Below are 56,313 nucleotides of genomic sequence, written 5' to 3'. Positions count from 1 at the left end.
CCCCGCGATTTTTTGCATTAAGTTTCAATTCAGCGATCGTCGGTAATCTGGTGCCATCAAAACGCAAACAGGACCCGATCACCATGAAAGCCCGCTACCTGCCCCTGATCCTCGCCCCGCTGTTCAGCACCGCCGCCCTGGCCACCAGCTACACCGGCCCAGGTGCTCAGGCTGTGACCACCGTCGCCGCCGCCAAAGAAGCCGCCGACGACACCCCGGTAGTGCTGCAAGGCTTCGTGACCAAGAAGATCAACAACGACGACCGCTACGAGTTCAAGGACAACACCGGCACCATCACCGTCGAAATCGACGACGAAGACCTGCCGCCGACGCCGTTCAACGACAAGACCAAGGTCAAGCTGACCGGCGAGGTGGAGAAGCACCTGATGAGTCGTGAAGTGGATGTGGATATCGTCGAGATCATCAACTGATCCGAAGTTTCATACATGAAAGCGTGGGAGCGGGCTTGCCCCGCGATAGCGTCAGCAGGTGCTTTCTTCGCTTCCTGATATGACGCCATCGCGGGGCAAGCCCGCTCCCACGCGTTCATGCTGTCTTCGGCGCCAACCTGCTCAAATGCACCGCCACCAGCAGCGCCACCGCCAACAGGCTGCCGATGAACAGCCCGATCCCATTCCAGCCCCACTGGTGCCAGAACACCCCGCCCGCCGTCCCCGCCACGCTCGACCCCGCGTAATAGCAGAACAGGTACAACGAAGACGCCTGCCCCTTGGCCTTCAGCGCCCGCCGGCCGATCCAGCTGCTGGCCACCGAATGCGCGCCGAAGAAACCGAAGGTGAACACCAGCATGCCGACGATGATCAGCGCCAGCGGGCTGGCCAGGGTCAGCAGCAGGCCGCCGGCCATCACCAGGATGCTGGCCCAGAACACTTTGCGCCGGCCCAGTTTGTCGGCCAGCGCGCCGACCTGCGCCGAGCTGTAGATCCCCGACAGGTAGACCACCGAGAGCAAGCCGACCAGCGCCTGGTTCATGTGATAAGGGCCGGCCAGCAGGCGGTAGCCGATGTAGTTGAACAGGGTGACGAAGGCGCCCATCAGCAGGAAGGCTTCGAGGAACAGCCAGGGCAGCCCGGCGTCCTTGAAATGCATGACGAAGCCGTCCAGCAGGCTGCGCGGGTTCATGGCCTGAGGGCGGAAGTTGCGCGACTCGGGCAGCACCTTCCAGAACACCACGGCCGCCGCCAATGCCAGGCCACCGATCACCAGCATCGCCGTGTGCCAGCTGACGAAGTCGATCAGCACCCCGGTGATCAGCCGCCCGCTCATGCCGCCGATGGCGTTGCCGCCGATGTACAGGCCCATGGCCAGGCCGATGTGCTGGGGGTGGATCTCTTCGCTCAGGTAAGTCATTGCCACCGCCGCTAGACCACTCAGCGCCAGGCCCACCAGCGCGCGGCTGGCCAGCACCAGCTCCCAGCTCGGCATCACCGCGCTGGCCAAGGTCGCCAGGGCCGCGCACAGCAGCGCGCAGACCATCACCGGCTTGCGCCCGATACGGTCGGAAATCGGCCCGGTCACCAGCAGCCCGATGGCCAGCATGGCGGTGGACACCGACAGCACCAGACTGCTCTGCGCCGCGTTGATGGCGAACTCCTGGGACAGCAGCGGCATCATCGGCTGTACGCAATACAGCAGGGCAAAGGTGGCGAAGCCGCCGCTGAACAGCGCCAGCACGGTTTTCATGAAGGCGGGCGTGCCTTTCTCGATCCAGATGTCGTTGCAGGCAGGTTCGGGTTCGACGGGCATGGGGGCGACGGCAGATCTCACGGAGGGTACCTCGGGGCGTTGCGATGGAAAAATCATATAGCTGGCTAATGATTACATCCAATATATTGTTCGACCTGTTTAAGACGTTTAACGACCTGTTCGGAGCCGATCATGGAGCTGCGTCACCTGCGTTATTTCATCGCCGTGGCCGAAGAGCTGCACTTCGGCCGCGCCGCCCAGCAACTGGGCATCTCGCAACCGCCGCTGAGCCAGCAGATCCAGGCCCTGGAGCAGGAGCTGGGCGCACGTCTGTTCGAACGCACCAACCGTCGGGTCGAGCTCAGCGAGGCCGGGCGGTTGTTCCTCGACGAAGCCCGCCAGGTGCTGGCCCAGGTGGAGAAGGCCGCCGACGTGGCCCGGCGTGCGCAACTCGGGGAACTGGGGGAGCTGAAGATCGGCTTCACCTCCTCGGCGCCCTTCACCTCGAAGTTGCCCAAAGCGTTGCACTCGTTCCGCCAGCAGTTTCCGGCGGTGCACCTGAACCTCAAGGAAATGAGCAGCCGCGATGTCGCCGAAGCGGTGCTCGACGAGTCCATCGAAGTCGGCCTGATGCGGCCGATGCCCTTGCCCCAGGGGCTGGAGGTCAACGAATTGCTGCGCGAGCCGTTGGTGGCGGTGATCAACGCCTCGCACCCGCTAGCCACAGGCAGCGAACAGGGCCTGCACATGCAGGCGCTGGCCGACCAGCCGTTCGTGTTCTTCCCGCGCAGCTACGGCAGCGGCCTGCACGCGCAGCTGCTGAGCCTGGCGCGCCGGGCCGGCTTCAGCCCGCACTTCGCCCAGGAAGCGGGCGAGGCGATGACCATCATCGGCCTGGTATCGGCGGGGTTGGGGGTGTCGGTGCTGCCAGCGTCGTTCCAGCGCATGCGCATCGACGGGGTGGTCTACAGGACCTTGCTGGATGAGGGCGCCGACACCGCCGTGTGGCTGGTACGGCGTGTCGGCGAGGGCTCGGCGATGGCGCGCGCCTTTGCCGAACTGCTGGGCGGGCAGCGGATCACGCCACCCGCCTGAGCCGGTCAGTCGACGTGGGCCAGCTCGCCGCGCAGGGCTACCGCGCTGACCAGCATGCCGGCGCGGCACTGGAACTTCTCCGGGTCCTTGTACAGGTCGCGCTGGTCGACGCTGGCGATGTTCACCACGGCGTTGGCGTCAGCTTCCTGGGCGGCACGCTGCAGGGTGGCCAGCGCCGATTGCAGGGCCCAGAAGCAGGCCTCGCTGTCGCTCTTGTTGCTGCCGTTGGTCTTGCGGCTGCTGCTTACCGTGCGCAGGGTGCGCACCGAAGTCGGCAGTGCTTCGCCGGCCAGGTAGAACTTCACGCTGCCGTCGAGCAGGCCGGCTTCGGTGGCGCGTTTCACACCCTCGCGAAAGCTCAGGTAGGTCGGCCCGTCGACGCCCTGGTTGACGATGCCCAGCGCATTGACCGCCTCGATGTCCGGGTTGAACGACAGCTCCTTGAGCACGTTGTCGCGCAGGCGGTTGATCCAGCGGTTGTAGTTGCCGTGGATCTTGCCGTCCTTGTAGTCCAGGCCCCAGCTGCTGCGGTAGACGATCTGGAACTCGGTGGGGCTGTAGGGGATGTCGACCTCGGCATGGTGACGACCGCGCACGGTGATGGCCGCCTTGACCATGCCCGGGCGCACCGACTGGACGATCCACTGGCGGTCGTTGAGTGCGGTGACGATCGCCCGTTTCATCTGGTCGTCGCTGAAATTCAGGCTGCTGGCGAAGTCTTCCTTGGCGTTGTACACCGGCTTGCTGGTGCACCCGCTGAAGACCAGGGCCATGGCCAGCAAGGCGAGGGTGCGGTGGATCCGAGTCATTCCTTTCACTCCATGGTTTTGCGTGTCAGGGCCAGCGGCGGAAGATCAACGAGGTGTTGACGCCGCCGAAGGCGAAGTTGTTGTTCATCACGAATTCGTGGCTCATGGCGCGGAAGGCGCCTTGCAGGTAGTCGAGTTCGCCGCACAGCGGGTCGACCTTGTCGAGGTTGAGCGTGGGGGCGTACTGCTCGCGGTTCATCATCTCGATGCTGAACCACGATTCCAGGGCGCCGCAGGCACCCAGGGTGTGGCCTAGGTAGCTCTTCTGCGAGCTGATCGGCATGCGCGGGCCGAACAGGCCGCTGGTGGCCAGGGTCTCGGCGATATCGCCCTGCTCGGTGGCAGTGCCATGGCCGTTCACATAACCGATCGCCTCGGGCGCCAGGCCCGCGTCTTCCAGCGCCAGTTCCATGGCTCGGCGCATGGTCACTTGCTCTGGCCGGGTGATGTGCTGGCCGTCGGCATTGCTGCCAAAGCCCACCACTTCGGCGTGGATCCGCGCGCCGCGGGCCAAGGCATGCTCCAGCTCTTCGAGCACCAGCATGCCGCCGCCCTCGCCGATCACCAGGCCGTCGCGGTCCAGGTCGTAGGGGCGTGGGCTCAGGTGCGGGGTGTCGTTCTTCAGGCTGGTGGCATAGAGCGCGTCGAACACCATGGCCTCGGTGGGGCACAGCTCTTCGGCACCGCCGGCGAGCATCAGCGGCAGGCGCCCGAACTTGATCGCCTCATAGGCGTAGCCGACGCCCTGGCTGCCGCTGGTGCAGGCGCTGGACGTCGGGATCAGGCGCCCGGTCAGGCCGAAGTAGATGCTGATGTTGGCCGCTGTGGTGTGCGGCATCATGCGCACGTAGGAGTTGGCGTTCAGGCCCTCCGAGGTGGAGTTGAGCAGCATGTTGCCGAAGGTCTTGATCTCGTCGGTGCTGCCGGTGGACGAACCGCAGGCCACGCCCATGCGCCCATCACGGATGCTCGGCTCGTCGAGCAGCCCGGCGTCGGCCAGTGCCCGCTCGGCGGCGGCCACCGCCAGGCGTGACACCCGGCCCATGCTGCGCAATTGCTTGCGGGTCCAGTGCGCGGGCACCTGGAAGTCATCGATGGGCCCGGCCAGGCGGGTGTTGAGTTCGCTGTAGCGGTCCCATTCGTCCATGCGCCGAATGCCGCTGCGCCCGGCGGCGAAATGCGCGGCGATGCTTGCCCAGTCGTTGCCCAGGGCGGTAATGCCGGCCATGCCGGTGACCACGACGCGGCGCATCAGCACAGCCCTCCGTTGACCGCCAGCACCTGGCGGGTGATGTAGGCCGCCTCGGGCGACATCAGGAAGTTCACCGCGCCGGCCACTTCTTCCGGGGTGCCCATGCGCCCGGCCGGGATCATCTTCAGCAGTTCATCGACCGGCACGTTTTCGTCGAGCATGGCCGTGTCGATCAGGCCGGGGGCCACGCAGTTGACCGTGATGCGGCGCTTGCCCAGCTCGATCGCCAGGGCCTTCGCGGCACCGATCAGGCCGGCCTTGGAGGCGCTGTAGTTGACCTGGCCACGGTTGCCGATCAGCCCCGACACCGAGGTGATGCAGACGATGCGCCCCGGCGCGCGGCGGCGGATCATCGGCATCGTCAGCGGGTGCAGGACGTTGTAGAAACCGTCGAGGTTGGTGCGCATCACCTGGTCCCAGTCGTCGTCGCTCAGCGCCGGGAAGGCGCCGTCGCGGGTCAGCCCGGCATTGCACACCACGCCGTAGTAGGCGCCGTGGGCTTCGACATCGGCTTCCAACACTGCCTTGCAACTGGCGCGGTCGGCCACGTCGAACTGCAGCACCCGGGCCTGCTGGCCGAGTGCGCGCACTTCGGCGGCCACGGCATCGGCCTCGGCACGGCCGCTGCGACAGTGCAGCACCAGGTCGAAGCCGGCCTGTGCCAGGCGCAGGGCAACGGCCCGACCGATGCCACGGCTGGAGCCGGTAACGAGAATGCTGTCAGTCATGCTGGGGTTCCTCTGGGCCGGCTTCGGCCAGGTAGCGGTCGGGCTGTGGCGGGCGGTACACATTCAGGCGGGCCGTGGCATGGATGCCGGGGCCGCGCAGGTGGCATTCGAACACGCCCATGCCGTTGTCGTCTTCCAGCGAGCGCTGCGCGTGGATCGACAGTTCGACGCCGGCGGGGAAGTGCTCGACGGCGCATTCGAACTTGCGCGTGCCCAGCAGAAAGCCCAGCTCCACCGGCAGGCCCTGGCGACGGGCGCGGCAGCCGGCGAAGGCGGCCACGCTCTGGGCCATCAGCTCCAGGCCTAGCCAGGCCGGCAGGCTGCCGTCGGCGCGGTTGAACAGGCCGCCTGGGCGCACCGTGGTGCGGGTGTGGATCTGCTCGTCGTCGCAGCTGTCGATCTGCTCGATGAGGATCATGTCACCGGCATGGGGCAGCAGCTCGGCCAGGGGCCAGGGGATCATGGGGCGTCTCCGAGAATCAGGCTGACATTGTTGCCGCCAAAGGCGAACGAGTTGCTCATCAGGTACCGCGGGCGTTGCGCGGTCAGCCGCTGGTTGCCGTCGACCAACGCCAGGGCCGGCAATGCCGGGTCCTGCTGGCCATCCCAGGCATGTGGCGGCAGCAGGCCCTGGGGGTTGTGCCCGCTCAGGGCCAGCCAGCAGAACGCCGCTTCCAGCGCGCCGGCGGCGCCAAGGGTGTGGCCGGTCATCGGCTTGCTCGACGAACAGGCCAGGCCGGCGCCGAACAGGCTGTGCACGGCCAGGGCTTCCATGGCGTCGTTGTGTACGGTGGCGGTGCCGTGCAGGTTCAGGTAGCTGATCTGCGCGGGCGTAAGGCCGGCATTGTCCAAGGCTTTGCCCATGGCCTGCAAGGCACCTTTGCCAGTGGGCTCCGGCGCCGAGATATGGTGGGCGTCGGAGCTGGCGCCGGCGCCCAGCAGGGCGATGCGCGGGCCTTGCGGGTTGGCCTCGCGGGTCATCAGCAGCAACGCCGCGCCTTCGCCGATGTTGATCCCGGCGCGGTTGCGCGAGAACGGGTTGCAGCGGGCGTCGCTGACCGCCTCCAGGGCACTGAAACCGTTGAGGGTCAGGCCGCACAGGCTGTCGACGCCACCGCACAGCACGGCATCGCACAGCCCCAGGTCGAGCAGGCGGCGCGCGCTCATCAGCGCCCGGGCGCTGGAAGTGCAGGCGGTGGAAATCACATAGGCCGGGCCGCTCAGTTGCAGCCAGTCGGCGAGGAAGTTGGCCGGGGCACTGAGCTCTTGCTGGGCGTACTGGTAGCCCTCGGGAAAGCGCTGCTCGCGCAGGTAGTGGGCGATGCCGTCGCTGGCCTCGGCGATCCCCGAGGTGCTGGTGCCCAGCACCACGCCGAGCCGATGGGCGCCGTGGCGATCGATCGCTTCACGGATCGCCGGCTCGATCTGCAGCGCGGCGCTGTACAGCAGCTGGTTGTTGCGGCTGTGGTGCTCGGGCAGCGGCAGCTCGGGCAGCGGGGTGCTGACGGCGCCCACCGGCAGGCTGCGCTCGGGCACCCAGCCCGCTTGCGTCAGCATGCCCGAACAGTCGCCGGCAAACAGCCGGCGGGCGATGTCGGCCTGGCCGTGGCCGAGGGCACAGACCAGGCCCAGGGCATTGAGATAGGCGCTCATGGGGTGTTCTCGTCGGGCAAGGGGCTTACGTGATAGCGCAGCCCTTGGCCCAGGTTCAAGGTAAAGGTATCGGCGCCCTGGTAGCGCACCTGCCAGCGCTCGCCGAGCCAGCGTCGGTCACCCTGCTGGCGGGCCTGGGGGTAGGCCTGTGGCAATTGCTGCGCCGGGGTCAGGGCGAACAGCACGGCGGCGAACAGCTCGCGCGCCGCCGGGTTCGGCGGCAGCAGCCCGTCGGCCTGCCACTGCTGGCCATCGAGCAACTGGCGGGCCTGGGGGATGCCCAGCAGATCGAGCAGCGACCAGCGCAGGCGGGTGTCTTCGCGCTGGATCACCAGCAGCCAGTCCTGGCGTTGCCCGGCCTGCTCCCGTTCGACGTGCAACTGGCGTGGCAGTTCCAGCGCAGGCGGTTGCTCAGGCAGGGGCGGCCGCGCGGCGCAGGCACCGAGCAGCAGGCAGCAGAGCATGGCCAGCAAGGCTTTCATGGGGTCTCCTGCGCTTTACGCGCGACCACGTTGAGCAAGGTCTCTTCGCGTTGCCCGACCGGCGGCGGGTTACGCAGCCCGAAGCGTTCGAGCAGGCCGAAGTCCTTGGCGCGGCTCCACCACAGGTACGGGTACGAGACATGCCGTGGCGCAAACTCGAAGCCTTGGGCGCTGAGCATCTGCAAGTAGCCCTCGGCGCTCTTTTGCACGTGCATCGGGTGGCGGAACAGCCAGCGGATCACCCAGGTATCGATATACGCCTCGGTGGACTCGGCGAACAGCAGGTAGCCGCCCGGCTTGAGCACCCGGTGGAATTCGGCCAGGGCTTTTTCCTGCTCCACCAGGTGGTGGAAGGTCTGGTGGCAGAACAGGATATCGACGCTGGCATCGGCGTGGGGCAGCGCGGCGCAGTCGCTGCCATGCAGTTCCACCGCGATGCCCAGGCGTTCGGCCTCGGCGGCGCTGAGCGCCAGGCTGTGCGGGTCGGCGTCGGTGCCCAGCAGGCGCGAAGGGGCGAACACCTGGTGCAGGTGGCGGAACGACTTGCCCTGGCCGCAGCCGACATCCAGCAGCACCGGCGCGGCCGGCGGGTTGCCGTCGAACAGCCGGCGCAGGTCGTTGATCGCCACCCGCAGCACATGGTGCTGCCAGGTGTGGCTGCGCAGGAACCAGAACCCGAAACGGGTTTCCTCGACATAGGTGTCGCTGAAAAAGGCCTTGGACGTGCTGCTGTTCATGGCGGTGGATGCGCTCCTTCGCGGGTGGCGGCCCAGGGGGCCAGCAGGAAACTGAAAGCCAGGCCCAGGCTTACTGCCAGGCCGAAGTTGCTGACCGCCGGAGTGCTCGACAACGCCAGCAGGCCGAATTACAGCCAGGTGGTCGCTGCCGCCAGCAGGGTGCCCAGCAGGCTCACGGCGGCGCCGCCGATGCGCTCGTGCATGAGGATGGCGTAGTCGACGCTGATGGCCGTCACCAGCAGCAGGCCGAACAGGCTGAACAGGGTCAGCGGCTGGCCCAGCCAGCCGAGGCTGGCCAGGCTGCACAGCGCCGCCAGCAGCGGCAGGGCGACGATGCGCAGGGCGCCGCGCAGGCCGAACGGCAGCACCAGCAGCACCACGATCAGCAGGCACGACAGCAGCTTGAGTTCGGCGGCGCTGAGCTGGGTGGCGGCGAACAGCTGGTTCAGCTCGCCGAGGCGGTCGACCAGTTGCACGCCGGGCAGGTCATCGGTCTGCAGGCGCAGCAAGGCGGTGTCGCCCAGGCCTTGCAGGCTGACGATGGCCGCCACGCCGTCGCCGTCCGGGCCCAGCCACAAGGGCCGCCAGGCTTCGCCCAGCGGGCCGGCCAGCATGTCGTCGATGCCTTGCGGCGCCAGCTGTTGCAGGTGCTGGAGCTCGCCTGCCAGGGCGGCCTGAGGTACGCCCAGTGCCAGCAAGGGTTGCCAATGTGCCGGCAGCTGGCCGAGGGCCTGTTGCAGCTGGGCCTGTTGCGCAGGGCTGGCGAGCAGCTGGCTGAGGCTCATGTAGCCCTTGAGCTTGCCCAGCTCGACCAGTTCGCCCAGCTTGCCGCTCAGCGCCTGCAGGCGTTCGAGCAGTTGCTGCGGGTCGTCGCCGCGCACCAGGTAGAACTGGCTGGTGGGCTGGTAGCCGGTGATGCGCGCCACGGCCTGTGCCTCTTGCAGCAACTGCGGCGGGCTGGCGACCCACTGGCGGATGTCGTTGCGGCTGTCCAGGCGCCACAGGCCGGCGGCGCAGAACAGCAGCACCAGGCTCAGCAGCACCCCGCTCGGCACCTTGACCAGCAGGCGTTCACGCAGCGTGGTCAGGGTTTGCGCGATGCGCAGCGGCCACTGCGCCGGGCGCAACTCGACGCCCGCAAGCAGCGCGGGCAGCAGGCACACCGCGCTGAGGTAGGCGCCCAGCAGCCCGGCGGCGGAAAACGCGGCGATCTGGGTCAGCGCCGGGAACGGCGTGAACGCCAGGGCCAGGTAGCCGATGGCGCTGGTCGCCAGGCTCAGGCTCAGCCCCGGCAGGGTCAGGCGCAGGGCCGGCCAGCTGTGCCAGGGCTTGAGGCTCCAGCTCTTGGACAGGTAGTGCAGCGGGTAGTCCACCGCCACGCCGATCAGGCTCGAACCCAGCACCAGGGTCATCACGTGCATCTGCCCGAACAGCGCCACGCACACCACCGCGCCGAACAGCATGCCCACCAGCACCGGCACGAAGGCCAGCAACACGCGCCAGCGGCGGAAGGCCAACAGCAACAGCAGCAGGATGCCCAGCGTGGCGCCACCGCCGACCCAGGTGATCTCGCGGCTGGCCTGCTGCTGGCCGGCGGCGGCGTACAGCAGGCCGCTGGCCGCCAGCAGCCGGGTGCCATGTTGGTCGGCGTCGAGGCGGCTGGCGGCGAGCAGTTCGGCCACCTGCAACGGCAGGTGCATGTCGAAGGCGTTGCCTTGGGTGCGGGCCCGCAGCAGCACCCACTGCTGGCCGTCGGCCTCGGCGACCAGCGCACCGCTGGCGGTGTCCAGCTGCACGTTGACCGGCAGCGGCTGGCTGTTCTGGATGCGCCCGGTGAGGCCCAGCCAGTCGTCCTGGCTGGGCACCAGGCTGAAACCGGCGAAGGGGTCGAACAGGCTGTTCACGCGCTGTTCGATGAAGGCCTGCGGCTGGTTGATCAACTGCTCGCGGTCGTTCGCCGAGAGCAGGGCCAGGCGGCCTTGCAGCAGTTGCGCGCGCAACGCCGAGAGGTCGGTCTGCAGGCGCCACTGGACCTTTTCGAACAGGCCACTGCCTTGCCACTGCGTGGCCAGGCGCTCGGCCAGCGCCAGTGCCTGTTCACGCTCGGGGTGGCCGACCAGCACCAGCATTTCGCGGTTGAGCGGCTCCTGCATGCGCTGTTCGGCCCGCTTTACCAGCGGGTCCTGGGTGGCGCCGGGCACCAGGGTCATCAAGTCGGCCGACAGCGGCGCGCCGCGGTGCCACTGCCAGCCGGCGATGGCCAGCATCACCAGCAGCAAGCCGAGGAACAGGCGCGGCAGCAGGCGTTCAATCGGCAAAATCGCTGCGCTCCGTGTCGCTCAGGGCCGTTGCCGCCGTGCTCGCCGGCATGCGCAGCAGGGTGCTGTCGCCCTGGGTTTCGCTCAGCTCGATGCGCTCCACGTACTGGCCGCCAGCGATGTCGATGCGCGTGAACACCTGCTTGAGCAGCAGCGAGCGCGGCGTCAGGCGCAGTTGCCAGTGCCCGGCGTCGCCGGACAGGGCCAGTTCGAAATCACGTTGCAGGCCACTGCTGTCGCCCTGCAGCACGGCGAAGAACAGGCGGTTTTGCTCGGCCCCGGCGCTGCGGCTGGGCAGGGTTTGCCAGCCGTTCGGGTCGCGCCGGGCGATGCCCTGGGCGTCGATGCGGTAATCCTGGCGCAGCGGGGTGTCCAGCAGCCACAGCAGGCCGTGGTCACGGGCGAGAACGAAGCGGCCCTTGCTCAGCAGCGGCTGGGGCAGGGCGCGCAGGTGTTTTTCCTGGATGAACGGGCCCTTGACCACAGCGGGCTGGCTGAGCTGCTTCTGCAGGTCGTCGAGGGTGAAGGCCAGGGTCAGGGGGCTGGCGAGCAGCAATGCAAATGCAGCCATCACACGGGCTGCGCTGTTGTAGGAGCGGCCTTGTGCCGCGAAAGGGCCGCAGAGCGGCCCCAGCAATCTGTGCATCACTGCCGAAAACCTGGGGCCGCTGCGCGACCCTTTCGCGGCACAAGGCCGCTCCCACAACAGCCTGCGCAGGCTCAAGAAAGCGTGACTCATGGCAACACCTTGGCAACCGCATCGAGCATCACCTGCGGCGAGGCCAGTTGCATCTCGCCGCTGTCGATATGCACGGCCACCTGCACGGTGCTGGCACGGGTCATGCGCTCGCCGGTTTCGGCATCGCTGATCAGGTAATGGATCTTCAAGCGGTTCTCCCACTCCACCAGGCTGGCGCGTACGCTCAGCCGCTGCCCGAAGGTGGCACCGCGGATGTAGCGCAGTTGCAGGTCGATCACCGGCCAGTGGTAACCGGAGGCCTGCATGCCTCGGTAATCGTGCTGCAGGCGCTCGAGCAAGGCGCAGCGGGCGACCTCCAGGTACTTGACGTAATGCCCGTGCCAGACGATGTGCATGCTGTCCACGTCGAAGAACGGCACGACGATTTCGCTGTCGACGTGAAACACCCCGGGGTTACGCATGCAGCCTCCAGTGGCGCTGGCCGATACGGGTCAGGCACAGGCGCAGGTCGTGTTCCAGGGCGCGGTCCTCGATGACCGGGGCGAAGTCGGCCAGCAGCAGCTGGTGCATCTGTTCCAGCGCTGGCGGCAACGGCCGGGCGTCGGCCTGACGGGCCCGCAGCCAGACGCCCTGGTTGGCCGCCAGCAAGGTGGCGGCGGCGACCTGCTCGGTCAGCTCCAGCACCCGCAGGGCATCGCGCGCGGCAATGGTGCCCATGCTCACCTTGTCCTGGTTGTGGCATTCGGTGGAGCGTGAGAACACGCTGGCCGGCATGGTCTGCTTGAGGGCTTCGGCGGTCCAGGCGCTGGCGCCGATCTGCACCGCCTTGAAACCGTGGTTGAGCATGGCCCGCTCGGCTTCGGCGCCGGACAGGTTGCTCGGCAGGCCGTGGTTGTAGCGCACGTCCACCAGCAGCGCGAGCTGTCGGTCGAGCAGGTCGGCGACGTTGGCCACCAGGGTTTTCAGGCTGTCCATGGCGAAGGCGATATGCCCGCCGTAGAAGTGCCCGCCGTGCAGCACGCGCTCGGCGTCGCCGTCGATGATCGGGTTGTCGTTGGCGCTGTTCAGCTCGGTTTCGATGAAGCCGCGCAGCCAGCCCAGGCTGTCGGCCAGCACGCCGAGCACATGGGGCGCGCAGCGCAGCGAGTAGCGATCCTGCAGGCGGTGCAGCGACGGCAGCGGCGCGTCGATGGCCAGGTCCTGGCGCAGCCAGGCGGCCACCTGGGTCTGGCCCGGGTGCGGCTTGGCGGCGAACAGGCGCTCGTCGAAGTGCTCGGGGTTGCCCTGCAGGGCGATCACGTTGAGCGCAGTGATGCGCGTGGCCAGTTGCAGCAGGTAGTCGGCGCGGGCGAAGGCCAGGCAGGCCAGGCCGGTCATCACCGCGGTGCCGTTCATCAGCGCCAGCGCTTCCTTGGGCCGCAGCACCAGCGGTTGCCAGCCCAGCTCGCGGTGCACCTCGGCACTGCTGCGGCGCTCGCCTTGGTACAGCACCTCGCGCTCGCCGGACAGGGTGGCGGCCACGTAGGACAGCGGCGTCAAGTCGCCGCTGGCACCCACCGAGCCCTCTTCGGGGATCAGCGGCAGGATGTCGTGTGCGAGGAACAGTTGCAGGCGCTCCAGCAGCTCCATGCGCACCCCCGACACGCCATGGCTCAGCGAGCGCAGGCGCGCCGCCAGCACCGCGCGGGTGGCCGGCGCATCGAGCAGGCGGCCCAGGCCGCAGCCGTGGAAGGTATACAGGTGACGCGGCAGGCTTTCGACATGCTCCAGCGGCACGGCCACCACGCAGGAGTCGCCGTAGCCGGTGGTGACCCCGTAGATCACCCCTTCCTGGTCGAGCAGGGTGTCGAGAAAGCGCGCGCCACGGGCGATGCGCTCGCGGTACGCGGCGTCGTCCTGCAGGCGGGTAGCGGCGCGGCGCTCGGCCACTGCCAGCACGTCCTCGATGGCCAGCGGCGCTTCGCCGAAGGTGACAGGCTCATGGGGTTGCATCGTCATCGCTCTTCCAGAAAGGGTAGAAATTGAACCATTGCAGGGGCGCCTGGAGGCAGTAATGGGCCAGGCGCTCGGCGTAGCGGGCCGTCCATTGCTGGATCACCTGGTCACGTTCGGCACGCCGCCATTGCAGCTGTTCGGCGAAAGGTTCCAGGGTGATCTGGTAGCGGCCGTCGAGCTTGAGGCAGAACAGCAGGTTGACCGGGCAGCGAAGCAGCCCGGCCAGCAGCCACGGGCCTTGCGGGAACGCAGCCGGCTGGCCGAGAAAGTCCACGGTGGCGGTGCGCGCGCCATGCAGCGGCACGCGGTCGCCGGCGATCGCCAGCCACTCGCCGCGCTCCAGGCGTTGCGAGAGCTGCAGCATGATCGCCGGGTCCAGCTCGCTGACCTGGATCAGCCGCAGGTGGGTGGCCCCGGCCTCGCCCAGCAGGCGGTTGAACTGCTCGGCATGGCGGGTGTGCACCAGCACGTTCATGGTCACCTGCTCGCCCAGTTCGGCCAACGCCCGGCACACCTCGAGGTTGCCCAGGTGGGCGCCCACCAGCAGTTGCCCGCGTTCGCCGCGCAACTGCCCGCGCAATCCGGCCGGGTCGACGATATCGATGTCTTCAAGGCGCAGGCGGCCGTTCCACACGTCGAGCTTGTCCAGCAAGGCGTCGGCGAAGGCCATGAACTGGCGAAACACCTGCCACTGGCTGGGCGCTGGCGTCTGCCCGGCGCTGTACCGGTGCAGGCGCTGCTGATACTGCCAGGCGCTGCGCCGGGCGCGCCGGCCGAACAGGAAGAAGTAGGCGACGATCACGTGGATCAGCGGGCTGAGCAGCCGGCGCCCGAGCAGGCGTGCCAGCAGCGCGGTCAGTTGCATCAGCCGAAAGCTCCCGCGCTCGCGTTGCGCGGCCCAGTGCTGCTCGCTCATCGCTGCCACCGCCGCCAGAGAATCACTGGGCTGCGCAGGAGCATGCCGAAGAACAGCTTGGCGTGCATCTTCGAGATCAGCGCGTTGTCGTGCACCAGGCGAAAGTGCGACAGGCCGTCCTGCGGGTAGTGCACCCGGGTCGGCAGCCAGCGCATCGGCTGGTTGCGCCAGGCCAGGCGCACCAGGATCTCGGGGTCGAAATCCATGCGTTTGCCCAGTTTGACGCTGTCGATCAGCGCCAGGGTGGGCGGTAGCGGGTAGACACGAAAACCGCACATGGAGTCGGGGATGGCCAGTGACAGGCTGTTGATCCACACCCACACGTGGGTGAGGTAGCGGGCGTACAGGCGGCCCTTGGGCACACTGGCGTCGTACTGTGGATAACCGCACACCAGCGCCTGTGGATAAATCTGCGACTGGGCCAGGAAATGGCCGACATCGGCCAGGTCGTGCTGGCCGTCGGCGTCCACCTGCAGGGCGTGGCTGAAGCCCAGCCGCGCGGCCTCGCGCAGCCCGGCCATCACCGCGCCGCCCTTGCCCTGGTTGACCGTCAGTTGCACCAGGTGCACATCCGCGCGCTCGGCCAGCTGGCGCAGCACCTCGGCGCACGGGGCATGGCTGGCGTCGTCCACCAGCACACAGGGCAGGCCGGCGCGCAGCAGGTCGTCGACCACCTTGGGCACGGCCTGTTCATGGTTGTACACCGGGATTACCGCGCAGGGTTTATGCACCGACGGCCTCCAGCAGGATGCGGCCGCTGGCGCAGGGTTGGCCGGCGCGGGTGTAGCTGAAGTACAGCTTGCCGCGCTCCGGCTCGAAGCGCAGGTCCAGCTGCAGCGCGTCGCCGGGGCGCACCAGTTGCTGAAACTTGAGCACTTCCATGCCGGCGAAGCGCAGGTTGGCGGCCAGCAGGGGGGCAGCGAGGGCGATGGCCCAGTCGAGCTGGACCACGCCGGGCAATACCGGGGTCTGCGGGAAATGGCCGGTGAAACAGGGCAAGTCCAGTGGCACGGTCAGGCGCAGTTGCAGCTGGTTGTCCTCACGGGCCTGTGCCTCGACCTCGGGGGCCTGGCTGCGAGCGGCCAGCAGCAACGCCGAGACCTCGGCCTGGGGCAGCTTGCCCTGGGCGTTGCACGGCAGCTGGCGCAGCAGGCGCCAGCGCCGGGGCAGGGCGATGGCCTCGCAGTGTTCGGCCAGGTGCGCACGCAGGCCCTCCAGCAGTGCGCGGCGCCCCTGGTTACGCAGCACATGCAGGCCTTCGGCGCTTGGCACCAGCAGGGCACCGAGGAAGGCGCGGCCTTCTTCGATCACCCCCAGGCGCGCCTCGGCGACCCAGGCGTGGGCGCACAGGGCCTGTTCGAGCATGGGCAGGGAGATGCGTTTTTCTTCCAGCTTGACGGTGCGGTCGAGGCGGCCGAGCAGGCGGAAGCGCCCGTCGCTGGCGAACTCGACGGCATCGGCGCTTTGCTCGACGTGGCCGGCAGGCAGGTAGGGCGAGGCGATACGCAGGGCGCCTTCGGCATCCTGGCTGAGTTCCACGTCGGCGAACGGCTGCCACAGGGCTTCACCCTGGCGCCAGGCGATGCCGCCGGTTTCGGAGCTGCCGAGGATTTCCGTCGGCCACTGGCCGAGGCGCTGGTGCAGGCGTTCGGCGGCTTCGGCGGGCAGTTCGCCGCCGGAGGAGAATACCCGCCGCACCGCGCTCAGCCCGGGCCAGTCGAGGTTGTCGCCCATGCGCTTGAGCAGCGCCGGGCTGGCCACCCAGGCGAACGCCGGGTGTTCGCGGCTGGCGCGTTGCAGGTCTTCGGGGAACGGCAGGGCCCGGCGGGCGAAGCCGCGCCCGGCGCACAGCGGCCACAGCACACGCAGCAGCAGGCCGTAGATGTGCTGGGTGGCGACGCTGCCGAGAATGTGCGCATCGCCCAAGGATGCGCCCCACAACTGCTCCAGGGCGATGACTTCGTTGCCGAGCTGGCGCAGGCATTTGTCGATGCGCTTGGGCTCGCCGCTGGAGCCCGAGGTGCACAGGCTGATGCGGCACTGGTCGGGGTCGAGGTCGGCGCTGGCCAGTGGCGCGCCCAGCAGGTCGTCGAGCTGTGGGTCGCCCGGCTGGTCGCTGAGCCACAGGTCGACCTGGGCCTGCCAGCGGGCGCGGGTCTGCGCTTGCAGGTCGGCGGTCAACAGCACCTGCGCCCCGGCGCGCCAGGCGCCGAGCAGGGCGATGGCCAGCGTCGCGGCGTCGTCCACATGCACCGCCAGGCGGCGCACGCCCCGGGCTTGCAGGCCGCCGGCCAGGCACAGGGCTTGCCGGCGCAGCGCGGCGTGGTCCAGGGCCGGCGCCTCGGTCACCGGGCGTGGGGTGGCCAGCGGGCGCAACAGGTGTTCGAGGTTGATCCAGTTCATGAGCGTCCTCGCACACGTTGACGTATCAGCCATTCCACGGCGAACAGCAGGCCCATCGCGGCGTAGGCGATCAGGCCGTTGTACAGGGTCCACCAGGCCAGCGGCGCCCACAGTGTCAGGCCGGCGGCGATCAGGCCGTTGACCAGGAAGAACAAGCACCAGGCCTGGGTCACCCGCCGTGTATAGCGCACCGCTGCCGGTGGCAGTTCGGGTTCGCGCAGCCGCGCCAGGCGCTCGGCCATTGGCATGCCATGCAGCAGGCTGGTGCCGAACAGGCCGAGCATGCAGCTGCTGATCAGCACCGGGTACCAGCGCAGCAGTTGCGCGCTGTCGGACAGCGCCAGCAGCGCGCAGAAGCCCAGCGCCGCCAGTGCCATCCACAGGCCTGCGGGGCGTTGTCGCGCGCTCAGGGCGCGGGCCAGCCACAGGCCGCCGAGCAGCAGGGCGAACTGCCACGGGGCGAAGTGGCCCAGGCCGTAGTGCACGGCGAACGGATAAAGCACGCCGGCCAGCAGCAGGCCGAGGCCGACCAGGCGTTTCATGCCGCGCTGTTTACCAGGCGATGAACCGCTTCGACCACATCGTTGACGGTGCGTACCGACTTGAAGTCCTCGGCGCTGATCTTCTTGCCGGTCTTGCGCTTGATGTGGTCGAGCAGGTCGATGGCGTCGATGCTGTCGATTTCCAGGTCCTGGTACAGGTGCGATTGCAGGCTGATGCGTTCGGGCTCGAGCTCGAACAGCTCGACCAGGGCGTCACGGAGGGTGTTGAAGATGTCTTCGCGGGTTTGCATGGTGCGGTCTCAGGCGGCCTGGCGGGCGGTGATGAACGCCGCGAGGGTGGCGACGTTGGTGAAATGGCTGCGGGTGTCCTTGGCATCGGCGTCGATCTTGATGCCGTAGCGCTTCTGGATCGCCAGGCCCAGTTCGAGGGCGTCCACCGAGTCCAGGCCCAGGCCTTCGCCGAACAGTGTCTGCGCGTCGTCGATGTCCTGCACGCTGATGTCTTCCAGGCCCAGGGCGTCGATGATCAGTTGCTTGATGTCACGGTTCAGGTCGTGTTGTGCATCGCTCATCGGTGGCGAGCTCCTTGTTGTAGTACTGGTGCAGGTAATCGTTGAGTTTGCGCGACGCCAGGGGCGCCGGGCCAAGGCTGGCGAAGGCCTGGGGATCGATGTCGGCGCCGACGCGCAGGGTGAAGTGCACGCGCCGCCGGGGGATGCGGTACCAGGGCTCGTGCTTGGTCAGGGTGGTGGGGCTGACCTGGATGATCACCGGTGTGATGATTTTCGCACCGCGCAGGGCGATCGCGGCGGCGCCACGATGGAAGGCCGGGGCCTGGCCGGGCGGGGTGCGGGTGCCTTCGGGGAAGATCACCAGCGGCTGGCCCTGCTGCAGCGAGGCGGCGGCGCTGTCGAGCATGTCCAGGCTGCCGTCGTTGCCGATGTACTGCGCCTCGCGCACCGGCCCACGGGTGAAGGGGTTGCCGAACAGGCTGTGCTTGACCACGCAGTTGGCGTCGCGCACCCGCCCGAGCAGGAACACCACGTCGATCAGTGAAGGGTGGTTGGCGATGATCAACTGCCCGCGTCGGCCCAGGCGTTCGGCGCCGCTGATCTCGAAGGTGAGCACACCGAGGCCGCGCATGATCAGGATGAACCGCCAGAACAGCCAGCCGATGGTGCGCCGGGCGCGCTGGCGATGCTGTTCGCCACTGCCCGGCAGGCAGGCCAGCAGCGGGAACACCAGCAGGCGCAGGCACAGCCCGCCCAGGCCGAACAGCAGGAAGCTCAGGGCGGTGGCCGCCAGGCGCCACAGGTAGGCGTCGCGGGGGCGGTTCATGGCTGACGTTGCCAGTTCCATGTGCGACGGCTCCAGGTGTGGGAAAAGGCGTTCTGGCCGTTGAGCGAGGCGTGCAGCCAGGCCAGGGCATGGGGCAACTCGGGGGCTGGCGCCGTGTGTGCCGGCCCCAGGGACAACTGCCATTGCTGGCCGGGGGTGAGCAGCAGTGCCACGGCGTAGGCGAACGGCACGTCGCTGATGCAGGGCGCGTAGGCGGCCGGGGGTTGTTCCTCGGTGACGATCAGCAGCACCGCCGGCGCACCTTCGGCGAGCAGCGCGGCGGCTTCCACGGCGCCTTGCTCGAAGCCGTCGCCGGCAGCGGCCAGGGCGGTCATCTCGCAGGTTTGCCCGCGCATGATCGACCACAGGCCGATCATCGCGTTGTGCACCGACAGGCTGAACTGGGTCGGCGACAAGGGCTGCTGGCTGGCCAGTTCGCTGAGGATCGAGAAGGTGCGCGGGGTTTCACCATGCCGCGAGACGAACACCAGCGGCAGGTTGGCGTGGCCTTCGGCCAGGGGCCAGCCGACGGCAAAGGCCATGCGCGCCATATGGCTCAGGCGGCGGCGCTGCAACGCCGGCAGGAACGCCACGTCCGGTGCCTGCTCGGCACCGGGCTCGGGTTCGGCGCCGTCCGCCCAGGCCTGCCAGTCGGCAGGGCTCTGCAGGCCTGGGGCCCAGGCACGCCATTGGCTGATGTCGAAGGTGATCATGATGAGTGTGACGTTTCCGCCCTGAGGGAGTTCCTGTCCGTGGGAATGACTCGGAGCACGCGCCGTGCGGGCTGGGCGCACGGGAAGGTGGCGCGCATTATCCCGGTGCACGGGACGTGTATCAATCCACATGATGGCTATCGGACAACATCCACACGCATATGCGTCATGTCCTCTTCCGTGGCGGCTCGGTTTCCGACAGTCGGTTACTCGCAGGTTGTCGGGCTGCCTACCGTCAACTTGAGCTAACAACGCTGGCCAATGGCGCAGTGTCGCCACATACTCGGGCATTCGTTGATACACGGAGGTCTGACATGCGGCGCGTGGTGTTCAATCAGAAAGGTGGCGTGGGCAAATCGAGCATTGCCTGCAATCTCGCGGCGGTGAGTGCCAGCGAAGGCTACCGGACCCTGCTGATCGACCTGGATGCCCAGGCCAACTCGACCCAGTACCTGACTGGCCTGACCGGCGACGACATTCCCATGGGCATTGCCGACTTCTTCAAGCAGTCGCTGTCCAGCGGCCCGTTCGCCAAGAAGAACAAGGTCGATATCTACGAAACACCGTTCGACAACCTGCATGTGGTCACCGCCACGGCAGAGCTGGCCGACCTGCAGCCCAAGCTCGAGGCCAAGCACAAGATCAACAAGCTGCGCAAACTGCTCGAAGAGCTGGACGAGGACTACGAGCGGATCTACATCGATACCCCGCCGGCCCTCAATTTTTACGCCGTTTCCGCGCTGATTGCCGCTGATCGCGTGTTGATTCCCTTCGACTGCGACAGCTTCTCGCGCCAGGCGCTGTATGGCCTGCTGGCGGAGATCGACGACTTGAAGGAAGACCACAACGATGAGCTGGTGGTGGAAGGCATCGTGGTCAACCAGTTCCAGTCACGCGCCAGCCTGCCGCAGCAGATGCTCGACGAACTGCTGGCCGAGGGGCTGCCGGTGCTGCCGGTGTACCTGAGCAGCTCTGTGAAGATGCGCGAGTCCCACCATGCCAGCTTGCCGCTGATCCATTTGGAGCCTCGGCACAAGCTGACTCAGCAGTTTGTTGAGTTGCATGATTTGCTGGAGCGGAGTGCGTGAGGGCTTTCAGGGGTTCGCCGGAAGTTCTTCAGCGCCTATGAGATCGAGCGCCGCCCGCGCGGCGCATCGCGGCACAAGGCCGCTCCTACATCTGTTTCGGGCCAGTCCCTCCTGTGCCATCACCTGGTCCGCCTTGTTGGTTCGACGCGGTTTCAGTGTGTGCGTTGCAGCCGCCTCACATGACTCAAGGCATGCACTAAGGCAGGCGCCGATACTTTCACAGGAATAATTGGCCCGAAACAAATGTAGGAGCGGCCTTGTGCCGCGATGCGCCGCGCGGGCGGCGCTCGATTTGATAGGCGCTGCAAAACTTTCGCCGAACACCTGTCAGCCCTGATGCAATCCCCCTCAAACCCCCTGGCTACGCACCCATTCCAGCAACGACTGCAACGGAAACGCCCCCGCCTGGCGCGCCACTTCGCGCCCATTCCTGAACAGAATCAAACTGGGGATCGAGCGAATGCCCAGTTGCCCGGCGAGGTTGCGGTTGGCTTCGCTGTCCAGCTTCGCCAGGCGGCAGCGGCCAGTCAGCTGGCGGGCGGCCTGTTCGAAGGTCGGCGCGAAGCTCTTGCACGGCCCACACCAGTCGGCCCAGACATCCAGCAACAGCGGCAGGTCGCCCTTGATCTGGGCGGCGTAGGTGGCTTCGGTCAACTCGAACGGGGTGCTCAACAACACGTCCTGTTTGCAGCGGCCACATTTCGGGGTGTCGCCCAGGCGTTCGGCGGGGATGCGGTTGAGGCCGTTGCAGTGGGGGCAGGGGATAACCAGGGGTGCAGTCATGAATAGCTCCAAAGGGGCATTGTGGGAGCGGGCTTGCCCCGCGATGGCGGCAGATCAGGCAGTGTTGTTGCAGCGGCTGACGCTATCGCGGGGCAAGCCCGCTCCCACGGGTCATCTTTCAAAATGGGGGGAGGTTCAGGACGAGCAACTGATCTCCAGATGCTTGCCCCACTCCGGCGGCCGCTCGGCATAAGCCTGCATGCCAGCCTGTTCCTCGAACGGCGTGCTCAACACCTGATGCAGCCGCCGCACCTCACTGTAGTCACCCGCCTCAGCCGCTTCGATGGCCTTCTGCGCCAGGTAGTTGCGCAGCACATACAGCGGGTTGACCGCATGCATCCGCTCACGCCGCCCTTCGGCATTGCCCGGCTCGCGCTGGCAGCGCGCCAGGTACTCAGTGCTCCAGGCATCGAAACCGGCCAGGTCGACGAAGTCATCGCGTACCACTTGCAGGGCTTCGGCCACAGGCCGCTCACCGAGCCTGCGGAAGAACAAGGTGTAGTCCACGCCCCCGCTCTGCATGCGCTGCAGCAGGCGTTCGACCAGCGCCATGTCGTCATCTTCGGCCGTTGTCAGGCCCAGGCGGCGACGCATCAGGTCCAGGTAGTGGGCCTGGTAAAGCGGCAGGAACAGCGCCAGCACTTCCTTGAGCGGCTCGACTTCGATCACCGTGGTCAGGGCCTGGGCCAGGGCGCTGAGGTTCCAGTGGGCAATCGGTACCTGGTTGGCGTAGCTGTAGCGGCCACGGTCGTCGGAATGGTTGCAGATGAAGTTGGCGTCGAAGTCGTCGAGGAAGGCGTAAGGGCCGAAGTCGAAGGTGATGCCGAGGATCGACATGTTGTCGGTGTTCATCACCCCATGGCAGAAGCCATAGGCCTGCCAGCGGGCGATCAGCTCGGCGTTGCGCTCGACGATGGTGCGGAACATGGCCAGGTAGGGCTGCTCGGCGTTGCGGCATTCGGGGTAGTGCTGCTCCAGTACATGGTCGATCAGCACCCGCTGCTGCTCGGGCTGCTTGGTGTAGTAGAAGTATTCGAAGTGGCCGAAGCGCACGTGGCTCTGGGCCAGGCGCAGGAGCATGGCGGCACTTTCGCGGGTTTCGCGCCACACCGGGGTGCTCGAGCCGATCACGCACAGTGCGCGGCTGCTGGGGATGCCCAGGGCGTGCAGGGCTTCGGAGGCGAGGAATTCACGGATCGACGAGCGCAGCACCGCGCGGCCGTCGCCCATGCGCGAGTAGGGGGTTTGGCCGGCACCCTTGAGGTGCAGGTCCCAGTGCTCACCGGCGTCGTTGAGTACTTCGCCCAGCAGCAGGCCGCGGCCATCGCCCAGGCGCGGGTTGTACGAGCCGAACTGGTGGCCGGAATAGACCATCGCCCGTGGGTCGGCCTCCTCCCATAGCTTGTGGCCGCCGAACAGCTCGGCGAACACCGGCAGCTCAGCCTGGGCCGGGTCGAGGTCGAGCAGGGCCATGGCCGATGTGCTGGCGACGACCAGGCGTGGCTCGGCGATCGGCTCGGGCAGGACCTGGGTGGAGAAGGCGTCGCCGAGCTGGGCGAAGCGGTTGTCGAAGACGAGTTGATCGAGGGCTTTCACGGGCCTGCTCCGCTGTTGGACCGATCGCGGGGCAAGCCCGCTCCCACGCCAGTCACGTGGGAGCGGGCTTGCCCCGCGATGCGATCATGAATCCTGCGCATCATTCTCAAGGGCGCGGCGCTTGGCGTCCACTCAACTGGGCGCGGTGCCATCGGTCTTTGGATTTTCCATCGGGATCAGCTGTTGCTTGCCCCCCTTTTGGTCCATCAGGAACACCTCCACCTGGCGTACCGAGATCTTGATGCCATGCGCCTTGAACTCGCGATTGATGTAGCGGTTGAGCTCATCCAGCGTCGGGTTGCGGTCGCCCAGGTCGCGCACGTGCATGCGCAGTTCATGGTCCAGCGAACTCTCGCCGAAATTGAGGAAGTACACGATCGGCTCCGGGTCCTTGAGCACCCGCGGGTTCTCGTGGGCGCCCTTGAGCAGGATATCGCGCACCAGGTCCAGGTCCGAGCCGTAGTCGATGCCCAGTTTCAGCGTCACCCGGGTGACCGTGTCGGTCAGCGACCAGTTGATCAGCTGGCCGGTGATGAAGGTCTTGTTGGGGACGATGATGTCCTTGCGGTCGAAGTCGGTGATGGTGGTGGCACGGATGCGGATCTTGCTCACCGTGCCGGACAGGTTGCCGATGGTGATGGTGTCGCCGATCCGCACCGGGCGCTCGAACAGGATCATGATGCCGGAGATGAAGTTGGCGAAGATCTCCTGCATGCCGAAGCCCAGGCCCACCGACAGCGCCGCGACCAGCCATTGCAGCTTGTCCCAGCTGACGCCGAGGGTCGACAGGGTGCTGACGATGCCGACCCCGACGATGATGTACGACAGCAGCGTGGTGGTGGCGTAGGCGCTGCCCTGGGCCAGGTTCAGCCGCGACAGCACCAGCACTTCGAGCAGGCCCGGCAAGTTGCCGGCCAGGGCGAAGGTGATGCCGACGATCACCAGTGCCCCCAGCAGGTCGCCGAGGCTGATCGGCACCATGCTGGCGGCGGCGCCAGTGCCGCTGGTGTATTCGTAGAGGGTGAAGTTGTTGAGGTAGGAGAACACCGAAATCAGGTCCGCCCACACCCAGTACAGGCCGGCGATGAACCCCCCCAGCAGGGCCAGGCGGATCAGGCGCAGGGACTGCTGGTTGACCTGCTCGATGTCCAGGGTCGGCTCTTCGACCGGTACCTCGCCGTCCAGGCCTTCCTTGACCGCCTGGCGTTTGCTCAGGGCGCGCTGGTAGGCGAGGCGCCGTGCCGCCACCGACAGGCCACGCACGAAGGCGGCCTCGATCACCAGCCAGAACAGCAGCAGATAGAGGGTGTAGATCAGGCGGTCGGTGAGTTTGAGCGCGGTGTAGTAGTAGCCGAAGCACACCGCCACGAACAGGGCGATGGGCAGGGCGGTGAAGGCCACCCCGACCGCGCGGCGGAACAGCGAGGTGTCGCGGTGCGCCGGGCTGCTCAGCAGCAGGCGGCTGAGCAGCCAGGCCATCAGGGCATAGCAGGCCAGCACCACGCCGATGCCCAGCACGTCGTCGGCCAGTGCCGAGGGCTGGTGCTCGGCCACCGCCACCACGCCCACCAGGGCCAGCACCACGGTGCCCAGCCGGCGCACCCAGCCACGCAGGAACTCGACCTGCGGCTTGTGCCAGCGGAAGTGGATTTCGGCCACGCCGCCCGGGGCGAGGATGCGGTAGGCGGTGTAGAACACCAGCCAGGCCTGGGCCAGTTGCCAGAGTGCGGCGCCGAGGTTGGCGTTCTGCCCGCGGGCATCGATCTGCAGGGCGTAGCTGCCGAGCGCCAGGCCCAGGGCCACCGGCATGGCCAGGAGGATGTTGATCAGGATCGCCTGGGGCGTGTGCCACTGGCTGTCACGTTTGAAGTGGCCGATGTCCTGGTGAACCTTGCCCAGGCGCTGATACAGATACTTGCGTCGCCACAGCAGGGCGCCGATCACCAGCAGCAGCGGCAGGAACAGCAGCGGGCGCTGGCTGAGGCCGTCGGCCAGCTCCTTGATCCCCGAGCCCCAGGGCAGGCTGGCGACCTGCTCGGCCAGGCGCTCCGGCACGAAGCGCAGCCATTCCCAGTCCAGCGGCTTGTTGCTGGGGATCCAGAACATCTGCTCATCCAGGGTGGTGCGCAGGTTCTGGGCGGTGCTGAGCAGTTGCTTCTGGTTCAGTTGCAGGGTGATCGATTCGTTGAGCAGCGCGGAGAGTTCGCGGTTCAGGCGTTCGAGCAGGTCGCCGCGGGTGATCGCCACTTCCAGCAGGGCCTTGCGCAACTGCGGTGTGGCGTCTTCCTGCGGCTGGTTGGCCAGCAGCTTGTCCACATAGCTGGATGGGCTGCTCATCTGCTCGCGTTGCTGGTTGATCTCGAACTGGTACAGGCGGATATCGGCAATCTGGTCGGCCAGGTCGCGGTCGACTTTCAGGTGCGGCAGGGCCTGCTTCTGCTTGTAGAGGATCTTTGACAGCAGCAGGCTGCCCTTGAGCACGTTGATCTGCTCGTCCAGCGCCTGGTCGGCCTGGGTCAGGCTGTCCAGCTGCTGCTTGGTCCTGAGGTTCTGCTGGGTCAGCTCGTTCAGGCGGTCGGTGCTTTTGAGCAGGTAATCCGACAGTTTGAGGTTGGCGGTGCTCTCGTTGGCCAGCACGGTGCTGCCGCCGGCCTTCTGCGCTTCGATCGACTGCTGGGTGACGGCCTGCTGGGATTGGGCCAGGCGCTTGTCGTTGATCAGCGTCTGCAGGTCCTGGATCTCTTGCTCCAGCCGCGCGGCGCGGGCGATCAGCAGGTCGTGACGGGCGTTGCCCAGGTCTTGCAGCAGGCTGTTGGCGGCCAGTTCCTGGCGACGCAGCAGGGTCAGGGCGTTGAGCGAGGCCAGCTCGGCGTTGAGCTGGTTGCGCAGGTCGCTGGTCAGCGCCTTGCCGCCGTCCTTGCCGCTCTTAAGGCTGTTGTTGATCTGCTGGGCGCGGGTCTGGTTGCTGCTGATCTCGGCCTGGGCCCGTTCGGGCCGGGTCTGCGAGTTGATGATCAGGCTGTTGGCTTCGGACAGGGCTTTTTGCAGCTCGCCCTGCTGGGTGCTGCGCTCGCTGAGCATCTGTTCGAGCTGCGGCACCGTAAGGTTGGCGTAGCGTTGGGCCACGGGTAGGGCGCTGGCGCCCTTGAGCTTGATCAGCTCGCGCTGGCTGTCGCGGGTTTCCTGGGGGGCAGTGGCCAGTTGCTGCTTGAGGGCTTCGAGCTTCTGCTCGCTGTCCTCCTTGCTGGCCAGCAGCGCCAGGGTCTGCTCCAGCACTTGCTGCACGGCTTTCTGTTCGGCTTCGGGCAGCTTGCGCTCGGCGATCTTGTCGAGGCTGTTCTGGACGCCCGAGGTGGTCGGGACTTCCGCCGCGGTGGCCGCGAACGAGAGGGTCAGGCACAGCCCCAGCAGGGCTGCGCGGCAGTAATGGCGCAGGGACATAGGCAGGATTCTTGTGCTTCGGGGCAAATCGGAGTTTAGAGGAACAAGCCGGGGCCAGGCCGGGTACCTTCCGGGAATCTGACGCCGACTTTCTGGATCTTGTTCCCGTCCATGACCGCGACGGTCCAGATCGTGCCGTGCCATTCGATCTGGTCGCCTACTACTGGAGCGCCTCCGACCTTCTGTCGGATGAACTGCGCCAGCGGCATTTTCGCGTCCAGGCCGTCGAGTTTCAGGCCATAAAGTGCGGCCACCGCGCCCAGTTCGGCATCGCCTTCGAGCACGAAGTCTCCGAAGAAACGCAGGTCCAGGCCGCGTTGCGGTGCCTGGCTGAACAGCTTGCCCAGCGCCGGCAGGTTGTGTTCGTGGCCGATCACGCAGAGCATGTCGCCAACCTCCAGGACGGTACTGCCTGAGGGGTGCAGCAGTTGTTCGCTGCGAAACAGCGCGGCGATGCGCGTGCCCTCGGGCATCTTCAGTTCGCGCAGGGCGGCGCCGATGCACCATTTCTCGGCGCCCAGGCGGTAGACGAACAGCTCCCACTCGCTGGTGATGTGCACTTCCAGCGCCGAGCGCGAAATCGGTGCCGGGTCTGGCGGTACCGTGACCTTGAGCAGCTTGGCCATCCACGGCAGGCTGGTGCCTTGCACCAGCAGCGACACCAGCACGATGAAGAACGCCAGGTTGAAGAACAGCTGCGCGTCCGGCAGCCCGGCCATCAGCGGGAACACCGCGAGGATGATCGGTACCGCGCCGCGCAGGCCGACCCAGCTGATGAAGCCCTTTTCACGGCCATGGAAGGCCTTGAACGGCAGCAGCGCGGCGACCACCGACAGCGGCCTTGCAACCACGATCATCCACAGCGCCAGGCCCAGTGCCGGCAGGGCGATGGGCAGCAGGTCGTGGGGCGTGACCAACAGGCCCAGCACCAGGAACATGCCGATCTGCGCCAGCCAGGCCATGCCGTCGAGCATGTGCAGGATGCCGTGGCGGCTGCGCACCGGCTTGTTGCCCAGCACCAGGCCGCACAGGTAGACGGCGAGGAAGCCGCTGCCGTGCAGGGCGTTGGTCAGCGAGAACACCGCAAGGCCGCCGGCTATCACCAGGATCGGGTACAGGCCGCCGGCCAGGTTGATGCGGTTGACCAGCTGCAGCATCAGCCAGCCGCCGCCCAGGCCCAGCAGCGTACCGATGCCGAATTCGCGCAAAAGGTGGGTGAGCAGGCTCCAGTGCAGGCCGGTCTGGCCGCTGGCGATCATGTCGATCAGGGTGACGGTGAGGAACACCGCCATCGGGTCGTTGCTGCCCGACTCGATTTCCAGGGTGGCCGTGACCCGTTCGTTGAGGCCCTTGCCGCCGAGCAGCGAGAACACCGCTGCGGCGTCGGTGGAGCCGACGATGGCGCCGATCAGCAGGCCCTGGATCATGCTCAGGTTGAACAGCCAGGCGGCGACCATGCCGGTCAGCGCGGTGGTGATCATCACGCCCACCGTGGCCAGCGACAGCGCCGGCCACAAGGCTACGCGAAAGCTGGCTACCCGGGTGCGCAGGCCGCCGTCGAGCAGGATCACCGCCAGCGCCAGGTTGCCCACCAGGTAGGCGGTCGGGTAGTTGTTGAAGATGATGCCGCCGCCATCCACGCCAGCGACCATGCCGACGGCGAGGATGATGACCAGGATCGGGATGCCTAGGCGCGATGACAGCGAGCTGACCAGGATACTTGCACCCACCAGCAATGCGCCGATCAAGAACAGGCTGTTGATGGTGCTTGCATCCAAAGGCAGGTACTCCGGGACAGCGGGGAATGAGGGACGTGCAGCCGTGAACTAGCAGGTCGCGTGCCAATCGATTCTAACCTGATGAATTGGCAGCCTGTAAAGCGTTTCTGCAGATGTAAAAAAGGCACCTCGAGAGGTGCCTTTTCTTGTGTTGCCTATGCGGGCCCTTCGCGGGTGAACCCGCTCCCACAGGGAGATCACTGGCCTCAAGGGCAGTGCGGAACCTGTGGGAGCGGGTTTACCCGCGAAGGGGCCGGAGCAGGCTTACGCCTGCTTCACTTCACGCATCGGCTTGCCCTTCACCGGTGCATCGCCCGCCACGTAGTACTTGGCGGTGCTGCGCGCCAGCGGCTTGCGGCCACGGATCTTGTCGGAGATTTTCTCGGCGATCATGATCGTGGTGGCGTTGAGGTTGCCGGTGATGATCAGCGGCATGATCGATGCGTCGACCACACGCAGGCCCTGCATGCCATGCACGCGGCCTTCGCCATCCACTACCGCCATGTCGTCGGTGCCCATCTTGCACGAGCAGGACGGGTGGAAGGCGGTTTCGGCGTGCTCACGGATGAACTTGTCCAGCTCTTCATCGGTTTGCACGTGGGCGCCCGGGCTGATCTCACGACCGCGGTACGGGTCCAGCGCCGGCTGGGCCATGATTTCGCGGGTCAGGCGGATGCCGTCGCGGAACTCCTGCCAGTCCTGCTCGGTGGACATGTAGTTGAACAGGATGCTCGGGTGCTGGCGCGGGTTCTTCGACTTGGCCTGGATGCGACCACGGGCCGGCGAGCGCATGGAGCCCATGTGCGCCTGGAAACCGTGCTCTTTCACGCCGTTGGAGCCGTTGTAGTTAATCGCTACCGGCAGGAAGTGGTACTGGATGTTCGGCCACTTGAACTCAGGGCGAGTACGGATGAAACCACCGGCCTCGAACTGGTTGCTGGCGCCGATGCCGGTGCCGTTGAACATCCACTCGGCGCCAATGGCCGGCTGGTTCCACCACAGCAGCGATGGGTACAGCGATACCGGCTGGGTGCAGGCGTACTGCAGGTACAGCTCCAGGTGGTCCTGCAGGTTCTCGCCGACGCCCGGCAGGTCGTGCACGACCGGGATGTCGAGGCTTTCCAGCAGGGCGCGCGGGCCGACGCCGGAACGCTGCAGCAGCTGCGGCGAGGCAATGGCGCCGGAGCTGACGATGACTTCCTTGCGCGCACGGGCTTCGACGCGCTCTTCGCTGTCGCCAACCAGGTAGGTCACGCCAACGGCACGCTTGCCGTCGAACAGCACGCGGTCGCTCAGGGCGTGGGTGACGATGGTCAGGTTCGGGCGCTTCTTGGCCTGGTCCAGGTAACCACGGGCGGTGCTGGAGCGGCGGCCGTTCTTGGTCACCGAACGGTCCATCGGGCCGAAGCCTTCCTGCTGGTAGCCGTTCAAGTCTTCGGTGCGCGGGTAGCCGGCTTGCACGCCGGCTTCGACCATGGCGTGGAACAGCGGGTTGTTGCCGGCCTTAGGCGTGGCAACGCTGACCGGGCCTTCGCCGCCGTGGTAGTCGTTGGGGCCGATGTCGCGGGTTTCCGCTTTGCGGAAGTACGGCAGGCAGTCCAGGTAGGTCCAGTCCTCGAGGCCTGGCAGTTCAGCCCAGCCGTCGAAGTCCATGGCGTTGCCGCGGATGTAGCACATGCCGTTGATCAGCGAAGAGCCACCCAGGCCCTTGCCGCGGCCACATTCCATGCGGCGGCCGTCCATGTGCGGCTCCGGGTCGGTCTCGTAGGCCCAGTTATAGCGGCGGCCCTGCAGCGGGAAGGCCAGGGCGGCCGGCATCTGGGTGCGGAAGTCGAAGCGGTAGTCGGGGCCGCCGGCTTCCAGCAGCAGGACGGTGACGCTGGCGTCTTCGGTCAGGCGGGTGGCCAGGGTGTTACCGGCGGAGCCGGCACCGACGATGATGTAATCGAATTCATGGGACATGAAAGTACCCTCGTTTGGCGGTGATCAGGGAGCGGGAACGCCCGTGCGCAAGGGCACGGGCGTGGCGGGACAGGGCCTTAGAAGACCGAGTTGTAGCCGCCCAGCTCGACCTGGACCGACTTGATGCGAGTGTATTGAGCCAGCGAGCTGACGCCGTTCTCACGGCCGACGCCCGACTGCTTGTAGCCGCCAACCGGCATTTCTGCCGGCGACTCGCCCCAGGCGTTGATCCAGCAGATGCCGGCTTCCAGCTGGTGGATGATGCGGTGGGCGCGGCTGATGTCGTTGGTGCAGACACCGGCGGCCAGGCCGTATTCGGTGTCGTTGGCACGGCGGATGACTTCTTCCTCGGTCTCGTAGCTGAGGATGCTCATCACTGGGCCGAAGATCTCTTCCTTGACGATGGTCATGTCGTCGGTGCAGTCGGTGAACACGGTCGGGGCGACGAACGCGCCCTTGGCGAATTCACCCTCGGTCAGACGCTCGCCGCCGCACAGCACGCGGGCACCTTCTTGTTTGCCCTTGGCGATGTAGCCCAGCACGCTTTCCATGTGGGCGAAGCTGACCAGTGGGCCGAAGTTGGTGTTCTCGTCTTCCGGGTTGCCGACGCGGATGCGGGCAACGCGCTCGGCGATCTTGGCTTCGAAGGCCGCTTTCATCGAGGCGGGGATGAACACGCGGGTGCCGTTGGTGCAGACCTGACCGGAGCTGTAGAAGTTGGCCATCATGGCGATGTCGGCGGCCTTGTCCAGGTCGGCGTCGGCGCAGATGATCAGCGGCGACTTGCCGCCCAGCTCCATGGTGACTTCCTTGAGCGTCGAGCTCGAGGCGCTGGCCATGACTTTCTTGCCGGTGGTGGTGCCGCCGGTGAACGAGACTTTCTCGATGCGCGGGTGCTCGGTCAGCCAGGTGCCGACTTCGCGGCCGCTGCCGGTCAGGACGTTGAACACGCCGTTCGGCAGGCCGGCTTCGGTGTAGATCTCGGCCAGTTTCAGGGTGGTCAGCGAGGTGACTTCCGATGGCTTGAAGATCATCGCGTTGCCGGCGGCCAGGGCCGGGGCGGATTTCCACAGGGCGATCTGGATCGGGTAGTTCCACGCGCCGATACCGGCGGTCACGCCCAGCGGCTCGCGGCGGGTGTAGACGAAGGACGATTCGCGCAGCGGGATCTGCTCGCCTTCGATGGCCGGTACCAGGCCTGCGTAGTACTCCAGCACGTCGGCGCCGGTGACGATGTCGACGTAGCGGGTTTCGGAGTACGACTTGCCGGTGTCCAGGGTTTCCAGCTGGGCCAGCTCGTCGTTGCGCTCGCGCAGGATGTCGACGGCGCGGCGCAGGATGCGCGAACGCTGCATGGCAGTCATGGCGGCCCAGACTTTCTGGCCGCGTTCGGCGCTTTCGACGGCCTTCTCGACGTCCGCCTGGGTGGCGCGCTGCACGTGGGCGAGGACTTCGCCGGTGGCCGGGTTGATGGCTTCGAAGGTGGCATCGCTGCCAGCGTCGACGTAAGCGCCATCAATGTAGAGTTTTTGCGTTCCGAAACGGGCCATAGTGTCCTCGCAAGTGCAGTGTGTGGTTGGCTGCCGCGTCACGCTCCTGCCGGTTGGCCAGTGGCTGTGCGCGGTGGTTCAGCGGCCTGGTCCGTTGGTGTCCAGGGTGTGCTGTTTAGCCAGTTGTAGATCCATGTATTCGTAAGCAATCCGTATCGCCTGGTCGGTGTCGAATGCGTCACCCGACAAGGCGCCACGCAACCAGAGGCCGTCGATCAGGGCCGCCAGCCCGCGGGCAGCCTTGCGCGCATGGTAGAGCGGCAGGGCGCGGCGGAACTGGCAGCACAGGTTGGAATACAGGCGGTGATCGTTGATCCGCTGCAACCTGTGCAAAGACGGCTGGTGCATGCTGGAGGCCCAGAAGGCCAGCCAGGTTTTCATTGCCGGGCCGTTCACCTGGCTCGCATCGAAGTTGCCTTCGATGATCACCTTCAGGTGAGCGCGCGGGCTGTCGTCCGTCAGGGCCTGGCGACGTGCGGCCACGCCTTCGTTGAGCATGCTCATGATGTAGCCCATCGTCGCTGCGATCAGGCCGTTCTTGTCCTGAAAGTAGTGACTGATGATGCCGTTCGACACGCCGGCCAAACGGGCAATCAGCGCAATGCTGGCGTCCCCCAGTCCGACCTGATCGACCGCCTGCAAGGTGGCTTCGATCAACTGCTGGCGGCGGATGGGTTGCATACCGACCTTGGGCATCTTGCTATCTCCTCAGGCCTGCGAGCAGACGACGGGCGGCTGACTCGGCGAAGGCCAGTCTATTTTGTTTTGATTGAACGTTCAATCAATAAAGAATAAGCTCTGCGACAATTTGTGCCATTGACAGTTTTCAAGCGGTCAACGGGACACGGATTGACACCCCAGGAAATCGCGTAACCCCCGGAATACAAGGCGTTGACGGGCATGAGCGATGCAAAGACAGATTCTGCCGAGCGGTCACAGGCTGCGCGGTCGGCCCTTGGAGCGGGCCTGGTGGCTGTGGCGAATGCGCACACTCCTCAACGGAGATGCGCGTCGGCGACAGGTCACCCGTCTGTTTTCTTGCAACGTTTCTAATCGGGATCACGGTTTCCAGGGTGCCTTTTATAACACCTGACGCTGTAGGGCTATTGCACCAATTGCGTCAGACATAACTGTTTAGCCTCCACTGCCGCACTGCCCGGAGCATTCGTGCAATGAGTTCTGCCTCCCTAACCAACCCCCCTGCCGAGCGGGTACGGGTCAACCGCGTGGTGTTCTTCACCTCGGCGCTGCTGATCCTCGTTCTGACGGCCTTGCTGATCGCTGTACCCGAAACCGCCGGCCAGGTGCTCGGTGTCGCCCAGAAATGGCTGACCCGCACCTTCGGCTGGTACTACATGCTGGTAATCTGCGGTTACCTGCTGTTCGTCGTTTACCTGGCCTTCTCCGATTACGGCAAGCTCAAGCTGGGCGGCAAGGACGACACCCCCGATTTCAGCTACGGCGCCTGGGCCGGCATGCTGTTCTCCTCCGGTATCGGTATTTCGCTGCTGTACTTCGGCGCGTCCGAGCCGCTGGACCATTACTTCAACCCACCGGAAGGCACGCCTGCCAGCCTCGAGGCCGCGCGCCAGGGCCTGCAGCTGACCTTCCTGCACTGGGGCCTGCACGGCTGGGCGATCTACGCCCTGGTGGGTCTGGCCGTGGGTTACTTCGCCTACCGCCACAACCAGCCGCTGGCGCTGCGCTCGGCGTTGTACCCGCTGGTCGGTGAGCGCTGGGTCAAGGGCGGTGCCGGCCATGCCGTGGACATCTTCGGCATGTTCGTCACCCTGCTGGGCCTGGTGACCAACTTAGGGATTGGTTCGATGCAGGTGGCCTCGGGCCTCGAGTACCTGTTCGGCATGGACCACAGCAAGACCAACCTGCTGGCGGTGATCCTGACCATGGCCGGCGTGGCCACCATCGCTGCGGTGTCGGGCGTGGAAAACGGCATTCGTCGTCTGTCCAACCTGAACATCCTGCTGTTCAGCGGCCTGCTGATCTTCGTGCTGCTGGCCGGCAACACCCTGCACCTGTTCAACGCCTTCGTGCAGAACATCGGTGATTACCTCAACGGCATCGTGCTGAAGACCTTCGACCTTTATGTCTACGAAGGCGCGGGTGACAAGTCCGAGCGCTGGCTGGGCCTGTGGACCGTGTTCTACTGGGCCTGGTGGATCTCCTGGGGCCCGTTCGTCGGCATGTTCATCGCCCGTATTTCCAAGGGCCGTACCGTGCGCCAGCTGGTCAGCGGCGTGCTGCTGATCCCGCTGGGCTTCACCCTGGCCTGGCTGTCGATCTTCGGCAACACCGCGCTGGACCTGGTGATCAACCAGGGCGCCGTGGAGCTGGGCAAGACCGCGCTCGAACAGCCGTCGATGTCGATCTACCAGCTACTCGAATACTTCCCGGCGTCGAAAATCGTCATCGGTGTGGCGGTGTTCGTCGGCTTCGTGCTGTTCCTCACCCCGGCCGACTCGGGCGCGGTGATGATGGCCAACCTGTCGTGCAAAGGCGGCAAGGTGGACGAAGACGCCCCGCACTGGATGGTGGTGTTCTGGTCGGTGGTGATCACCCTGGTGACCATCGGCCTGCTGTTCGCCGGTAACTTCGAAGCCATGCAGACCATGGTGGTGCTGGCGGGCCTGCCGTTCTCGGTGGTGCTGGTGCTGTTCATGTTCGGCCTGATGAAGGCGATGAAGCAGGACGTCGCCGTCGAGAGCGAGCGCGCCGAACTGGCCGCCCGTGGTCGTCGCGGTTTCAGCGAGCGCCTGAGCCAGCTGGACCTGCAGCCGACCCAGGCCGTGGTGCAGCGCTTCATGGACAAGCAGGTCAGCCCGGCGCTCAAGGAAGCTGCCGAACAGCTGCGTACCCTGGGCTTCGAGGTCGAGACCCGTGTTGGCCAGTCGCGCAACATGATGGGCCTGCGGGTGATGATGGAAGAGGGTAACCCCTTCGTCTACGAAGCCAGCCTGGACGGTTACCTGGCCGCGCCGAGCGAGGCGCCGGTCGAAGGCGAGCCAGAGGTGCAGCAGCGCTTCTACCGCGCCGAGGTGTACCTGCACGACGGCAGCCAGGAATACGACCTGATGGGCTTCACCCGCGAGCAGATCGTGCGTGACGTGCTGGATCAGTTCGAAAGCCACCGCCAGTTGCTGGGGCGTGTGTACAGCTGATCGCTGTTGCTGTGAGGCAGAGGCCCGGTTCGCAGGAATCGGGCCTCTGTCGTTTCTGGCCGGTGATCGTTCCGGTGGGCGAGCGACCTGCGCAGCATTAAGTAGTGCCTCGCGCCTTTCGCGAAATCGCACCCTCGGTGATTCATTCATCACCAAGGGTGACCTCGCATGCCAATCGAAACCAGAACCACACCGGACTACCAGCGCGCGGTGTCGCTGGCGTTCGCTGATCGCCCGACCCTGCGCCAGCTGGCCTCGCAGCAGGCCTTGCAAGTGCTTGCCGCGCATCTAGGCAGCATTGCCGCTGCCGAATTGCCGGATGCAGGCCCAGTCATCCTGGACATACCCTACGACGGGGCTGTCACTGGCCAGTACCGCCCTTATGATTCCTGGTTCTCTCGGCCACTGGTCGATGCCTTGCTCGATGCCCTGCGTCAGGGCTGCAAGCTGGAGGCGATGGGGTTGGCAGGTGGCAGTTTCTATGTCCGAGTTGCACTGCCGTACTTCATGCGCAATACCGCCGGTGAGCCGTTGGAATTCACCTCGGTAGCTGCGGACGGCGTACTGGCCGAGCTGAACCAACTGGTGTCGACGCTGCCAGAGCGGTTTCGCCAGGCCCAGGTCGACTATTGGGCGGCCGTCGGCTTCCATGGCGTCAGCCGGGATCGCTGGCTTGCGCAGGTCATCAAGTCGACCCTGTTGCAAAGCCTGCCCCTGCAGGACCTCGATGCCCAGCAACGTGACTGCGTGTTGGGGCTGCTCAAGGGTGGGGCGCAGCTACCCTTGGTGTTCAGCGTCGAGGTGCAACTGAATGATGGCGCTGACAGCGTCAACCTTCTGCAGACGCAACTGCTCGTGCGCGGCGAGTGGGACGAAGGCGAGCAGCTGCTGTGGTGCGCACCCAGCGGGGTGATCAAAGGGTTTTCCGGCTACGATGCCTTCGCCACGGCATTGCGCGATGAGTTGGCCGAGACCCAGCGTTTTACCTCGTTGACTTGGCGGCGCCATGAATGCACGGGCGACGTGTTTGCCGTGCAGTGCAGCCTGTTGCTTGAGCGCATGCTGGGCCAGGTGGATCGCTGGCAGGTTTCGACGTTCGATGATACGGCGTCGCTGGAGCAGTTCTATTCGAGCTCCAGCGACCCGGCACAGTGGTTCGTCGCGGGTTATCACGCTGCGGACGAGGCCAGCGCCTCGACGCCATTTGGGCTCTACCGCGCGCAGGCGCAAGATAAATTTGCGTTCCAGCGCGGGTTGTTCGAGCTGGCGTTGGCGCAGGCGGAGTCGCAGGGCAGCTCTGCCCTCGAGGGTGTCGAAGACCTGTACAGCTACACCGAAACGCAACTCAGGCAGCAGATGCTGTTGGATCGACCCGATGCAGCGAGCTACTGCGCCGACGACCTGCTGCTGACCCTGACCACTGCGCGAGGCGTGCCCGGAGGGGCGGGTGTGGGCCCTGGAGATGGCGTCGTCGAAACCCGCAGCATCACCCTGACCGAGTTCGCCATCGGTAACCTCAGCGGGCTGGGCGATGCGCTGATCACGAAAATCGAGCATCGCGACGGGCAACAGATCGCCCCCTGGTTGACTGTCGACTATCTGCGATCACTGGTCGAGCGCGTCGATATCGGCGGTCGCTACCCCACCTATGTGGCCGAGCAGCTCGACCCTGCCCTGCAGCCAGAGCGGGTCACCCGCTTTGCCCGCGAATGGCGCTGCTCTCTGCTGTTCAGTGCCCTCAGTGCCAAGCTGGGCGGCATGCTGAGCGAGGCAGGCCTGCAAGCAATCGTCGACTATTGTGCCGGGCGGGTAGATGCCCAGCGCCCCAGAACCACGCTGATGCCGCTGGCGTTCCAGCGCGCGGAGGATCATCCGGCCCCGGATCTGGTCATGGGCATGTTCGTGCTGCACTCGGTCGAGCCGTTTTCGTTGGTCCTTTATCGGCCGCTGTACGGCCAGCAGGCCTTGACCGAGTTTTCGGGGTTCGAGGCGCTGATGGCCGCGGTTGGCGACGATCAGGCGCTGCGCGAAAGTGTCCTGCAATGGCTCGATCCCCAGGCTCGCGCGGTATACGACCATGGCGGGTTCTACGAACCACACCTGGGGACGCCGATCGTCGATGCCTCGCTGTTACCGGCCCGGGCAGATCCGCCGACCTTGGCCCGGATGCCTTGGGTCGTGGAAGTCGACCGGCTGATGTACGACGCCAATCGCCGCTTGCTGGTTGAGTTGGCCGGGCGGCAATCGGTCTCTACTCGCCTGAGCCGCTGGGCCCTGTTACAGCGGGGCGCCTGGTTGCTGTTCGATGTGGCCACGTTGTTGTTGCGCGGGCCGATTGCCACGGTCGCCTGGCTGGCGCAGTCGGTGCTGGGGGTTGTGCACGATACGCAGGCATTCACCGAAGGCAGCGAGTTCGAGCGCAGCGCGGCGGTGGTGGATGCGCTGCTGAATCTGGGCATGGCGCTGGCCCATGTACGCTTGCCGACGGTCGACCTTGTCGGGCCGGCGCCCTTGACGAAACCACTGCCACGGCTTGCCTTGGCCGGCACTGACAGCGCGCTGGCGGTAATGCCCGTACAAAACGAGGCGTCCCAGCTGGCCGATCGTTCGAGCCAGGTGCTGGATTTCTCCTGGCGAGGCGCACAGGGGGTCAATGTGCTGACCTCCGAGCAGCGTACGTCGCTTCGCCGTCTGGCTTCGGCCGTGGAACTGACGGGTGTTTCGCCGGATGCCTCGGGGGTCTATCAGGTGCAGGGCCGGCAATGCGTCATCCTTGCCGGTGATACCTACCAGATCCAATTGCAGGGAAGCGCTGCACGCATCGTGGGGCCGCAGGATGAGCATGGGCCCTGGCTTGTCCGGGAGCAGGGAAACTGGCGCATCGATACCGCGCTGCGACTGGCGGGGGGCGGGCCTAAGAGTCGTCGGGAGCTGGCGCAAAAGAAGAACCAGAGCGATTTCGAGCAGTTGAACCAGCGCCAGAACGGGTTGCTTGCAGAACGCAACACCCTGGGTGGTTTCTTCGAGGCGAGCAAGGACAAGGCCAGGGCCAAGGAAGCGGAACTCGACCGGCTGCGCCAGCTTGCCGAGTCGATCACCGATCCGAGCCTGGCAGCGAAGTTCGATGAGCGGATTGCCAGTGTCCAGGGGGAAGTTGCCAGTGCGAAGGCGCTTTCCCTGGATGACCTCAAGAAGTTGGTGGACTGCACCATAAGGTTGGATGACGTGCTGACTTCAATGAGTGAGCAGCGCTTTGCGTCTCAGATGCTGTTTGCTGTGCTTCCCCGTCAGCGCGGCATCATACGCCATGAGTTGATCGATTACGGCGTGGGGTTCTACAACGAGACCGTGATGCAGGTGAACGAAGCCGATCTGCCTGATGTGCTCGATGGTATGGTCGCCAAGCCTGAGAGTGCAGAAGAGCTGCAGCACTATCGGTTTGCCAGGGCGCAGTTGGAAAAGGTGCTGAGCTGGCAGCTGGATCTGATCGAAGTGTCCGAGGTGCTGGATGTGCTGATCGAGAGCTTGCAGAAAGACGGTCTGGTGCTCTGGGATGCGGCGCTCGATGCGAGGGTGGAGAAGCGTGCAGTCCTGAAGTTTCTGCAAGATAGCCGCAAGGTCAGCGGTGTCGGCTTGCGCCTGCGCAGCTTGCTGGATCTTGGTGAACTGAGCCTGGGGCGTGCTGCCCCGGTGGACGAGCGGGAACTGATCCAGGCGCTGGATTATCTGGCGGGTGACGAGCTCAAGAGCGCAGGCGCCGCCCATGAAGAGTTGATCACTGCCGACGGCCTGCCATTGACCACGCAACAGCAGGTGCTGAGCAGCACCTTGGATACCTACCGGAGTACCCGGGCACGCTTGGATTATCTGGCCGAAACATCTCCCGAGCTGTTGGTAGATGCCAAGGTCGCGCAATACAAGGACGTGCTGCACAGGCTGACCAGCCAGGCCGAGCAGCTGCTGGCGCAGGTGGTGCGCGAGCTTGAGCTATCGATTCCGGCGCAGCCCAGGACGCGTTTGTATGCCCAGCGCCCTGGCACCTTGCGCATGGCGCGCACCTATGACGGGCGCAGCGTGGTGGGCGAGGAAGTCGAGGTTTCTGGCGAGCGGGTTGTCCAGCAGCATGATGTCACGGGTCAGCAGGTGCTGCGCACGTTCCGTCAGGACGGCGATACGTTCGTCGAGCAACGTCCTGCTGTGGAGCAGGAGCAAGGCACCGAGGTAACGGTCGATGCCGGTTTCGCCAGAGGGAGGGCCAGGGCCGCGTTGAAGCAGGTCGACGGTGTGATTCGCCTGGTGCGCCAGTATGCCAAGGCAGAGGACCCGTTTGGTATCCGCACCATCATCGACAATCATGTCAGCCAGCTGGAGGAGGCCGGGAAGCTGCTGAAGCGGGCTGGCATCGAAAGCGAGTTCGGCAGTCGTCTGGCCGACGACATCGAGCGCCTGGAGTCGGTGCAGCGGGACTACCTGATTTCCACTTACACCTCGACCAGCCATCCTTCGGCCGGCAGCCTCAGGTTCCTGGTTGAACAGGAGCAGGTCCGGATCACTCGGACCGTGACCCGCAAGCCACTGGAGGCCAGTGATTTTCTCGACGTGTTCGAGATTCGGCGCGTGCCTGCGCCCGGCAAGGCCAAGGGTGCGGGGTTATGGGAAGCACACTTCCATTACCCGGCCGCCGACGCGCCTGTGCGGCAGTTCAGCAAGGGGCATCTCAAACTGTGGGCGCAGCGCACGCTGGGGCGAGAGGCACAGCTGCGCGCGGCTACCAGCAGCGGTGAGCTGCTGGCCATCTATCGCGGCAATCTGCGCTGGGCGGATGTCGAGGGCCTGATTCCCTTCGAGTGAAGAGCTGGCGCGCACTTACAGCAGGCAAGTGCCTGTGCTACCGGCCTTCAGCGGTTCTGATACACGCCCTGTCGGCCATGTGCCGGCATCGCCCTGTTACTGCGTTCGGCGATCATCTGGCGCAATGGAATCAGCTCGATGCCTTGGTGTTTGAGACTGGGCATCGCGCTTTCCAGCACTTGCAGCGTCTGTGGGTAAGGATGCCCGATCAGCACCGCCGAGCCCTGCTTGCGGGCGAGCGCGATGCCTTGCTGCAACTGGGCGGCGATGGCCTCTGGCGTGCGCACGTCATCCAGAAATACATCCCGCGACACATGCGCCAGGCCGATGCGCTGGGCCTCGGCCGCCGCCACGGTGGCGGCGCTGGTGCGGCTGTCGACGAAGAACAGGTGGCGTTGCTGCAGTTCGCCCATCAGCCAGGCCATGGGTTCACGTTGTGCCGTCATGCGGCTGCCCATGTGGTTGTTGATGCCCGCGGCGTACGGCACCTTGGCCAGCGCGGCGTCCAGGCGCCGGGCCAGTTCTTCGATGGGAGTGCCGGGGTGCCAGGCATAGGGGCCGGTGGCCGGGTCCATGGGCATGTGCAGGATCACCGTCTTGCCGGCCTTGTGGGCCTGGCGGGCGAAGTCGCTGGCGTGGGGCGTGTCGGGCATGATCGCCATCGTGACCGGGCCGGGAAGGGCGAGGGTGCGCTGGTCGCGCTCGCTGCTTTGGCCGAGGTCGTCGATGATGATGCTCAGGTAGGCCTTGGCCGGGGCCGCGTGTGCGGCGCCGGCCAGCAGGCAGAACAGCAGGGACAGCAGGTAACGCATGGGGTGTGCTTATTCGCCCTTAGTGATGTTCAGGCCCTTGAGCAGGCTGAGGGCCTGGCTGAGCTGGAAGTCGTTGTCCTGCGGGCGCTCCTTGCGCTTGGCGCTGCCGGTCGGGCGGTCGGCGCCGCCGTTGCCGTTGCCCAGGTGGCCCTGCAGGTCGGCTTCCTTGAAGTTTTCGGTGTCGGTTTCGGCGGTGAGCTTGGCCGGGCGCACTTCGATGTCGGGGACGATGCCCTGGGCCTGGATCGAGCGACCGTTGGGGGTGAAGTACAGCGCGGTGGTGAGCTTGAGCGCGCGGTCGTTGGCCAGCGGCAGCACGGTCTGCACCGAGCCCTTGCCAAAGCTGTCGGTGCCCATCAGCACGGCGCGTTTCTGATCCTGCAGGGCACCGGCGACGATCTCCGAAGCCGAGGCGCTGCCGCCGTTGATCAGGACCACCAGCGGTACGCCCTCGCTGGCGTCGGCCGGGTCGGCCGAGAAGCGCAGCTCGGAGTTGGCGATGCGGCCTTTGGTATAGACGATCAGGCCTTTGGTGAGGAAGTGGTCGGCCACTTCCACCGCGGCTTGCAGCACGCCGCCGGGGTTGTTGCGCAGGTCGAGCACCACGCCGCGCAGCTTCTTGCCGTTGTCCTTGCGCAGCTTGGCCAGAGCCTTGCCCACCTCTTCGCCAGTCTTGACCTGGAACTGGGTGATGCGGATATAGCCGTAGTCGTTCTCCAGCAGCTGGCTCTTCACGCTCTTGACCTGGATCACCGCGCGGGTGAGGGTCACGTCGAACGGCGTGCCGCCGTCGCGCACCAGCGTGAGGACGATCTTCTCACCGACCTTGCCGCGCATCTTGTCGACTGCTTCGGTCATGGTCTGGCCACGGGTCGGGGCGCCGTTGATCTTGACGATCAGGTCACCGGCCTGCACACCGGCGCGGGAGGCCGGGGTGTCGTCGATCGGCGAGACGACCTTGATGAAGCCGTCTTCCTGGCCGACTTCGATCCCCAGGCCACCGAATTCGCCGCTGGTGCTCTCCTGCAGCTCCTGGAAGTCTTCAGGGCCGAGGTAGGCCGAGTGCGGGTCGAGGTTGCTGAGCATGCCCTTGATGGCGTTTTCCAGCAGGGTCTTGTCGTCGACGGGTTCTACGTACGCGGCCTTGATGCGGTCCATGACCTCGGCGAAGGTGCGCAGCTCCTCAAGCGGCAGTGGCGCCTTGGCGGTCACCTCGGTGGCCGGTACCGTGGCCGGCTTGGCGGCAGCGGCAGGCTTGGCCGGCTCGGCGGCGAGCGCCAGGGGCGCGCCGATGACCAGGGCAATGGTCAGGGCCAGCTGGGTGAGGCGAGGCGAGTGCAGCATGTCGAACGAACTCCTGATCCTGTAGGCGCCCCTTTCGGGAGCATCGGCCCGGCGTTTTCACGCGCCGCGCCGTAAAAGTAGTCGGTGCCTGGTGACCTGTGTAGCTGATTTACTTGCTCAACTTCGTTGCCATTCCTGGCAAACCCTTGGACTCGAACTCGAGCAAGGTAATCAGCCACACAGGCCACTAACCTCGGCACCATTGCGCAGGGTCGGTGGGCCGTCCCTGCTGGCGAATCGCGAAGTACAAACCGGCGCTGTCCTGGCCGCCGCTGTCGCCGACAGTGGAGATGGCTTCGCCGGCCTTGACGATGTCGCCGGCGCTCTTGAGCAGGCTCTGGTTGTGGCCGTACAGGCTCAGGTAACCATTGCCGTGGTCGAGAATGACCAGAAGCCCGGCGCCGCGCAACCAGTCGGCGAATACCACGCGTCCGCCGTGTACGGCGCGTACCTGGGTACCGGCGCTGGCGCTGATCATCACGCCATCCCACTTGGCCCGGGCATCGCTGCCGCGCATGTCACCGAAGCGTGCCAGCAGTCGACCATTGACTGGCCATGGAAGTTTTCCCCGGGCGGCGGAAAATGCACCGCCATAGCTGGCGCCGTCGCTGGAAACCACCGGGCCAAGCGTGGTGCGGGCCTTTTTCGGGGGCTCTTCCGGTTCCGCTTGCTGGTTGCGCGCGGCGGCGGCCAGTGCCTGTTCCTTGCGGCGCTTTTCTTCTTCCTGCTTGGCAAGCAGGGCGCGCTGGCGTGCTTCTTCCGCCTCGCGGGCCTGGCGTGCCAGGGTTTCCTCGATGGTCTTGAGCACTTTGCCCAGGTCGGCCTGGTCCTGCTCGCGGGACTGCAGCTTCTGATCGCGCTCTTTCATGTCGCTGTTGAGCTTGGCCAGTACCTGCTGGCGCTTGTCGCGTTCGCCGACCAGCGCCTGGCGGCGGCTGTCGAGGTCGGCGCGCTGGGTGAGCAGTTGCTCCTGCTGGCGGCCGATGTCCTGCTCGACGTTGGCCAGCTGGCGCAAGGTCTCGTTGAAGGTGCGCAGTTGTTCGGTGCGCGCCTTGCTCAGGTAGTCGTAGTAGGTGAGGGTGCGGGCGAATTTCTCGGGGTTCTGCTGGTTGAGCAGCAGCTTGAGGTATTCCTCGCGGCCGTTGTTCTGGTAGGCCGAACGGGCCTGGACGGCAATCAGGCGTTGTTGTTCAACGCGGGCGCTCTGGAGTTTTTTTTTCTCGTGATCAAGGCGCTCCAGCTCGCCCTCGGTCTTTTTTAGTTCTTGCTGCAGTGCCTCCACCTGTTTTTCCAGGTTGCCGATGTCGGTCTCGGTGGACTTGAGGTCTTTCTGCACGCCGGACTTCTCCTCCTGGAGCTTGCCCAGCATCTTCTTCAGCTCGGCAATGTCCTGGCGGGTGGCGTCCAGCTGTTGCTGGGTCTGTGCGCGCTCGTCGGCGAAAGCCGGGGCGAGCAGGCATGACAGGGCGAGTAGGAACAGGGCGCGGAGCATGGGGTTGGGCGTACCAAGGATGGAGACTGGCCTAGTATGCCCGCGCGGGCTTGCAAAAAAAACGCCTCGCGGCATGTGCAGCGAGGCGTTTGTCTGGAATTCATGCGCAAATGTGATCGCAATGCTCGTGGGAGCGGGCTTGCCCCGCGATCGCTATCGCGGGGCAAGCCCGCTCCCACGACCTGTTACAGGTCGACCAGGATTGAGGTACCGGTCATTTCTGCAGGCTTTTCCATCCCCAGCAGCTTGAGCATGGTCGGCGCCACGTCGGCCAGCACGCCGCCGTCACGCACCTTGACCTTGCGCTTGCCGACATAGATGAACGGCACGGGCTCGCTGGTATGGGCGGTGTGCGCCTGGCCGGTGCAGGCGTCTTCCATCTGTTCGACGTTACCGTGGTCGGCGGTGATCAGCGCTTCGCCGTCGACCTTTTCCAGTGCCTCGACAATGCGGCCGACACAGGTGTCCAGGGCCTCGACCGCCTTGACCGCTGCCTCGAACACGCCGGTGTGGCCGACCATGTCGCCGTTGGCATAGTTGACCACGATCACGTCAAAACGCTGCTGCTCGATGGCCTCGACGATGCGGTCGGTCACCTCGGGGGCGTTCATTTCAGGCTGCAGGTCGTAGGTGGCGACCTTCGGTGACGGGATCAGGATGCGCTCTTCGCCTTCGAACGGCTCCTCGCGGCCACCGGAGAAGAAGAAGGTGACGTGGGCGTATTTCTCGGTTTCGGCGATGCGCAGCTGGGTCTTGCCGTTCTTCGCCAGGTACTCGCCGAGCACATTGTTCAGGCTGGACGGGGCAAAGGCCGCTGGCGCCGGGATTTTCGCCGAGTACTGGGTCAGGCCGATGTAGGCGGCCAGTTTCGGCAGGCGGGCGCGGGGGAATTCGTTGAAGTCAGGCTCGACGAACACCCGCGACAGCTCGCGGGCACGGTCGGCGCGGAAGTTCATGAAGATGACGGCGTCGCCATCCTCGACCTTGACCGCTTCGCCGATGCGCGTGGCCTTGACGAACTCGTCGCTCTCGTCACGGGCGTAGGCTGCCTCGAGGCCGGCCACGGCGCTGTCGGCGGTGTATTGGGCGGTGCTGTCGACGATCAGGTCGTAGGCGGCTTGTACGCGGTCCCAGCGGTTGTCGCGGTCCATCGCGTAGTAGCGGCCGATCAGGCTGGCGATACGGCCCTTGCCCAGCTTGGCAAAGGTGGCGTCGAGCAGTTCGATGGACGACTGGGCGCTGCGCGGCGGGGTGTCGCGGCCGTCGAGGAAGGCGTGCAGGTAGATCTTCTCGGCGCCACGCTGGGCGGCCAGTTCGGCCATGGCCACCAGGTGGTCCTGGTGGCTGTGCACGCCACCGTCGGAGAGCAGGCCGAGGATATGCACGGCCTTGCCGGCACCGACAGCCTTGTCCACCGCGCCGGCGAGCACCGGGTTTTCGAAGAATTCGCCGTCGCGGATGGCTTTGGTGACCCGGGTGAAGTCCTGGTACACCACGCGGCCGGCGCCAAGGTTCATGTGACCGACTTCAGAGTTGCCCATCTGCCCGTCGGGCAGGCCCACGTCCATGCCGGACCCCGAGATCAGACCGTGCGGCTGGGTGGCGCGCAGGCGGTCGTAGACCGGTGTGTTGGCGGCGAAGATGGCGTTGTATTCGGGGCTTTCGCTGTGTCCGAAGCCATCCAGGATAATCAGGACCAAGGGTTTAGGCGTACTCGTCATCAATCAAACTCACGGTTGTTCAAAGATGATAAAGACACGCATTTTAGGGCAAATCCGCCACCGACGGCGAATATTCCTCCCCTTGTCCGACCAGCGCTGTCGGATATGCAGCATGAAGCCGGTTTTGCCGGTGGCCCAGCGGGCTTTGGCGGTCATGGGGGGCTGTGTATACTGGCCGCCATTTTCAATCGCCTGGAACACCCCCGATGGTTGCTCACCTGATTCAATTCGCGACAGATCACTTCATCCTGGTGGCGATCTTCGTCGTTCTGCTGGTCCTGCTGCTGATCAACGAAGTGCGTCGTGGTGGCCAGAGCCTGAGCAACGGCCAGCTGACCGCGCTGGTCAACGCCGACAAGGCGCTGGTCATCGATATTCGTCCTGCCAAGGAGTATTCCGCCGGGCACATCGTCGGTGCGGTGAACATCCCGCAGGACAAGCTGGTCAATCGCATGACCGAGCTGGAAAAACATAAAGAGAAGACCCTGATCGTCGTCGACGCGATGGGCCAGCAGTCCGGCACCATCTGCCGCGAACTGCTCAAGGCTGGTTACACCGCGGCCAAGCTCAGCGGTGGCGTGTCCAGCTGGAAAGCCGATAACCTGCCCCTGGTGAAGTGATATGAAGCCCGTCATCGTCTACTCCAGCGACTACTGCCCCTACTGCATGCGCGCCAAGTACCTGCTCGAGAGCAAGGGCGTGGCGTTCGAAGAGATCAAGGTCGACGGCAAGCCGCAGCTGCGCGCCGAAATGAGCCAGAAGGCCGGCCGTACTTCGGTACCGCAGATCTGGATCGGCAGTACGCACGTCGGTGGATGCGATGACCTCTATGCCCTGGAGCGCGCGGGCAAGCTCGACGCGCTGCTGGCGGCCTGACTTTGCACTGCATTCGAAAACATTAGGATAAGGATCTGCCATGACTGACCAACAGACCAACGGCGCGGCTGCAGACAACAGCCCACAGTTCTCCCTGCAGCGCATCTACGTGCGCGATCTGTCGTTCGAGGCTCCGAAGAGCCCGCAGATCTTCCGTCAGCAGTGGGAGCCGAATGTCTCGCTGGACCTGAACACCCGCCAGAAAGCCCTGGAAGGCGACTTCCATGAAGTGGTGCTGACCCTGTCGGTCACTGTGAAGAACGGTGAAGAAGTGGCGTTCATCGCCGAAGTGCAACAGGCCGGCATCTTCCTGATCGCAGGCCTCGACGCGGCCTCGATGAGCCACACCCTCGGCGCGTTCTGCCCGAACATCCTGTTCCCGTACGCCCGTGAGACCCTGGACAGCCTGGTGACCCGTGGCTCGTTCCCGGCGCTGATGCTGTCGCCGGTCAACTTCGACGCCCTGTACGCGCAAGAAATGCAGCGCATGCAGGAAGCCGGTGAAGTGCCGACCATGCAGTAATTGCAGCGGTCATGAAAAAGGGCGACTTCGGTCGCCCTTTTTTGTTTGCCTGCACTGGCCTCTTCGCGGGTAAACCCGCTCCCACCGGTTATAGCTCCACCTGTGGGAGCGGGTTTACCCGCGAAGAGGCCAGTTCAGGTGAAGCATCAACTGCCGGCAAACCCGTTCTGCCGCCACGCCTCGTACACCGTCACCGCCACGGTGTTGGACAGGTTCAAACTGCGGCACCCCGGCCGCATCGGCAAACGCAGGCGCTGCTTCGCCGGCAGGCTTTCCAGTACCTCGGCCGGCAGGCCGCGGCTCTCGGGGCCGAACAGGAAGGCATCGCCCGGTTGATAGGCAACTTCGTGGAACGGGTGCGAGCCTTTGGTGGTGAAGGCGAACAGCCGCGGGTTGCCCAGGCTTTCCAGGCATCCGGCCAGGCTTTCGTGGCGCTTGAGCGTGGCATACTCGTGGTAATCCAGCCCGGCGCGGCGCAGGCGCTTGTCGTCCAGTTCGAAGCTGATCGGTTCGATCAGGTGCAGGGCGCAGCCGCTGTTGGCGCACAGGCGGATGATGTTGCCGGTATTCGGCGGAATTTCAGGTTGAAAGAGGATGACGTGAAACATGCACGGCTCCAAGCGTGAAGATGACGGGCATTCTACCCCTGAACCCGATGTGCGTTCGAAGGCGTTCCCGAAGATGATCCTGTCGCTGGCCATCGTCGGCTTGATGGTGGGCCTGATGATCGGCCGCCTGACTGCCCCGGACGAGCGGGTGCTGCAGCAGGTCGAGGTGGTGCAGGATGGCCTGGACCTGTGGTTCAACGAAGAACCCCAGCTGCATGGCGAGAACGTCGAAGGCACCGTGGCGCTGGCGTTCCAGGCCGAGGGCAAGGCCCAGCGCGGCCAGTTGCTTTTGCAGGGCAAACCGGTGGGTTGGCGGGTGCAGAAGGGCAAGGAAGGCTTGCTGCTGACGCTGATCGCCGCGCGCCCCCTGCAAGGGGAATGGTCAGGTGCTGAGGACGACGGGCGCTGGAAGGTGCAGGTGAGGCTGCACGAATAAAAGAGGGGATTTCCCGGCCTGCCTGTACCGAGGTCCCCAAAGCGGGTTGCCGTGGCGAATAAAAGGGGGATTTCCCGGCCTGCCTGTACCAGGGTCCCCGAAACGGTGTTGCTGCTGCGAATAAAAGAGGGGCTATCCCGGCCTGCCTGTACCGAGGCCCCCGAAACTGGAGTTGCAGTAGTTATTGCAGGGGGCGTGCCAGTTTTGAAATGCCCGGAAATACTGGGCTTCAGGGCGAATTGGCCGGGTTTCGAGGGGATTTGTGCCTTTATCGGGTGCGCCGGGCACAGGATCGGTGCAACAGGCCAGAAATAGCTGGGGCCGCTTTGCGGCCCTTTCGCGGCACGAGGCCGCTCCTACAGACGATTGCGTTCTTTCTGTAGGAGCGGCCTAGTGCCGCGAAAGGGCTGCGAAGCAGCCCCAGAAATCTAACAGGTGACCCGAAAGATCAGTGGTCTTCACCCTCGTCTTCGTCTCCACCATCGACCTTCATCCCCAACTCCTTGATCTTGCGCGTCAGGGTATTGCGCCCCCAGCCCAGCAAGACCGCTGCATCACGACGCCGCCCGGCGGTGTGCTTGAGCGCGGTCTCGATCATGATCCGCTCGAAGCTGGGCACGGCGCTGTCCAGCAGGCTCGACTGGCCTCGGGCCAGGGCCTGGTCAGCCCACTGGCGCAGGGCCTGCTCCCAGTTGGTCACCGGCGCTGCGTCCTGCGGCAGGTTGAGCAACTCCGGCGGCAGGTCGCCGATCAGCACCTCGCGGCTGGAGGCCATCACGGTGATCCAGCGGCAAGTGTTTTCCAGCTGGCGGACGTTGCCCGGCCACGGCAGGTTGCGGATGAACTCTTCGGTTTCCGGCTTGAGCAGCTTGGGCTCGACCGCCAGCTCCTGGGCGGCGCGGCCGAGGAAGTGGCGGGCCAGGGTCGGGATGTCTTCGCGGCGGTCGGACAGGCGCGGGATATGGATGCGGATCACATTGAGGCGGTGGAACAGGTCTTCGCGAAACTTGCCGGCCTGTACCAAGGTTTCCAGGTTCTGGTGGGTCGCGGCGATGATGCGCACATCGACCTTCACCGGCACGTGGCCACCGACCCGGTAGAACTCGCCGTCGGCCAGAACGCGCAACAGGCGGGTCTGGGTGTCGGCGGGCATGTCGCCGATTTCGTCGAGGAACAGCGTGCCGCCGTCGGCCTGCTCGAAGCGGCCACGGCGCAGGTTGGCGGCGCCGGTGAACGCGCCTTTTTCATGGCCGAACAGCTCGGACTCCATCAGGTCCTTGGGGATCGCCGCCATGTTCAGGGCGATGAACGGCGCAGCCGCGCGCGGGCTGTGGCGGTGCAGGGCATGGGCCACCAGCTCTTTGCCGGTACCCGATTCGCCGTTGATCAGCACGGTGATGTTGGAGTGGCTCAGGCGGCCGATGGCGCGGAACACCTCCTGCATCGCCGGTGCTTCACCAATGATCTCGGGGGTGCGGGCCAGTGCCTGGGGCACCTCCAGCGCTTGCTGTTCCTGAGCGTGCTGGTTGGCGCGCTTGACCAGCGACACCGCCTCGTCGACGTCGAACGGCTTGGGCAGGTATTCGAAGGCACCGCCCTGGTAGGAGGCCACGGCACTGTCCAGGTCGGAGTGCGCGGTCATGATGATGACCGGCAGGCCCGGATGCTGGTCGCGAATCTGTGCCAGCAGGTCGAGGCCGCTGGCACCGGGCATGCGGATATCGGAAATGATCACATCAGGCTGCTGGCGTGCCAGGCGGCCCATCACGCCATCGGCGCTGTCGAAGCTCTGGGTGGTCATGCCCTCCTGCTGCAGGGCTTTCTCCAGGACCCAGCGGATGGAGCGATCATCATCGACGATCCAGACGGTTTCACTTCGGCTCATGAGGCGGTGGCTCCTTGTTCCAGGGGCAGGTAGATCGAGAAGGTGGTGTGGCCGGGGTGGCTTTCACACTCGATCAGGCCCTGGTGCTGGCTGATGATGTTCTGGGTAATGGCAAGGCCCAGCCCGGTACCGTCCGGGCGGCCGCTGACCATGGGGTAGAAGAGGGTGTCCTGCAGTTCTGCGGGGATGCCCGGGCCGTTGTCGACGATCTCGACCCGGGCCACCAGGCGATGCCGCACGTGGGCGATGGTGAACTGGCGTACGGCGCGGCTGCGCAGGGTGATGCGGCCCAGGCGCAGCTCGTTCTGCCCGCCAATGGCCTGCATGGCATTGCGTACGATGTTGAGCACGGCCTGGATCATCTGCTCGCGGTCGATCAGCACGTCCGGCAGGCTCGGGTCGTAGTCGCGCACCAGGGTGATGCCGCCCTGGCTTTCCGCCTCCACCAGGCTGCACACGCGCTCCAGCACTTCGTGGATGTTGGTCATCGACAGCGACGGCAGCTTGTTCGAGCCGAGCATGCGGTCGACCAGGTTACGCAGCCGGTCGGCCTCCTCGATGATCACGTTGGTGTAGTCGCGCAGGCCATCGTTGGGCAGTTCGCGGGCCAGCAGCTGCGCCGCGCCGCGAATGCCGCCCAGCGGGTTCTTGATTTCGTGGGCCAGGCCGCGCACCAGCATCTTGGTGGTTTCCTGCTTGCTCAGCTGGGCCTCTTCCTTGGTGATGCGCAGCAGGCGGTCACGCGGGTGCACTTCGAGCAGCAACAGGGTATTGCCCTGGTGCAGGATCGGCGTGACGGCGTAGTCGACGGTGATGCTCTGGCCGGTCAGCGAGGTCAACTGGGCTTCGCGCTTGGTGAACGGATGCGCCTGCTCCACCGCCTGGCGCAGCGAGTTGAGTGCCTCGGTCGATTCGGTGAACAGCTCGCTGATGAACTGCCCATGGCTGCGCTGGCCACTGACGGCCAGGAGCATTTCCGCCGCCGGGTTCATGTACTCAAGGCGCAGCTCGGCGTTGAGCAGGAGCGTGGCCGTGGTCAGGTTGTCCAGAAGCAGACGGTGCTGTGCATCGCTGATGGTCATAAGGCGTCGTTGACCTCTGTTGGCACTCTTTTGGCGCCCCGGCAAGGCCCAGGGCGCGCACGGATGACGTGCTGGATGCGGTGAAAATGCAAGAACCAAACCAAGGCTCTGAAAAGAAGCGGAAATGGCGCATAAAAGCCTGTATTCGCGCTAATTCAGGACATAAAGCCCTGGTTAACCGATTCATGTGAACCAAAGTGGGGTGCATGCTGGGGCATCAGGCCTGGCGATGCACCAATATGGAGCATAGGGCGCTCGTCAGGTTTTGCACAGCTGGCTGCTGGCGCAAACCTAGGCAAGGTGCTGCTCGATGGCATCGAGCAGGAAGTCGAGAATTGAAGTGGGCGGTGGCGGTGTGCTGCAGTCCGACAGTGCGAGGCAGCAGGTCGATGAGGGCGATGCAGAAATGGAAACGGCCTCCCTGAGGAGGCCGTCCTGATGTCACCGACGCGGGGCGTCGATCAGATCAGCAGCTGTAGTACAGCTCGTATTCCAGCGGGTGCACGAAGGTACGGACCTTGATCTCTTCTTCCGATTTCAGCTCGATGTAGGCATCGATGAAGTCGTCGGAGAACACGCCGCCCTTGGTCAGGAACGCACGGCCCTTGTCCAGCTCTTCCAGGGCTTCTTTCAGGCTGCCGCACACCTGTGGGATCTCTTTCGCCTCTTCAGGCGGCAGGTCGTACAGGTTCTTGTCGGCGGCGTCGCCTGGGTGGATCTTGTTCTGGATACCGTCCAGGCCGGCCATCAGCAGGGCGGCGAAGCACAGGTACGGGTTGGCCGCCGGGTCCGGGAAGCGCGCTTCGATGCGGCGGGCTTTCGGGCTGGAAACGTAAGGGATACGGATCGAGGCGGAGCGGTTGCGAGCCGAGTAGGCGAGCATTACTGGGGCTTCGAAGCCAGGTACCAGACGCTTGTAGGAGTTGGTGGCCGGGTTGGTGAAGCCGTTCAGGGCCTTACCGTGCTTGATGATGCCGCCGATGAAGTACAGGGCGGTGTCGGACAGGCCGGCATAGCCTTCGCCGGCGAAGGTGTTCTTGCCGTCTTTCCAGATCGACATGTGCACGTGCATGCCCGAGCCGTTGTCGCCGTACAGTGGCTTAGGCATGAAGGTAGCGGTGCGGCCGTAGGCGTCGGCAACGTTGTGCACGACGTACTTCAGCGCTTGAACTTCGTCGGCCTTCTTCACCAGGGTGTTGAACTTGACGCCGATTTCGTTCTGGCCGGCAGTCGCCACTTCGTGGTGGTGAACTTCGACGGTCTGGCCCATCTCTTCCAGTGCGTTGCACATGGCGGTACGGATTTCGTGGTCGTGGTCGAACGGCGGAACCGGGAAGTAGCCGCCTTTGACGCCTGGACGGTGGCCTTTGTTGCCGCCTTCCACGTCCTGGTCGGACATCCACGAGCCTTGCTCGGAGTAGATCTTGAACATCGAGCCGGAGATGTCGGACTTGAACTTCACTTCGTCGAAGATGAAGAACTCAGGCTCTGGGCCGGCGAACACGGTGTCGCCGATCAGCGTGGCTTTGAGGTGCTCTTCGGCGCGACGGGCGATGGCGCGTGGGTCGCGGTCATAGCCCTGCATGCTGGCAGGGTCGATGATGTCGCAGGTGAGGATCAGGGTCGGCTCTTCGGTGAACGGGTCCAGCACGGCGGTGGAGTCGTCCGGCAGCAGGATCATGTCGGAGGCTTCGATGCCTTTCCAGCCAGCGATGGAGGAACCGTCGAACATCTTGCCGGTTTCGAAGAAGTCTTCGTCCAGGCCATCACGCGCCGGCATGGTCACGTGGTGCTGAGTACCTTTGGTGTCCGTGAAACGCAGATCAATCCACTTGACGTCATGATCTTTGATGAGTTGAACCGACTTCGACATGTTGTCCTCCGGATGGTCTAGAGCGCGGTGGGCCGCTGCTCTGGAAAAAGGGTGTTGCCAGGCGCGGATAGTCGGCCAAGCGTACCTGCCTCACAAGAGAGCAAATTGCATGCCAGTGCCCGAAAATGGCGAGCTGCAGACAAAAAGCGGCGTTGGCGGGCATAAAGGGTAGCCGCGGGAGAAAATCGTGCACGCATTGGGGGCGGTCGGAAGGCTGAATGCACCATGGTGGTGCACAGAGAGCCGTGCAATGCGTTATATAGGCCCATCGCTACCTGGAGGGCGCCACGGTCTTTGTAGGAGCGGCCTTGTGCCGCGAAAGGGCCGCAAGGCGGCCCCGGCAATCTATGTAGTGACACCGGGGCTGCTGCGCAGCCCTTTCGCGGCACAAGGCCGCTCCTACAGCGGGCGTGCAAGTGCACTGTGTGGGAGCCGGCTTGCCGGCGAAGAGGCCGGTGCTACCAAGATAAATCCAACCTTCTGTACAAAAGTTGGTCAAAACCTGAGCAATTTCCGATATAATTCGCGCCCCTCATTTTCGGCAGGCCCTGCGCGCGCTGTTAAACCAATGAAACTTATCGTCAAAGTCTTCCCAGAAATCACCATCAAGAGCCGACCGGTGCGCAAGCGCTTCATCCGTCAGCTCAGCAAGAACATCCGCAACGTGCTCAAGGACCTCGATCCTGAGCTCGCGGTCGATGGTGTCTGGGACAATCTCGAGGTGGTCACCCGCATCGAGGACGAAAAGATCCAGCGCGAAATGATCGAGCGCCTGCGCTGCACCCCGGGCATCACCCACTTCCTGCAGGTGCAGGAGTACCCGCTGGGCGACTTCGACGACATCGTCGAGAAGTGCAAGCAGCACTTCGGTCACCTGCTGGCCGGCAAGTACTTCGCCGTGCGCTGCAAGCGTGGCGGCCACCACGACTTCACCTCGATGGACGTCGACCGCTATGTCGGCAGCCAGCTGCGCCAGCAATGCGGCGCTGCCGGCATCGAGCTGAAGAAGCCCGAAGTGCTGGTGCGCATCGAGATCCGCGACCAGCGCCTGTACGTGATCCACAACCAGCACAACGGCATCGGCGGCTACCCGCTGGGCGCCCTGGAGCAGACCCTGGTGCTGATGTCCGGTGGCTTCGACTCCACCGTGGCGGCCTACCAGATGATGCGCCGTGGCCTGATGACGCACTTCTGCTTCTTCAACCTGGGCGGGCGCGCCCACGAGCTGGGCGTGATGGAAGTGGCGCACTTCCTGTGGAAGAAGTACGGCAGCAGCCAGCGCGTGCTGTTCATCAGCGTGCCGTTCGAGGAAGTGGTCGGCGAAATCCTCAACAAGGTCGACAACAGCTACATGGGCGTGACCCTCAAGCGCATGATGCTGCGCGGTGCCGCGCACATGGCCGAGCGCCTGCAGATCGACGCGCTGGTCACCGGCGAGGCGATCTCGCAAGTGTCCAGCCAGACCCTGCCGAACCTGTCGATCATCGACTCGGCCACCGACAAGCTGGTGCTGCGCCCGCTGCTGGCCAGCCACAAGCAGGACATCATCGACCAGGCCACCGAAATCGGCACCGCCGACTTCGCCAAGCACATGCCCGAGTACTGCGGCGTGATTTCGGTGAACCCGACCACGCATGCCAAGCGTCACCGCATGGAGCACGAAGAAAAGCAGTTCGACATGGCGGTGCTCGAGCGTGCCCTGGAGCGCGCCAAGTTCATCTCCATCGACCACGTGATCGACGAGTTGGGCAAGGACATCGAGATCGAGGAAGTGGCCGAGGCACTGCCGGGCCAGATCATCATCGACATTCGTCACCCCGACGCCCAGGAAGACGAACCTCTGGCACTGGACGGTATCGAAGTCCAGGCCATGCCGTTCTACGCGATCAACAGCAAGTTCAAGCACCTAGACCCCACGCGCCAGTACCTGCTGTATTGCGACAAAGGTGTGATGAGCCGTTTGCACGCACACCACCTGCTCAGTGAGGGACATGCCAATGTGCGTGTTTATCGTCCGACATAAGACCCCAGGGCTGTATGGCGGCAGTATCCGCCATCGCCCTCCCGACCATCGGGCCCGCTGAGCCTCAAAGCGTACATATTCGCCGCCTACACTGGCGGCAACCGAATCCTCTGATCGAGATACAGTTGTGATCGAAAATCTGCGTAACATCGCCATCATCGCCCACGTTGACCATGGTAAAACCACCCTGGTCGACAAACTCCTGCGTCAGTCCGGCACCCTGGAGCGTAACGAGCTCAACGACGAGCGCGTCATGGACTCCAACGACCAGGAAAAAGAGCGCGGCATTACCATTCTGGCGAAGAACACCGCCATCAACTGGAACGGCTACCACATCAACATCGTCGACACCCCCGGCCACGCCGACTTCGGTGGCGAGGTTGAGCGTGTAATGTCGATGGTCGACTCCGTGCTGCTGCTGGTCGACGCCCAGGACGGCCCGATGCCGCAAACCCGCTTCGTGACCAAGAAGGCTTTCGAAGCTGGCCTGAAGCCAATCGTCGTGATCAACAAGGTCGACCGTCCGGGCGCGCGTCCTGACTGGGTTCTGGACCAGATCTTCGACCTGTTCGACAACCTCGGTGCCACCGACGAACAGCTGGACTTCAAAGTCGTCTACGCCTCGGCCCTGAACGGCATCGCCGGTCTGGACCACACCGCCATGGGCGAAGACATGACCGCCCTGTACCAGTCGATCGTCGACAACGTACCGGCGCCGGACGTTGACCGTGACGGCTCGTTCCAGATGCAGATCTCGGCTCTGGACTACAACAGCTTCCTCGGCGTTATCGGTGTTGGCCGTATCGCCCGTGGTCGCGTCAAGCCGAACACCCCGGTTGTCGCCATCGACACCAACGGCAAGAAGCGTAACGGCCGTATCCTGAAGCTGATGGGCCACCACGGCCTGCACCGCGTCGACGTCGAAGAAGCCCAGGCTGGCGACATCGTCTGCATCAGCGGTTTCGACGAGCTGTTCATCTCCGACACCCTGTGCGCCCCGGACGCGGTAGAGGCGATGAAGCCGCTGACCGTCGACGAGCCGACCGTTTCGATGACCTTCCAGGTCAACGACTCGCCGTTCTGCGGTAAAGAAGGCAAGTTCGTCACCAGCCGTAACATCAAGGACCGTCTGGACAAAGAACTGCTGTACAACGTTGCCCTGCGCGTCCAGGAAACCGACTCCCCAGACAAGTTCAAGGTCTCGGGCCGTGGTGAGCTGCACCTGTCGGTACTGATCGAAACCATGCGTCGTGAAGGCTTCGAGATGGCCGTAGGCCGTCCTGAAGTGATCATCCGCGAAGTCGACGGCGTCAAGCAGGAACCGTTCGAGAACGTCACCATCGACATCCCTGAAGAAGCCCAGGGCAAGGTCATGGAAGAGATGGGCCTGCGTAAGGGCGACCTGACCAACATGGTGCCGGATGGCAAGGGCCGTGTACGCCTGGAATACAACATTCCAGCCCGTGGTCTGATCGGTTTCCGTAACCAGTTCCTGACCCTGACCAACGGTGCAGGCATCCTGACCTCGATCTTCGATCGCTACGACACCATGAAGTCCGGCCAGATGTCCGGCCGCCTGAACGGTGTACTGGTTTCGGTCGAGACCGGCAAGGCACTGACCTACTCGCTGGAAACCCTGCAGGCGCGCGGCAAGCTGTTCGTCGAGCACGGCCAGGAGATCTACAACGGTCAGATCATCGGCCTGAACAGCCGTGACAACGACCTGGGCGTGAACCCGACCAAAGGCAAGAAGCTCGACAACATGCGTGCTTCGGGCAAAGACGAAGTCATCGCCCTGGTGCCGCCGGTTCGCCACACCCTGGAACAGGCCCTGGAATTCATCCAGGACGACGAGCTGTGCGAAGTCACGCCGAAGTCGATCCGTCTGCGCAAGAAGATCCTGGACGAAGGCGAGCGTACCCGCGCTGCCAAGAAAGCCAAGAACTGAGTTAGCTCAGGCGCAATGAAAACGCCCCCGGTCGAAAGGCCGGGGGCGTTTTTGTTTGCCTTGAGATTTTGGGGCCGCTTTGCGGCCCTTTCGCGGCACAAGGCCGCTCCTACAGG

Annotated in this window: 45 protein-coding genes and 1 pseudogene; 11 read left to right on the top strand and 35 right to left on the bottom strand. The window is 65.2% G+C overall.

Annotation, left to right across the window (positions count from 1 at the left end):
- Positions 1–83: 83 nt before the first annotated feature.
- Positions 84–431, top strand: a complete 348-nt coding sequence (locus DM373_RS20760; protein WP_110995354.1) for a YgiW/YdeI family stress tolerance OB fold protein — start codon at positions 84–86, stop codon at positions 429–431.
- A gap of 115 nt (positions 432–546) precedes the next feature.
- Here DM373_RS20760 and DM373_RS20755 read toward each other — a convergent pair whose 3' ends face one another.
- The gene (locus tag DM373_RS20755) at positions 547–1,767 is read right to left on the bottom strand and encodes an MFS transporter (protein WP_425272601.1); all 1,221 of its coding nucleotides are present in this window, start codon (positions 1,765–1,767) and stop codon (positions 547–549) included.
- Between the two features lie 132 nt (positions 1,768–1,899).
- Between DM373_RS20755 and DM373_RS20750 the strand changes: the two genes are divergently transcribed.
- Positions 1,900–2,802, top strand: coding sequence for a LysR family transcriptional regulator (locus tag DM373_RS20750; protein WP_110995352.1), 903 nt, complete (start codon positions 1,900–1,902; stop codon positions 2,800–2,802).
- 5 nt (positions 2,803–2,807) lie between these two features.
- On the opposite strand, the gene DM373_RS20745 is transcribed toward DM373_RS20750, so the two are convergent.
- From DM373_RS20745 to DM373_RS20655, 19 genes and pseudogenes are all read right to left on the bottom strand, one after another.
- Positions 2,808–3,611, bottom strand: coding sequence for a hypothetical protein (locus DM373_RS20745; protein ID WP_110995351.1), 804 nt, complete (start codon positions 3,609–3,611; stop codon positions 2,808–2,810).
- A gap of 25 nt (positions 3,612–3,636) precedes the next feature.
- Positions 3,637–4,863 carry a beta-ketoacyl-ACP synthase gene (locus DM373_RS20740; RefSeq protein WP_110995350.1) on the bottom strand — a complete coding sequence of 409 codons (1,227 nt, stop codon included), beginning with the start codon at positions 4,861–4,863 and terminating at the stop codon, positions 3,637–3,639.
- Positions 4,863–5,591: a 3-oxoacyl-ACP reductase FabG gene (gene fabG / locus DM373_RS20735; protein WP_110995349.1), complete on the bottom strand. Its 729-nt coding sequence runs from the start codon at positions 5,589–5,591 to the stop codon at positions 4,863–4,865. Before fabG ends, DM373_RS20740 begins: the two co-directional genes overlap by 1 nt.
- A complete protein-coding gene (locus DM373_RS20730) occupies positions 5,584–6,054 on the bottom strand; it encodes a hotdog family protein (protein WP_110995348.1) in 471 nt (156 codons plus the stop codon). The genes fabG and DM373_RS20730 overlap by 8 nt, the downstream gene beginning before the upstream one ends.
- Positions 6,051–7,244, bottom strand: a complete 1,194-nt coding sequence (locus DM373_RS20725; protein ID WP_110995347.1) for a beta-ketoacyl-[acyl-carrier-protein] synthase family protein — start codon at positions 7,242–7,244, stop codon at positions 6,051–6,053. The genes DM373_RS20730 and DM373_RS20725 overlap by 4 nt, the downstream gene beginning before the upstream one ends.
- Positions 7,241–7,726, bottom strand: a complete 486-nt coding sequence (locus tag DM373_RS20720) for a DUF3261 domain-containing protein (protein WP_110995346.1) — start codon at positions 7,724–7,726, stop codon at positions 7,241–7,243. The genes DM373_RS20725 and DM373_RS20720 overlap by 4 nt, the downstream gene beginning before the upstream one ends.
- Positions 7,723–8,463 carry a class I SAM-dependent methyltransferase gene (locus DM373_RS20715; RefSeq protein ID WP_110995345.1) on the bottom strand — a complete coding sequence of 247 codons (741 nt, stop codon included), beginning with the start codon at positions 8,461–8,463 and terminating at the stop codon, positions 7,723–7,725. Before DM373_RS20715 ends, DM373_RS20720 begins: the two co-directional genes overlap by 4 nt.
- A pseudogene (locus tag DM373_RS20710) lies at positions 8,460–10,730 on the bottom strand (MMPL family transporter). Before DM373_RS20710 ends, DM373_RS20715 begins: the two are co-directional and overlap by 4 nt.
- A gap of 40 nt (positions 10,731–10,770) precedes the next feature.
- Positions 10,771–11,352, bottom strand: coding sequence for an outer membrane lipoprotein carrier protein LolA (locus tag DM373_RS20705; RefSeq protein WP_244215103.1), 582 nt, complete (start codon positions 11,350–11,352; stop codon positions 10,771–10,773).
- Positions 11,353–11,516: 164 nt separating this feature from the next.
- Entirely contained in the window at positions 11,517–11,942 is a 426-nt protein-coding gene (locus DM373_RS20700; RefSeq protein WP_110995343.1) for an acyl-CoA thioesterase, read from the bottom strand.
- Entirely contained in the window at positions 11,935–13,479 is a 1,545-nt protein-coding gene (locus DM373_RS20695; protein ID WP_110995342.1) for an HAL/PAL/TAL family ammonia-lyase, read from the bottom strand. Before DM373_RS20695 ends, DM373_RS20700 begins: the two co-directional genes overlap by 8 nt.
- Positions 13,460–14,392, bottom strand: coding sequence for an LpxL/LpxP family acyltransferase (locus DM373_RS20690; RefSeq protein WP_110995341.1), 933 nt, complete (start codon positions 14,390–14,392; stop codon positions 13,460–13,462). The genes DM373_RS20695 and DM373_RS20690 overlap by 20 nt, the downstream gene beginning before the upstream one ends.
- Positions 14,389–15,123 (bottom strand): glycosyltransferase family 2 protein, encoded by a 735-nt coding sequence (locus tag DM373_RS20685; protein WP_110995340.1) that lies wholly within the window; start codon positions 15,121–15,123, stop codon positions 14,389–14,391. The genes DM373_RS20690 and DM373_RS20685 overlap by 4 nt, the downstream gene beginning before the upstream one ends.
- Positions 15,116–16,795, bottom strand: a complete 1,680-nt coding sequence (locus DM373_RS20680; RefSeq protein WP_110995339.1) for an ApeI family dehydratase — start codon at positions 16,793–16,795, stop codon at positions 15,116–15,118. The genes DM373_RS20685 and DM373_RS20680 overlap by 8 nt, the downstream gene beginning before the upstream one ends.
- Positions 16,792–17,337 carry a COG4648 family protein gene (locus tag DM373_RS20675; RefSeq protein ID WP_110995338.1) on the bottom strand — a complete coding sequence of 182 codons (546 nt, stop codon included), beginning with the start codon at positions 17,335–17,337 and terminating at the stop codon, positions 16,792–16,794. The genes DM373_RS20680 and DM373_RS20675 overlap by 4 nt, the downstream gene beginning before the upstream one ends.
- The gene (locus DM373_RS20670; RefSeq protein WP_110995337.1) at positions 17,334–17,588 is read right to left on the bottom strand and encodes an acyl carrier protein; all 255 of its coding nucleotides are present in this window, start codon (positions 17,586–17,588) and stop codon (positions 17,334–17,336) included. Before DM373_RS20670 ends, DM373_RS20675 begins: the two co-directional genes overlap by 4 nt.
- A gap of 9 nt (positions 17,589–17,597) precedes the next feature.
- Positions 17,598–17,870: a phosphopantetheine-binding protein gene (locus DM373_RS20665; RefSeq protein WP_023632703.1), complete on the bottom strand. Its 273-nt coding sequence runs from the start codon at positions 17,868–17,870 to the stop codon at positions 17,598–17,600.
- On the bottom strand, positions 17,839–18,657 hold the full coding sequence (locus DM373_RS20660; RefSeq protein ID WP_110995336.1) for a lysophospholipid acyltransferase family protein: 819 nt from the start codon (positions 18,655–18,657) through the stop codon (positions 17,839–17,841). The genes DM373_RS20665 and DM373_RS20660 overlap by 32 nt, the downstream gene beginning before the upstream one ends.
- The gene (locus DM373_RS20655) at positions 18,633–19,349 is read right to left on the bottom strand and encodes a beta-ketoacyl synthase chain length factor (protein WP_110995335.1); all 717 of its coding nucleotides are present in this window, start codon (positions 19,347–19,349) and stop codon (positions 18,633–18,635) included. The genes DM373_RS20660 and DM373_RS20655 overlap by 25 nt, the downstream gene beginning before the upstream one ends.
- A gap of 314 nt (positions 19,350–19,663) precedes the next feature.
- Here DM373_RS20655 and DM373_RS20650 point away from each other — a divergent pair, with 314 nt between their 5' ends.
- Entirely contained in the window at positions 19,664–20,437 is a 774-nt protein-coding gene (locus tag DM373_RS20650; protein ID WP_110995334.1) for a ParA family protein, read from the top strand.
- 348 nt (positions 20,438–20,785) lie between these two features.
- On the opposite strand, the gene trxC is transcribed toward DM373_RS20650, so the two are convergent.
- The 7 genes from trxC to betI form a co-directional block, all read right to left on the bottom strand.
- On the bottom strand, positions 20,786–21,220 hold the full coding sequence (trxC, locus tag DM373_RS20645; RefSeq protein ID WP_110995333.1) for a thioredoxin TrxC: 435 nt from the start codon (positions 21,218–21,220) through the stop codon (positions 20,786–20,788).
- Between the two features lie 135 nt (positions 21,221–21,355).
- The gene (gene selO / locus DM373_RS20640; RefSeq protein ID WP_110995332.1) at positions 21,356–22,816 is read right to left on the bottom strand and encodes a protein adenylyltransferase SelO; all 1,461 of its coding nucleotides are present in this window, start codon (positions 22,814–22,816) and stop codon (positions 21,356–21,358) included.
- Between the two features lie 132 nt (positions 22,817–22,948).
- Complete coding sequence (gene mscK, locus DM373_RS20635) at positions 22,949–26,257, bottom strand: mechanosensitive channel MscK (protein WP_110995331.1); 3,309 nt, start codon at positions 26,255–26,257, stop codon at positions 22,949–22,951.
- A gap of 35 nt (positions 26,258–26,292) precedes the next feature.
- Positions 26,293–28,035, bottom strand: a complete 1,743-nt coding sequence (locus DM373_RS20630; RefSeq protein ID WP_110995330.1) for a potassium/proton antiporter — start codon at positions 28,033–28,035, stop codon at positions 26,293–26,295.
- 264 nt (positions 28,036–28,299) lie between these two features.
- Entirely contained in the window at positions 28,300–29,997 is a 1,698-nt protein-coding gene (gene betA / locus DM373_RS20625) for a choline dehydrogenase (RefSeq protein WP_110995329.1), read from the bottom strand.
- Between the two features lie 77 nt (positions 29,998–30,074).
- A complete protein-coding gene (gene betB, locus DM373_RS20620) occupies positions 30,075–31,547 on the bottom strand; it encodes a betaine-aldehyde dehydrogenase (protein WP_110995328.1) in 1,473 nt (490 codons plus the stop codon).
- Between the two features lie 78 nt (positions 31,548–31,625).
- Complete coding sequence (gene betI / locus DM373_RS20615) at positions 31,626–32,243, bottom strand: transcriptional regulator BetI (protein WP_110995327.1); 618 nt, start codon at positions 32,241–32,243, stop codon at positions 31,626–31,628.
- Between the two features lie 533 nt (positions 32,244–32,776).
- Here betI and DM373_RS20610 point away from each other — a divergent pair.
- Positions 32,777–34,723, top strand: coding sequence for a BCCT family transporter (locus DM373_RS20610; protein ID WP_244215104.1), 1,947 nt, complete (start codon positions 32,777–32,779; stop codon positions 34,721–34,723).
- Between the two features lie 168 nt (positions 34,724–34,891).
- Positions 34,892–39,574, top strand: a complete 4,683-nt coding sequence (locus DM373_RS20605; protein ID WP_110995325.1) for a dermonecrotic toxin domain-containing protein — start codon at positions 34,892–34,894, stop codon at positions 39,572–39,574.
- Positions 39,575–39,621: 47 nt separating this feature from the next.
- On the opposite strand, the gene DM373_RS20600 is transcribed toward DM373_RS20605, so the two are convergent.
- From DM373_RS20600 to gpmI, 4 genes are all read right to left on the bottom strand, one after another.
- The gene (locus DM373_RS20600) at positions 39,622–40,386 is read right to left on the bottom strand and encodes a divergent polysaccharide deacetylase family protein (protein ID WP_110995324.1); all 765 of its coding nucleotides are present in this window, start codon (positions 40,384–40,386) and stop codon (positions 39,622–39,624) included.
- Between the two features lie 9 nt (positions 40,387–40,395).
- Positions 40,396–41,730: a S41 family peptidase gene (locus DM373_RS20595; protein ID WP_110995323.1), complete on the bottom strand. Its 1,335-nt coding sequence runs from the start codon at positions 41,728–41,730 to the stop codon at positions 40,396–40,398.
- Positions 41,731–41,917: 187 nt separating this feature from the next.
- Positions 41,918–43,222, bottom strand: coding sequence for a murein hydrolase activator EnvC family protein (locus DM373_RS20590; protein WP_110995322.1), 1,305 nt, complete (start codon positions 43,220–43,222; stop codon positions 41,918–41,920).
- Positions 43,223–43,407: 185 nt separating this feature from the next.
- On the bottom strand, positions 43,408–44,943 hold the full coding sequence (gpmI, locus tag DM373_RS20585; RefSeq protein ID WP_110995321.1) for a 2,3-bisphosphoglycerate-independent phosphoglycerate mutase: 1,536 nt from the start codon (positions 44,941–44,943) through the stop codon (positions 43,408–43,410).
- A gap of 206 nt (positions 44,944–45,149) precedes the next feature.
- Between gpmI and DM373_RS20580 the strand changes: the two genes are divergently transcribed.
- Genes DM373_RS20580 through secB form a run of 3 tightly spaced genes read left to right on the top strand, consistent with a single transcriptional unit; the run spans position 45,150 to position 46,342 of the window.
- Positions 45,150–45,563 (top strand): rhodanese-like domain-containing protein, encoded by a 414-nt coding sequence (locus DM373_RS20580; RefSeq protein ID WP_110995320.1) that lies wholly within the window; start codon positions 45,150–45,152, stop codon positions 45,561–45,563.
- 1 nt (position 45,564) lies between these two features.
- Positions 45,565–45,819, top strand: a complete 255-nt coding sequence (grxC, locus tag DM373_RS20575; protein WP_110995319.1) for a glutaredoxin 3 — start codon at positions 45,565–45,567, stop codon at positions 45,817–45,819.
- 40 nt (positions 45,820–45,859) lie between these two features.
- The gene (secB, locus tag DM373_RS20570; RefSeq protein WP_110995318.1) at positions 45,860–46,342 is read left to right on the top strand and encodes a protein-export chaperone SecB; all 483 of its coding nucleotides are present in this window, start codon (positions 45,860–45,862) and stop codon (positions 46,340–46,342) included.
- A gap of 146 nt (positions 46,343–46,488) precedes the next feature.
- Here the strand turns inward: secB and trmL are convergent, their stop codons facing one another.
- A complete protein-coding gene (trmL, locus tag DM373_RS20565; RefSeq protein WP_110995317.1) occupies positions 46,489–46,950 on the bottom strand; it encodes a tRNA (uridine(34)/cytosine(34)/5-carboxymethylaminomethyluridine(34)-2'-O)-methyltransferase TrmL in 462 nt (153 codons plus the stop codon).
- On the opposite strand from trmL, the gene DM373_RS20560 reads away from it, so the two are divergent.
- On the top strand, positions 46,949–47,386 hold the full coding sequence (locus DM373_RS20560; protein ID WP_110995316.1) for a hypothetical protein: 438 nt from the start codon (positions 46,949–46,951) through the stop codon (positions 47,384–47,386). The two genes, trmL and DM373_RS20560, sit on opposite strands and share 2 nt — an antisense overlap.
- 448 nt (positions 47,387–47,834) lie before the next feature.
- Here DM373_RS20560 and ntrC read toward each other — a convergent pair whose 3' ends face one another.
- The 3 genes from ntrC to glnA form a co-directional block, all read right to left on the bottom strand.
- Positions 47,835–49,271: a nitrogen regulation protein NR(I) gene (ntrC, locus tag DM373_RS20555; RefSeq protein WP_110995315.1), complete on the bottom strand. Its 1,437-nt coding sequence runs from the start codon at positions 49,269–49,271 to the stop codon at positions 47,835–47,837.
- A complete protein-coding gene (gene glnL / locus DM373_RS20550; RefSeq protein WP_110995314.1) occupies positions 49,268–50,353 on the bottom strand; it encodes a nitrogen regulation protein NR(II) in 1,086 nt (361 codons plus the stop codon). Before glnL ends, ntrC begins: the two co-directional genes overlap by 4 nt.
- A 466-nt stretch (positions 50,354–50,819) precedes the next feature.
- A complete protein-coding gene (gene glnA / locus DM373_RS20545; protein WP_110995313.1) occupies positions 50,820–52,226 on the bottom strand; it encodes a type I glutamate--ammonia ligase in 1,407 nt (468 codons plus the stop codon).
- Positions 52,227–52,794: 568 nt separating this feature from the next.
- Here glnA and thiI point away from each other — a divergent pair.
- Complete coding sequence (gene thiI / locus DM373_RS20540) at positions 52,795–54,249, top strand: tRNA uracil 4-sulfurtransferase ThiI (protein WP_110995312.1); 1,455 nt, start codon at positions 52,795–52,797, stop codon at positions 54,247–54,249.
- A gap of 127 nt (positions 54,250–54,376) precedes the next feature.
- A complete protein-coding gene (gene typA / locus DM373_RS20535; RefSeq protein WP_110995311.1) occupies positions 54,377–56,197 on the top strand; it encodes a translational GTPase TypA in 1,821 nt (606 codons plus the stop codon).
- Positions 56,198–56,313 lie beyond the last annotated feature (116 nt).

It is taken from the genome of Pseudomonas sichuanensis, from assembly GCF_003231305.1.
GTDB lineage: Bacteria > Pseudomonadota > Gammaproteobacteria > Pseudomonadales > Pseudomonadaceae > Aquipseudomonas > Aquipseudomonas sichuanensis.
This window is presented reverse-complemented; position numbering and strand designations above follow the sequence as displayed.

What these genes read in the sequence shown, in the direction of transcription:
- ntrC (WP_110995315.1), bottom strand. Translation starts at nt 49,271, where the DNA reads ATGAGCCGAAGTGAAACCGTCTGGATCGTCGATGATGATCGCTCCATC.
- DM373_RS20740 (WP_110995350.1), bottom strand. Translation starts at nt 4,863, where the DNA reads ATGCGCCGCGTCGTGGTCACCGGCATGGCCGGCATTACCGCCCTGGGC.
- DM373_RS20745 (WP_110995351.1), bottom strand. Translation starts at nt 3,611, where the DNA reads ATGACTCGGATCCACCGCACCCTCGCCTTGCTGGCCATGGCCCTGGTC.
- secB (WP_110995318.1), top strand. Translation starts at nt 45,860, where the DNA reads ATGACTGACCAACAGACCAACGGCGCGGCTGCAGACAACAGCCCACAG.
- trxC (WP_110995333.1), bottom strand. Translation starts at nt 21,220, where the DNA reads ATGACTGCACCCCTGGTTATCCCCTGCCCCCACTGCAACGGCCTCAAC.
- DM373_RS20700 (WP_110995343.1), bottom strand. Translation starts at nt 11,942, where the DNA reads ATGCGTAACCCCGGGGTGTTTCACGTCGACAGCGAAATCGTCGTGCCG.
- trmL (WP_110995317.1), bottom strand. Translation starts at nt 46,950, where the DNA reads ATGTTTCACGTCATCCTCTTTCAACCTGAAATTCCGCCGAATACCGGC.
- DM373_RS20720 (WP_110995346.1), bottom strand. Translation starts at nt 7,726, where the DNA reads ATGAAAGCCTTGCTGGCCATGCTCTGCTGCCTGCTGCTCGGTGCCTGC.
- DM373_RS20595 (WP_110995323.1), bottom strand. Translation starts at nt 41,730, where the DNA reads ATGCTGCACTCGCCTCGCCTCACCCAGCTGGCCCTGACCATTGCCCTG.
- DM373_RS20695 (WP_110995342.1), bottom strand. Translation starts at nt 13,479, where the DNA reads ATGACGATGCAACCCCATGAGCCTGTCACCTTCGGCGAAGCGCCGCTG.
- DM373_RS20665 (WP_023632703.1), bottom strand. Translation starts at nt 17,870, where the DNA reads ATGAGCGATGCACAACACGACCTGAACCGTGACATCAAGCAACTGATC.
- DM373_RS20580 (WP_110995320.1), top strand. Translation starts at nt 45,150, where the DNA reads ATGGTTGCTCACCTGATTCAATTCGCGACAGATCACTTCATCCTGGTG.
- DM373_RS20655 (WP_110995335.1), bottom strand. Translation starts at nt 19,349, where the DNA reads ATGATCACCTTCGACATCAGCCAATGGCGTGCCTGGGCCCCAGGCCTG.
- DM373_RS20755 (WP_425272601.1), bottom strand. Translation starts at nt 1,767, where the DNA reads ATGCCCGTCGAACCCGAACCTGCCTGCAACGACATCTGGATCGAGAAA.
- DM373_RS20560 (WP_110995316.1), top strand. Translation starts at nt 46,949, where the DNA reads ATGCACGGCTCCAAGCGTGAAGATGACGGGCATTCTACCCCTGAACCC.
- DM373_RS20750 (WP_110995352.1), top strand. Translation starts at nt 1,900, where the DNA reads ATGGAGCTGCGTCACCTGCGTTATTTCATCGCCGTGGCCGAAGAGCTG.
- DM373_RS20730 (WP_110995348.1), bottom strand. Translation starts at nt 6,054, where the DNA reads ATGATCCCCTGGCCCCTGGCCGAGCTGCTGCCCCATGCCGGTGACATG.
- DM373_RS20590 (WP_110995322.1), bottom strand. Translation starts at nt 43,222, where the DNA reads ATGCTCCGCGCCCTGTTCCTACTCGCCCTGTCATGCCTGCTCGCCCCG.
- DM373_RS20660 (WP_110995336.1), bottom strand. Translation starts at nt 18,657, where the DNA reads ATGGAACTGGCAACGTCAGCCATGAACCGCCCCCGCGACGCCTACCTG.
- DM373_RS20715 (WP_110995345.1), bottom strand. Translation starts at nt 8,463, where the DNA reads ATGAACAGCAGCACGTCCAAGGCCTTTTTCAGCGACACCTATGTCGAG.
- DM373_RS20690 (WP_110995341.1), bottom strand. Translation starts at nt 14,392, where the DNA reads ATGAGCGAGCAGCACTGGGCCGCGCAACGCGAGCGCGGGAGCTTTCGG.
- DM373_RS20725 (WP_110995347.1), bottom strand. Translation starts at nt 7,244, where the DNA reads ATGAGCGCCTATCTCAATGCCCTGGGCCTGGTCTGTGCCCTCGGCCAC.
- fabG (WP_110995349.1), bottom strand. Translation starts at nt 5,591, where the DNA reads ATGACTGACAGCATTCTCGTTACCGGCTCCAGCCGTGGCATCGGTCGG.
- DM373_RS20670 (WP_110995337.1), bottom strand. Translation starts at nt 17,588, where the DNA reads ATGCAAACCCGCGAAGACATCTTCAACACCCTCCGTGACGCCCTGGTC.
- gpmI (WP_110995321.1), bottom strand. Translation starts at nt 44,943, where the DNA reads ATGACGAGTACGCCTAAACCCTTGGTCCTGATTATCCTGGATGGCTTC.
- betA (WP_110995329.1), bottom strand. Translation starts at nt 29,997, where the DNA reads ATGTCCCATGAATTCGATTACATCATCGTCGGTGCCGGCTCCGCCGGT.
- glnA (WP_110995313.1), bottom strand. Translation starts at nt 52,226, where the DNA reads ATGTCGAAGTCGGTTCAACTCATCAAAGATCATGACGTCAAGTGGATT.
- DM373_RS20705 (WP_244215103.1), bottom strand. Translation starts at nt 11,352, where the DNA reads ATGGCTGCATTTGCATTGCTGCTCGCCAGCCCCCTGACCCTGGCCTTC.
- glnL (WP_110995314.1), bottom strand. Translation starts at nt 50,353, where the DNA reads ATGACCATCAGCGATGCACAGCACCGTCTGCTTCTGGACAACCTGACC.
- DM373_RS20760 (WP_110995354.1), top strand. Translation starts at nt 84, where the DNA reads ATGAAAGCCCGCTACCTGCCCCTGATCCTCGCCCCGCTGTTCAGCACC.
- grxC (WP_110995319.1), top strand. Translation starts at nt 45,565, where the DNA reads ATGAAGCCCGTCATCGTCTACTCCAGCGACTACTGCCCCTACTGCATG.
- thiI (WP_110995312.1), top strand. Translation starts at nt 52,795, where the DNA reads ATGAAACTTATCGTCAAAGTCTTCCCAGAAATCACCATCAAGAGCCGA.
- DM373_RS20600 (WP_110995324.1), bottom strand. Translation starts at nt 40,386, where the DNA reads ATGCGTTACCTGCTGTCCCTGCTGTTCTGCCTGCTGGCCGGCGCCGCA.
- DM373_RS20675 (WP_110995338.1), bottom strand. Translation starts at nt 17,337, where the DNA reads ATGAAACGCCTGGTCGGCCTCGGCCTGCTGCTGGCCGGCGTGCTTTAT.
- DM373_RS20650 (WP_110995334.1), top strand. Translation starts at nt 19,664, where the DNA reads ATGCGGCGCGTGGTGTTCAATCAGAAAGGTGGCGTGGGCAAATCGAGC.
- betB (WP_110995328.1), bottom strand. Translation starts at nt 31,547, where the DNA reads ATGGCCCGTTTCGGAACGCAAAAACTCTACATTGATGGCGCTTACGTC.
- mscK (WP_110995331.1), bottom strand. Translation starts at nt 26,257, where the DNA reads ATGTCCCTGCGCCATTACTGCCGCGCAGCCCTGCTGGGGCTGTGCCTG.
- betI (WP_110995327.1), bottom strand. Translation starts at nt 32,243, where the DNA reads ATGCCCAAGGTCGGTATGCAACCCATCCGCCGCCAGCAGTTGATCGAA.
- DM373_RS20680 (WP_110995339.1), bottom strand. Translation starts at nt 16,795, where the DNA reads ATGAACTGGATCAACCTCGAACACCTGTTGCGCCCGCTGGCCACCCCA.
- DM373_RS20605 (WP_110995325.1), top strand. Translation starts at nt 34,892, where the DNA reads ATGCCAATCGAAACCAGAACCACACCGGACTACCAGCGCGCGGTGTCG.